This window comes from Streptosporangium sp. NPDC048886 (assembly GCF_055586905.1).
In genome coordinates this window covers 1-57,036 of record NZ_JBVJHH010000038.1, presented here as the reverse complement: position 1 = coordinate 57,036, position 57,036 = coordinate 1, and the positions used below count along the sequence as shown (strand labels likewise).

47 protein-coding genes and 2 pseudogenes (1 of these 49 only partly in view) are annotated in these 57,036 nt (G+C 71.4%); 23 read left to right on the top strand and 26 right to left on the bottom strand.

The window, feature by feature from the left end; translation table 11 throughout:
- Window positions 1-1,284, top strand: partial view of an ATP-binding protein gene (locus ACZ6R6_RS36725; RefSeq protein WP_470101320.1) — the 3' end only. The gene continues 1,530 nt to the left of window position 1, outside the view; 1,284 of the gene's 2,814 nt are visible here — the last part of the coding sequence; its start codon lies off the left edge, out of view; it ends in the stop codon at window positions 1,282-1,284.
- Window positions 1,285-1,410: 126 nt separating this feature from the next.
- Here ACZ6R6_RS36725 and ACZ6R6_RS36720 read toward each other — a convergent pair whose 3' ends face one another.
- The 3 genes from ACZ6R6_RS36720 to ACZ6R6_RS36710 form a co-directional block, all read right to left on the bottom strand.
- Window positions 1,411-4,806: a M28 family peptidase gene (locus tag ACZ6R6_RS36720; protein ID WP_470101318.1), complete on the bottom strand. Its 3,396-nt coding sequence runs from the start codon at window positions 4,804-4,806 to the stop codon at window positions 1,411-1,413.
- A 630-nt stretch (window positions 4,807-5,436) separates the two neighbouring features.
- Entirely contained in the window at window positions 5,437-5,850 is a 414-nt protein-coding gene (locus ACZ6R6_RS36715) for a DUF5360 family protein (protein ID WP_470101316.1), read from the bottom strand.
- The gene (locus ACZ6R6_RS36710) at window positions 5,837-6,397 is read right to left on the bottom strand and encodes a TetR/AcrR family transcriptional regulator (RefSeq protein ID WP_470101314.1); all 561 of its coding nucleotides are present in this window, start codon (window positions 6,395-6,397) and stop codon (window positions 5,837-5,839) included. The genes ACZ6R6_RS36715 and ACZ6R6_RS36710 overlap by 14 nt, the downstream gene beginning before the upstream one ends.
- Window positions 6,398-6,464: 67 nt before the next feature.
- Between ACZ6R6_RS36710 and ACZ6R6_RS36705 the strand changes: the two genes are divergently transcribed.
- Both ACZ6R6_RS36705 and ACZ6R6_RS36700 read left to right on the top strand, forming a co-directional pair.
- Window positions 6,465-8,003: a gamma-glutamyltransferase family protein gene (locus ACZ6R6_RS36705; protein ID WP_470101312.1), complete on the top strand. Its 1,539-nt coding sequence runs from the start codon at window positions 6,465-6,467 to the stop codon at window positions 8,001-8,003.
- Between the two features lie 63 nt (window positions 8,004-8,066).
- On the top strand, window positions 8,067-8,372 hold the full coding sequence (locus ACZ6R6_RS36700; protein WP_470101310.1) for a DUF5709 domain-containing protein: 306 nt from the start codon (window positions 8,067-8,069) through the stop codon (window positions 8,370-8,372).
- Window positions 8,373-8,541: 169 nt separating this feature from the next.
- On the opposite strand, the gene ACZ6R6_RS36695 is transcribed toward ACZ6R6_RS36700, so the two are convergent.
- Window positions 8,542-9,201, bottom strand: coding sequence for an HAD family hydrolase (locus ACZ6R6_RS36695; RefSeq protein ID WP_470101308.1), 660 nt, complete (start codon window positions 9,199-9,201; stop codon window positions 8,542-8,544).
- Between the two features lie 165 nt (window positions 9,202-9,366).
- On the opposite strand from ACZ6R6_RS36695, the gene ACZ6R6_RS36690 reads away from it, so the two are divergent.
- Entirely contained in the window at window positions 9,367-9,969 is a 603-nt protein-coding gene (locus tag ACZ6R6_RS36690) for a Uma2 family endonuclease (RefSeq protein ID WP_470101306.1), read from the top strand.
- A gap of 127 nt (window positions 9,970-10,096) precedes the next feature.
- Here ACZ6R6_RS36690 and hrpA read toward each other — a convergent pair whose 3' ends face one another.
- From hrpA to ACZ6R6_RS36650, 8 genes are all read right to left on the bottom strand, one after another.
- Window positions 10,097-13,975, bottom strand: a complete 3,879-nt coding sequence (hrpA, locus tag ACZ6R6_RS36685; protein ID WP_470101304.1) for an ATP-dependent RNA helicase HrpA — start codon at window positions 13,973-13,975, stop codon at window positions 10,097-10,099.
- Between the two features lie 247 nt (window positions 13,976-14,222).
- Complete coding sequence (locus ACZ6R6_RS36680) at window positions 14,223-16,526, bottom strand: glycoside hydrolase family 6 protein (RefSeq protein ID WP_470101302.1); 2,304 nt, start codon at window positions 16,524-16,526, stop codon at window positions 14,223-14,225.
- Window positions 16,527-16,772: 246 nt separating this feature from the next.
- A complete protein-coding gene (locus ACZ6R6_RS36675) occupies window positions 16,773-17,462 on the bottom strand; it encodes a class F sortase (protein ID WP_470101300.1) in 690 nt (229 codons plus the stop codon).
- Window positions 17,455-18,045, bottom strand: coding sequence for a hypothetical protein (locus ACZ6R6_RS36670; protein ID WP_470101298.1), 591 nt, complete (start codon window positions 18,043-18,045; stop codon window positions 17,455-17,457). Before ACZ6R6_RS36670 ends, ACZ6R6_RS36675 begins: the two co-directional genes overlap by 8 nt.
- A 124-nt stretch (window positions 18,046-18,169) precedes the next feature.
- On the bottom strand, window positions 18,170-18,904 hold the full coding sequence (ppgK, locus tag ACZ6R6_RS36665; RefSeq protein WP_470101296.1) for a polyphosphate--glucose phosphotransferase: 735 nt from the start codon (window positions 18,902-18,904) through the stop codon (window positions 18,170-18,172).
- Window positions 18,905-18,976: 72 nt separating this feature from the next.
- Window positions 18,977-20,020 (bottom strand): NADP-dependent oxidoreductase, encoded by a 1,044-nt coding sequence (locus ACZ6R6_RS36660; protein ID WP_470101294.1) that lies wholly within the window; start codon window positions 20,018-20,020, stop codon window positions 18,977-18,979.
- A gap of 871 nt (window positions 20,021-20,891) precedes the next feature.
- Window positions 20,892-21,872: a LacI family DNA-binding transcriptional regulator gene (locus tag ACZ6R6_RS36655; RefSeq protein WP_470101292.1), complete on the bottom strand. Its 981-nt coding sequence runs from the start codon at window positions 21,870-21,872 to the stop codon at window positions 20,892-20,894.
- A gap of 105 nt (window positions 21,873-21,977) precedes the next feature.
- Complete coding sequence (locus tag ACZ6R6_RS36650; protein ID WP_470101290.1) at window positions 21,978-23,615, bottom strand: ABC-F family ATP-binding cassette domain-containing protein; 1,638 nt, start codon at window positions 23,613-23,615, stop codon at window positions 21,978-21,980.
- Between the two features lie 240 nt (window positions 23,616-23,855).
- Here ACZ6R6_RS36650 and ACZ6R6_RS36645 point away from each other — a divergent pair, with 240 nt between their 5' ends.
- From ACZ6R6_RS36645 to ACZ6R6_RS36630, 4 genes are all read left to right on the top strand, one after another.
- A complete protein-coding gene (locus tag ACZ6R6_RS36645; protein ID WP_470101288.1) occupies window positions 23,856-24,584 on the top strand; it encodes a hypothetical protein in 729 nt (242 codons plus the stop codon).
- 165 nt (window positions 24,585-24,749) lie between these two features.
- Entirely contained in the window at window positions 24,750-25,556 is an 807-nt protein-coding gene (locus ACZ6R6_RS36640; protein WP_470101286.1) for an SAM-dependent methyltransferase, read from the top strand.
- Window positions 25,556-26,473, top strand: a complete 918-nt coding sequence (locus ACZ6R6_RS36635) for a TIGR03619 family F420-dependent LLM class oxidoreductase (protein WP_470101284.1) — start codon at window positions 25,556-25,558, stop codon at window positions 26,471-26,473. The genes ACZ6R6_RS36640 and ACZ6R6_RS36635 overlap by 1 nt, the downstream gene beginning before the upstream one ends.
- A gap of 73 nt (window positions 26,474-26,546) precedes the next feature.
- Window positions 26,547-27,698 carry an acyl-CoA dehydrogenase family protein gene (locus ACZ6R6_RS36630; RefSeq protein ID WP_451930726.1) on the top strand — a complete coding sequence of 384 codons (1,152 nt, stop codon included), beginning with the start codon at window positions 26,547-26,549 and terminating at the stop codon, window positions 27,696-27,698.
- Between the two features lie 84 nt (window positions 27,699-27,782).
- Here the strand turns inward: ACZ6R6_RS36630 and ACZ6R6_RS36625 are convergent, their stop codons facing one another.
- The 3 genes from ACZ6R6_RS36625 to ACZ6R6_RS36615 all read right to left on the bottom strand — a co-directional run bounded on the left by ACZ6R6_RS36625 (window position 27,783) and on the right by ACZ6R6_RS36615 (window position 31,165).
- Complete coding sequence (locus ACZ6R6_RS36625) at window positions 27,783-28,823, bottom strand: family 2 encapsulin nanocompartment cargo protein polyprenyl transferase (RefSeq protein WP_470101281.1); 1,041 nt, start codon at window positions 28,821-28,823, stop codon at window positions 27,783-27,785.
- Window positions 28,824-28,973: 150 nt separating this feature from the next.
- Window positions 28,974-30,362, bottom strand: a complete 1,389-nt coding sequence (locus ACZ6R6_RS36620; RefSeq protein ID WP_470101407.1) for a family 2B encapsulin nanocompartment shell protein — start codon at window positions 30,360-30,362, stop codon at window positions 28,974-28,976.
- 530 nt (window positions 30,363-30,892) lie between these two features.
- Window positions 30,893-31,165: a GlsB/YeaQ/YmgE family stress response membrane protein gene (locus ACZ6R6_RS36615; protein WP_470101279.1), complete on the bottom strand. Its 273-nt coding sequence runs from the start codon at window positions 31,163-31,165 to the stop codon at window positions 30,893-30,895.
- 324 nt (window positions 31,166-31,489) lie between these two features.
- Between ACZ6R6_RS36615 and ACZ6R6_RS36610 the strand changes: the two genes are divergently transcribed.
- The 4 genes from ACZ6R6_RS36610 (at window position 31,490) to ACZ6R6_RS36595 (ending at window position 35,514) form a co-directional block, all read left to right on the top strand.
- The gene (locus tag ACZ6R6_RS36610) at window positions 31,490-31,888 is read left to right on the top strand and encodes a hypothetical protein (RefSeq protein WP_470101277.1); all 399 of its coding nucleotides are present in this window, start codon (window positions 31,490-31,492) and stop codon (window positions 31,886-31,888) included.
- Window positions 31,889-31,977: 89 nt separating this feature from the next.
- Window positions 31,978-32,841 carry an NAD(+)/NADH kinase gene (locus tag ACZ6R6_RS36605; RefSeq protein WP_306867205.1) on the top strand — a complete coding sequence of 288 codons (864 nt, stop codon included), beginning with the start codon at window positions 31,978-31,980 and terminating at the stop codon, window positions 32,839-32,841.
- A 172-nt stretch (window positions 32,842-33,013) separates the two neighbouring features.
- Window positions 33,014-34,213, top strand: a complete 1,200-nt coding sequence (locus ACZ6R6_RS36600; protein WP_470101275.1) for an FxsB family cyclophane-forming radical SAM/SPASM peptide maturase — start codon at window positions 33,014-33,016, stop codon at window positions 34,211-34,213.
- Window positions 34,210-35,514: an HEXXH motif domain-containing protein gene (locus ACZ6R6_RS36595; protein ID WP_470101273.1), complete on the top strand. Its 1,305-nt coding sequence runs from the start codon at window positions 34,210-34,212 to the stop codon at window positions 35,512-35,514. The genes ACZ6R6_RS36600 and ACZ6R6_RS36595 overlap by 4 nt, the downstream gene beginning before the upstream one ends.
- Here the strand turns inward: ACZ6R6_RS36595 and fxsT are convergent.
- The gene (fxsT, locus tag ACZ6R6_RS36590) at window positions 35,511-38,048 is read right to left on the bottom strand and encodes an FxSxx-COOH system tetratricopeptide repeat protein (RefSeq protein WP_470101271.1); all 2,538 of its coding nucleotides are present in this window, start codon (window positions 38,046-38,048) and stop codon (window positions 35,511-35,513) included. The genes ACZ6R6_RS36595 and fxsT overlap by 4 nt on opposite strands.
- Window positions 38,049-38,319: 271 nt before the next feature.
- Between fxsT and fxsA the strand changes: the two genes are divergently transcribed.
- The 3 genes from fxsA to ACZ6R6_RS36575 all read left to right on the top strand — a co-directional run bounded on the left by fxsA (window position 38,320) and on the right by ACZ6R6_RS36575 (window position 41,418).
- Entirely contained in the window at window positions 38,320-38,484 is a 165-nt protein-coding gene (gene fxsA, locus ACZ6R6_RS36585; protein WP_370879707.1) for an FxSxx-COOH cyclophane-containing RiPP peptide, read from the top strand.
- A 253-nt stretch (window positions 38,485-38,737) separates the two neighbouring features.
- The gene (locus ACZ6R6_RS36580; protein ID WP_470101405.1) at window positions 38,738-39,445 is read left to right on the top strand and encodes an SIR2 family NAD-dependent protein deacylase; all 708 of its coding nucleotides are present in this window, start codon (window positions 38,738-38,740) and stop codon (window positions 39,443-39,445) included.
- Window positions 39,442-41,418, top strand: a complete 1,977-nt coding sequence (locus ACZ6R6_RS36575; protein WP_470101269.1) for an nSTAND1 domain-containing NTPase — start codon at window positions 39,442-39,444, stop codon at window positions 41,416-41,418. The genes ACZ6R6_RS36580 and ACZ6R6_RS36575 overlap by 4 nt, the downstream gene beginning before the upstream one ends.
- Here the strand turns inward: ACZ6R6_RS36575 and ACZ6R6_RS36570 are convergent.
- Window positions 41,348-42,175, bottom strand: coding sequence for a hypothetical protein (locus ACZ6R6_RS36570; protein ID WP_470101267.1), 828 nt, complete (start codon window positions 42,173-42,175; stop codon window positions 41,348-41,350). The genes ACZ6R6_RS36575 and ACZ6R6_RS36570 overlap by 71 nt on opposite strands.
- A gap of 192 nt (window positions 42,176-42,367) precedes the next feature.
- Entirely contained in the window at window positions 42,368-43,612 is a 1,245-nt protein-coding gene (locus ACZ6R6_RS36565; protein ID WP_470101265.1) for a hypothetical protein, read from the bottom strand.
- A gap of 336 nt (window positions 43,613-43,948) precedes the next feature.
- Between ACZ6R6_RS36565 and ACZ6R6_RS36560 the strand changes: the two genes are divergently transcribed.
- Window positions 43,949-45,586 carry a glycoside hydrolase family 13 protein gene (locus ACZ6R6_RS36560; protein ID WP_470101263.1) on the top strand — a complete coding sequence of 546 codons (1,638 nt, stop codon included), beginning with the start codon at window positions 43,949-43,951 and terminating at the stop codon, window positions 45,584-45,586.
- A gap of 91 nt (window positions 45,587-45,677) precedes the next feature.
- On the opposite strand, the gene recQ is transcribed toward ACZ6R6_RS36560, so the two are convergent.
- The 4 genes from recQ to ACZ6R6_RS36540 form a co-directional block, all read right to left on the bottom strand.
- Window positions 45,678-47,564 (bottom strand): DNA helicase RecQ, encoded by a 1,887-nt coding sequence (gene recQ / locus ACZ6R6_RS36555; protein WP_470101261.1) that lies wholly within the window; start codon window positions 47,562-47,564, stop codon window positions 45,678-45,680.
- A 206-nt stretch (window positions 47,565-47,770) separates the two neighbouring features.
- Window positions 47,771-48,502 (bottom strand): alpha/beta fold hydrolase, encoded by a 732-nt coding sequence (locus ACZ6R6_RS36550; protein WP_470101259.1) that lies wholly within the window; start codon window positions 48,500-48,502, stop codon window positions 47,771-47,773.
- 2 nt (window positions 48,503-48,504) lie between these two features.
- On the bottom strand, window positions 48,505-48,672 hold the full coding sequence (locus tag ACZ6R6_RS36545; RefSeq protein WP_470101257.1) for a hypothetical protein: 168 nt from the start codon (window positions 48,670-48,672) through the stop codon (window positions 48,505-48,507).
- A gap of 192 nt (window positions 48,673-48,864) precedes the next feature.
- Window positions 48,865-49,371 (bottom strand): hypothetical protein, encoded by a 507-nt coding sequence (locus ACZ6R6_RS36540; protein WP_470101255.1) that lies wholly within the window; start codon window positions 49,369-49,371, stop codon window positions 48,865-48,867.
- 329 nt (window positions 49,372-49,700) lie between these two features.
- Between ACZ6R6_RS36540 and ACZ6R6_RS36535 the strand changes: the two genes are divergently transcribed.
- The 5 genes and pseudogenes from ACZ6R6_RS36535 (at window position 49,701) to ACZ6R6_RS36515 (ending at window position 52,476) form a co-directional block, all read left to right on the top strand.
- Window positions 49,701-51,173 (top strand): Ig-like domain-containing protein, encoded by a 1,473-nt coding sequence (locus ACZ6R6_RS36535; protein ID WP_470101253.1) that lies wholly within the window; start codon window positions 49,701-49,703, stop codon window positions 51,171-51,173.
- A gap of 130 nt (window positions 51,174-51,303) precedes the next feature.
- Window positions 51,304-51,603 carry a hypothetical protein gene (locus tag ACZ6R6_RS36530; RefSeq protein ID WP_470101251.1) on the top strand — a complete coding sequence of 100 codons (300 nt, stop codon included), beginning with the start codon at window positions 51,304-51,306 and terminating at the stop codon, window positions 51,601-51,603.
- Window positions 51,567-51,698, top strand: a pseudogene (locus ACZ6R6_RS36525) (serine hydrolase domain-containing protein); the annotation flags it as partial. The gene ACZ6R6_RS36530 and the pseudogene ACZ6R6_RS36525, both read left to right, overlap by 37 nt.
- Before the next feature lie 107 nt (window positions 51,699-51,805).
- On the top strand, window positions 51,806-52,180 hold the full coding sequence (locus ACZ6R6_RS36520) for a serine hydrolase (protein ID WP_470101403.1): 375 nt from the start codon (window positions 51,806-51,808) through the stop codon (window positions 52,178-52,180).
- An 11-nt stretch (window positions 52,181-52,191) separates the two neighbouring features.
- Window positions 52,192-52,476, top strand: a complete 285-nt coding sequence (locus tag ACZ6R6_RS36515) for a hypothetical protein (RefSeq protein ID WP_470101249.1) — start codon at window positions 52,192-52,194, stop codon at window positions 52,474-52,476.
- 143 nt (window positions 52,477-52,619) lie between these two features.
- Here ACZ6R6_RS36515 and ACZ6R6_RS36510 read toward each other — a convergent pair whose 3' ends face one another.
- The 4 genes from ACZ6R6_RS36510 to ACZ6R6_RS36495 all read right to left on the bottom strand — a co-directional run bounded on the left by ACZ6R6_RS36510 (window position 52,620) and on the right by ACZ6R6_RS36495 (window position 55,747).
- Window positions 52,620-53,228 (bottom strand): TetR/AcrR family transcriptional regulator, encoded by a 609-nt coding sequence (locus ACZ6R6_RS36510; protein ID WP_470101247.1) that lies wholly within the window; start codon window positions 53,226-53,228, stop codon window positions 52,620-52,622.
- Window positions 53,229-53,237: 9 nt separating this feature from the next.
- Window positions 53,238-54,158 (bottom strand): alpha/beta fold hydrolase, encoded by a 921-nt coding sequence (locus ACZ6R6_RS36505; RefSeq protein ID WP_470101245.1) that lies wholly within the window; start codon window positions 54,156-54,158, stop codon window positions 53,238-53,240.
- A gap of 106 nt (window positions 54,159-54,264) precedes the next feature.
- Window positions 54,265-54,408, bottom strand: coding sequence for a hypothetical protein (locus ACZ6R6_RS36500; RefSeq protein WP_470101243.1), 144 nt, complete (start codon window positions 54,406-54,408; stop codon window positions 54,265-54,267).
- 367 nt (window positions 54,409-54,775) lie between these two features.
- Window positions 54,776-55,747 (bottom strand): helix-turn-helix transcriptional regulator, encoded by a 972-nt coding sequence (locus ACZ6R6_RS36495; RefSeq protein WP_470101241.1) that lies wholly within the window; start codon window positions 55,745-55,747, stop codon window positions 54,776-54,778.
- 90 nt (window positions 55,748-55,837) lie between these two features.
- Between ACZ6R6_RS36495 and ACZ6R6_RS36490 the strand changes: the two genes are divergently transcribed.
- Complete coding sequence (locus tag ACZ6R6_RS36490) at window positions 55,838-56,821, top strand: zinc-binding dehydrogenase (protein ID WP_470101239.1); 984 nt, start codon at window positions 55,838-55,840, stop codon at window positions 56,819-56,821.
- Between the two features lie 91 nt (window positions 56,822-56,912).
- Window positions 56,913-57,036, top strand: a pseudogene (locus ACZ6R6_RS36485) (IS630 family transposase); the annotation flags it as partial.

Here is a 57,036-nt window from a genome sequence, read left to right as displayed (position 1 = left end):
CCTGGGTGGGGGACCGAGTCGCTGGCGACGCACGAGGAGTGGATGGCCCGCGCCGAGGCGCTCGTCGCGACCGCCGACAACCCGGAGCTGGCCGCCGCGGTCCTGGCCAACCGGGCCTCGTTCGAGATGACGATCGGCTCCCGCGACGCCTTCGCCGTCGCCGCCACGCTGCCGGTCACCGATCCGTCCACGGCGGTCCGCCGGGAGGCCGCCCGCGGCTACTGCAACCTTCACGACTCGGCGACCATGCTGGGCCACTACGCCGCGGCGGAGATGTTCGGCCGGGAGGGCCGGCGGCTGGCCGCGGAGACCGGCGCGCAGTACCCCGCCTATCTCGTCGACGTCTCGACGGTCCACCGGCAGTGGCTGACCGGCCGGTGGGACGGGCTCCGCGACCGGGCTATCACCCTGGCGGAGCTGGCCACGGAGACTCCGCTGATCGCGGTGGACGTCTGGCTGGTGCTGGGACTGCTCGCCCTGGCCACCGGCGAGTGGGAGGAGGCCGCCGGACACCTGCGCGGCGCGGGCATGGACGCGCCGGACGCGCGCTTCCTGCCGGTCGCCGTGGCCGCCGCGGGCGGTCTGGTCGAGCTGCACCTCGCCCGTGGCGCGCTGGAGAGCGCGGTCACCGAGGCCCGGCAGGCGGTCGCCCGGCTACGCCGCAAGGGGGTGTGGGTCTGGGGCGCCTATCTGATCCCGTCCGCCGTCACCGCGCTCGCCCGGGCCGGGCTCGTGAACGAGGGGTCCGAGCTGGTTGCCGAGTTCGCCGACGGGATCGCGGACCGTCTCGCGCCCGCCGCGCACGCCGCCCTCGACCACGCCCGGGGCGCGCTGGCCGCCGGCCGGCGGCCGGCCGACGCCGCCGGCTTCTTCGCCCGTGCCCGGGAGGCGTACGCGGCCCTGCCTCAGCCCTACGCGGCGGCGCGGGCGGGCGAGGGCGAGGCGCGGGCCAGGCTCGCCCTCGGTGACCGCTCCGCCGCCCCGGCCCTCGCCGAGCTGGCGGAGCGGTTCGGCGCGCTCGGCGCCACCCACGACGCCGCGCGCTGCCGGCGCGCGCTGCGTGACATCGGCGTGGAGTCCCCGCTGCGGCGGGGGCGCAAGGGCAACGCCGGCGCGCTGTCACAGCGGGAGAAGGAGGTCGCCCGGCTCGTCGCGCTCGGCCGGACCAACCGGGAGATCGCCGACGTCCTGTTCCTGTCGACGCGCACGGTCGAGACCCACGTCGCCACCGTGCTGCGCAAGCTCGGCCTGCGGTCGCGGACCGAGGTCGCCCCGCCCGTCTGAACGGGTGCGCGCCCGGCCCGTGCTCACCGGCCCGGACGGCCCCGCCCGTCCGGTCTCGGGAGACGACGGACCCCCGGGACCCGACCGCTCGGTCCCGGGGGCGTCTCAGATCCGCTGGCCGGTCACTCAGACGGTGATGCTCCACCAGTCGAGGTGGCCGGTGTCGATGAAGTAGTTGTCGGTGACCTCCAACAGCCACTGTCCGGCTGCCTGCTGGGTGACCGGGACCGTGTAGGTCCGCGTGCCGTACGACGTGCAGGTGGAGCCGCCGCTGGAGTCGAGGAGATACCACTTCCCGCTCGGGCCGCGGAGCCAGATCTCAAGATCCTCGGCGCAGGTGTGGTCGATCGTGACGGTGAGCTTGACGGGCGAGGTCGCCGGCCCGGTCGCGGTGGAGGTGATCGGGCTCTCGACGGTCTCGAGGTCGTCGATGGCGTAGTCGGTGTCGTTGCGGAACGTGCGGCCGGGCGAGGTGCCCTGCACGGTCAGCGTGTACACCGAGGTGTGGGTGGCGGTCTCGCCGGTGCCCGTCACCGTCACCTGGTAGGTGCCGGCGGGCGTCGTGGCCGTGGTGGCGATGGTGAGCGTGGAGGAACCGCCCGAGGTCACCGACGCCGGGTTGAAGCCGGCCGTGGCGCCGCTGGGCAGGCCCGACGCGGACAGGCTGACCGTCTGCGCGGTGCCCGCCGTGGTGGCGGTGGCGACCGTGGAGGTGGCCGCCTGGCCGGCCTGGACCGTCCCCGACGACGGGTTCGTGGAGATCGAGAAGTCGCGGCTCGTGGTGGTGCCCGTCGCGAGCTTCCAGATCGCGTACGCCGAGGCGTCGGCGGCCCGGTCCAGAACGGTGTCGTTGATGTTGCTCGTGGTGTCGCACGACTGGTGGTAGCAGGAGTCGTACGCCCGGCCCGCCGTACCGCCCCACTTGGCGGCCTGGGCCGAGGACTTGGTGGCGCTGGCGCCGGCCGCCACGCCGGAGGTGGCGATCCCCGCGTTGCGGAACGACGCGTCGTCGGACCGGTTGGCGCCCTCGGTGTTCTCCTCCGGCTGGAGGCTCAGGCCGTCGTAGAAGGCCTTGAGGTGCCGGGCCGCCTCGGTGGTGATGTTGTTGATGAAGTAGCCGCCGTTGGTGGAGCCCACCATGTCGTAGTTGTGGTAGACCTTGATCTTGTTACGCTCGGTGGAGCTGAGCGAGTTGACGTAGAAATCCGAACCGTTGAGGCCCTGCTCCTCGTCGGTCCACCAGCCGAACCGCACGTGCTTGGCCATCGTCGGGTTCTTCGCCGCCAGGGTCAGCGCGACCTCCAGCAGCACCGACGAACCCGAGCCGTTGTCGTTGATGCCGGGACCGGCCGAGACGCTGTCCAGATGGGCGCCGGCCATGACGACCTGGTTGGCGTCGCCGCCGGGCCAGTCGGCGATCAGGTTCGGCCCGGCCCCGGAGGTGCAGCCGGAGGTGCAGGGCTGCCGCACCACGGTGTAGCCGGCTGCGGTGAGCTTCTGCTCGACGTAGGACACCGACGCGGTGTAGCCGGCGCCCGTGGACCTGCGGTTGCCGCCGTTGGCGGTGGCGATGCTCTGGAGCTGCTGCAGGTGAGTCTTGACGTTAGCGACGCTGATGTCCGGCGGGTCGGTCGGGTTGGGCCCGGTGCCGACGGTCAGGGTGTAGGCCGCCGTGTGCGTGCCGGAGGTGGCGGAGCCGGTGACCGTGACGGTGTATGTCCCGGCCGGCGTCGACCCGGCGGTGCTGACGGTCATGGTGGAGGAGGCGCCCGAGGTCACCGAGGCCGGGTTGAAACTCACGGTGGCGCCCGCCGGCAGGCCGGAGGCGGTGAGGTTGATCGTCTGCGCGCTGCCCGAGGTGGTCTGCGTGCCGACGGTCGAGGTGGCCTGCTGGCCGGGCTGTACCGAGCCCGCGGCGGGGTTCAGCGACACGGAGAAGTCGTTGCCCGTCGCGGCGCAGGTCGGCTCGCCGGACTGCACCGGCACGCTGATCGCGTTCCAGGCCGCCTTGGTGGCGGCGCACTCGGGGCTGCTCGCGCCGTACAGCTCCACCGCCGCCGTCAGCGACGCCGACCTGGCGTTGGCGTATCTCCAGGTGGAGGTCTTGCGCATCAGCGCGCCCATGAAGATCTTGCCGGCCTTCTGGATGCCGATGCCGGACACCGAGGAGGGACCGCCGGAGCAGATCGGGCTGTTCGGCTTGCCGCCGCCCGGCGAGGAGCCCTCGGCCAGCAGGTAGAACCAGTGGTTGAAGGGGCCGGCCGCGGCGTGCACCTCGGTGTTGGGGATCGAGGAGGACCAGCAGTTGGGGTCGCCCACGCGGGACGGGTCGTACATGTAGCGGATCGGGCCGTCGCCGACGAGGTCCACCTCCTCGCCGACCTCGTAGTCCGGCGGGTCGTTCGGGTTGTTGGCGTAGGCCTCGGTGAGCGCCCCGAAGATGTCGCCGACGGCCTCGTTGATACCGCCGTTCTCGTTGCCGGAGCCGGCGCCGCCGGGCGTGGTCTGGAAGACGGCGTGGCCGAACTCGTGGCCCACCACGTCGATGTTCGTCGCCTGGCGCTGGTTGTCCTGCGAGTGGCCGAAGTTGGTGGTGCTACCGTCCCAGTAGGCGTTGACGTCGGCGAGCCCGACCTTGGCCGGGAAGCCGCCGCCGCTGCCGTTGATGCCGCTGCGACCGAGCCAGTCGCGCAGCATGTCCCATTCCTTCTGAACCGCGTAGAGCGCGTCCACACACGCGGTCTCCAGGTTCGTCCCGGAGCCGTTCCCCCAGGCGTCGTCGGTGCCGGTGTAGGCCGAACCGTTCTGCCCGCCGCAGCGGATGCCGCTGCGGGTCGTGTCGGTCATCGAGTACGAGCTGCCGGAGCCGCTCGTGGCGATGGTGACCTGGCCGTAGTAGTAGCCGTTCCCGGTGCCCGCCCGCACCTCGTCGTAGGTGTCGGCGATCTCACCGGTGCGCGCGTCGACGAACACGTGCTGCTTGCTGGGCTTGCCGTCGGCGATGCCGGAGACCAGGGCCTCCCAGGCGAGGCGTGGCCTGGCGCCCCAGGCCAGGACCACCAGGCGCGGGTCCGCGCTGTCGTCGACCCGGGTCAGCCGGGTCTTCGCCTTGGCACGGGCGGCCTCGGCGGTCACCGTCGGCGAGGTCGGCACGTTCCGGGTGGCGCCGGCGGCCGCCGCGGTGTCGCGGACGTTCCCGGCGGAGTCGGTGATCACGACCGCGTCGCCGCCCACCACGGGGAGCCCCTTGTAGGTGCGCTCGTAGGCGACGGAGTACATGCCGCCGGAGCCCGCGGTCACGGCGGTGCGCCGGTAGGTCTCCTCCGGGCCCTTGCCCAGGTCGTCCAGGCCGCTCGCCACGGCCTGGTCGGCGGCGGCCAGGGCGAGCTGGGGCGGGTCGGCGAGGGAGCGGAGGTGGTCGGCCGTCCCGGGGGATGGTTTCGCGGCCGCAGGTGAGGAAGGTGCCACCGCGGCCACGACGGCCAGGCCGACGGCAGCCGCGAGTACAGCTCTGCGTCTCACGCGTGTTCCTTTCGATCGATGTCCCGCGCCGCGGCCGTCCGCGTGAGCGGGCAGCGGCGGCCGTGCCGCCGGGGATCGCCCGGCGGCGGGCACAGCGGGATCGGGGGGTGAAAAGGAAGAAGATGAGCAGCGGAATCCCGCCCGGGTGAGACAGGCGGTCGGCGGGAGTTCCGCCCGGACGGAACAGGTGGCCGGATCGGGAGAGGTCATCCGTTTCCGGGCCGCCGTTCCAGCCGCGACCGACGGTGCCGGCGGTGACACCGTCGCGGACGGCTAGGGCGGGGAGGGGAGGCGGCGCTCCATGACGCTCCTTGTTCTGCGGATCGCTCCGCGGACGCGGTGGGCATTTCCGGGCCGCCGCTCGGTCGGCGTTCGCGCGTCTCCGTCACCTGTGAAGGCCGGAAAGGGGCGTCGATCTCGCGCGATGACCGGGCGGATGTGCGGTGACCTGTGCCGTGACGCTAGATCCGCGATCAGGCGCCGAACATCCGTATGGACATCCGTATGCCTACGGAAAAAGCGGCTCCCGCGCCGATCCGCAGGACGCCGGGGACCGGGAACGCCGGGGCTGATGCTGAGCCTGTTCTCGGGCTGGACATACCGAAGCCAGACAAACGGACAGATAACGCTTTACCGGACGGTCGCGGCCGGGCCGGCGAGACGGACGATCGCGGGGAGGGGGAACAGCAGCAGGTAGAGGTTGGGGATCCACCAGGCCGGGGAGAAGTCCCCGCGCAGGGTCCAGAAGGCGACGGCCATCAGGCCGGAGGCCGCGGTCAGGACCAGGGAGACGAGCATCAGCGGCGGGCCGTTCGGCGCGCCCCTGCGGATGAGGTGGAGACTGGTCAGGCCGGTGGCGCTGGCCAGGACGTCGATCCAGAGGAACGACCAGTTCCAGGAGACCATGATCGGGTCGGCGTAGTCGGCGAAGGCCCACTCCGGCGGGACGAGGCCCAGGCCGGTGACCGAGAAGTAGGCCAGGAAGCCGAGGTCGGTGACCAGCATGAGCGCCTTGGTCACCCCGGAGGGGCTACGGCGCGCCATGGTCGATCATCTCCATCAGGCGGCGGCGGACCTGCTCGTGCAGCCCGGCCTCGGGCTCGGCCAGGCCCAGCAGGCGGGCCGCCCACCAGCCGTCCACGGCGAGGCGGACCAGGGTGGCGACCGCGGGGTCGACCCCGTCGTCGGTGAGGCGGCGCTGCCAGGTGGCGTAGCGCTCCCGCAGGGGCGCGAGACCGCCGGGGTCGACGAGGACGCCCGCCAGCAGGGCGGCGGTGACCCGGTCGACCGGGGCCCGGCCACCGGCCGGACGCTCGGGGACGGCTTCGGGGACGGTCGCGGCGACATAGGCGCGCAGGAAGTCACCCGGCCGCGGGCCGGCGTCGGCGAGGGCCGCGGCGAAGGCGCCGACCAGGCGCTCGATCATCGCGGCGACCAGGGCCTGCTTGGTGGGGAAGTGATAGAACAGCCCGCCCTTGGAGACCCCCGCACGCCGGGCCACGGCCTCCAGGGTCAGGGACTCGGCCCCTTCGGTGAGCAGCACCTCGGCGGCGGCGTCGAGCAGGCGATCTTTTGAGCTCGATCTCGGCACAGCCGAAACTATACCGGCCGACCGGTACAGTTTCAACGAAGGACAGCGGAAGCCCTACGCTCTCGTCATGCTGAACACCCGCTATGCGCGCGCTGGAATGGTTTGCACCGTTGATCACCTCGCCTCCAGCGCGGGCGTGGCCATGCTGGAGCGGGGAGGTTCGGCGGCCGACGCGGCGATCGCGGCCAACGCCGTGCTGGCGGTGACCGCACCGCACATGTGCGGGCTGGGCGGCGACCTGTTCGCGCTCGTCCACGACGGCTCCGGCACGCCCGCGGCGCTCAACGCCTCCGGGCGGGCGGGATCGGGCGCCGACCCCGAGCGGCTGCGCGCCGAGGGGCACGACCGCATGCCGCACCGGCACGACGTCCGCTCGGCCCCGGTGCCGGGGTGCGCGGACGGCTGGCTGGCCCTGCACGGGCGGTACGGCAGGCTGCCGGCGGCGGAGGTGCTGGCACCGGCGATCAGGCACGCCCGCGACGGGTTCCCGGTCTCACCGCTGATGGTCCCCGCGTTGGAGACGGTCGGCCCGCTGTGCGAGGACTTCGCCCCGGCCCGGCGGGCCGGCGACCTGATCCGGCGGCCCGGGGTGGCGCGGGCGCTGGAGGCACTGGCCGACGGCCGGGACGGGTTCTACCTCGGCGAGTTCGGCGAGGGACTGCTCGCGGTCGGCGGCGGCGAATACACCGAGGACGACCTGGCCAAGGACGGCGCGCAGTGGGTGGACCCGCTGCGGGCGCGGGCCTTCGGGCACGACGTGTGGACCATGCCGCCCAACTCGCAGGGATACCTGCTGCTGCTGGCCCTCGGCATCGCCGAGGGGCTCGACCTGCCCGCCGACCCGGCCGACCCCCTCTGGGCGCACCTGCTGGTGGAGGCCACGCGGCTGGCCGGGCACGACCGGCTGGAGGTGCTGTTCGACGGCGCCTCCGTCGACGGGGCGCTGGGTTCGGCCGCCGTGCGCCGCGCCCTGGTCGACCCGGCCGGACGGGCCGCGGTGCGCGATCTCACCGCGCCGGGCGACACCACCTACCTGTGCGCGGTGGACGGCGACGGCATGGGCGTCTCGCTGATCCAGTCCAACGCCGCCGGCTTCGGCAGCCTGGTCTTCGAACCTCGTACCGGTATCAACCTGCACAACCGGGGCATCGGGTTCTCGCTGGTCCCGGGCCATCCCGCCGAGTACGGCCCCGGCCGCCGCCCCCCGCACACCCTGGTCCCCGCCCTGGTCACCCGGCCCGACGGGTCGCTCCGCTCGGTGGTGGGCACCATGGGCGGCGACGCCCAGCCGCAGATCCTGCTCCAGGTCCTGACCCGCCTGCTCGTCCACGGCCGGACAGCCGGCGAGGCGGTCGGCGCCCCCCGCTGGCGGCTGGCCTCCGGCGGCACCGGCTTCGACACCTGGCACGCCCCCGACCAGGCCGTGGTCGAGGTGGAGGAGGGCGGCCCGTGGGGCGAGGGCCTGCGCGAGCGGGGACACCCCGTCGCCGCCGCGCCGTACGGTTCCGCCTTCGGCCACGCGCACCTGATCGACGTGCTGCCCTCGGGCGTCCTGGCCGGGGCCGCCGACCCGCGCTCGGTCATCGGGGCCGCGGCGGGGCTCTGACCGGGCGGGGCTCTGACCGGGGGTTTCCGGCGACAGAACGGGTAGGGCGGCGATATGAGTGAAATGCCCCCAGACCGTGAGGGTCTGAGCGACGAGCAGGCGGTCGAGGTCGAGGAGTGGACCGACGACCTCGGCGTCAACCACGAGATCCGCGAGGACGACCCCGAGCACCGGGACACCCTTGACGAACGCCTCCGGCGCGAGGCCCCGGACCGCGAGCGACCCCCGCGCGAGGACAACCGCCTGGTGGCGCCGGACGAGGGCGTCGGCCCGGACGAGACGTCCGAGGCCTACGCCCGGGACGTCGGCCCCGACGACGGCGACCTGTCGGCCGAGGAGCGCGCCGTCCACATCGACCCCGAAACCTGACCCGGGGCCACGGCCGCCGGCCAGGTCACCGGAGGCGTCCTCAGCCGAGGACGCCGGCGGGGTCGCGGGCGCCCGGGACCGGCGCCCCCCCGCCGGGCAGCCGTCCACCGGCGGCCCGGGACCACAACCGGCCGGCCGGCGGTCCCGACGGCCAGAGCGGTCCCGGCGGTCAGCCGGCAGGCGTGGCGGTCAGCGCCGCGACGAGGGCGGGGAAGTCGTCGACGACGAAGTCCGCGTCCCCCGCCTCGGGGCGGGCGGCGTGCAGGTGGCCCCAGGGGCCGCGGCGGATCAGGGCGGTCCGCATCCCGGCCGCGCGGGCGGGGCGGACGTCGTTGTCGATCCGGTCGCCCACGTAGAGGATCTCGCCGGGCTCCCGCCCCGACACCGCGACCACCTCGGCGAAGAAACCGGGGTCGGGCTTGGAGACGCCCCAGCCGTCGGAGGTGTGGATCGCGTCGACGGGCAGGTCCATCGCGGCCAGCGCGTCGTAGGCCTGCGGCGGCTGGTTGCCCGCGATGATCAGCTCGTAGCCGAGGTCGCGGAGCGCGGCCAGGCCGGGCCGTACGTCCGGGTAGAGGTCGTCGGCGTCGAAGTTCACCCGGAGCCCGTCGGGGTCGTCCCGCTTCCACGCCTCCTGCTCGGCCTCGACGTCGAATCCGGGCCTGAACAGCCCGAAGGCGTCGGTGAGCGGCCGGTCGAGCGCGGCCATGCCGCCCAGCACGCCCAGCATCGTGAACCGGGGGACGCCGAGCCGGTCGGCCCAGCGCGACCAGATCCGCGTCTCGTCGATCAGCGTCTCCCCCACGTCGAACACCAACGCCCGCACCACGATGCTCCCCCTTCGCTCGACCCACCGATCCTATTGGCGTACGGCGGCGCCCCCCGCGGCGGGCGGAGCCGAGGCGTCCCATAGCCACCGCGCATACCTCACGTTCTTCGAGGATCTCCATGGAATACTTAGAGTGTTTGTTCGGACACGAAGGGACACAGGTCGATGGTGATGACAGCGCCCGGACGCCCCGCTCAGCACACCGCCCCGGAAGACCCACAACTGCCTCGCACACCGAGGGAGCTCTTCGAGTCCCTTCCTTCCACCCTCTGCCTCCGGGCCGAGATCATCGACGGGAACCTTCTCTTGAGCCCTTCCGGGACCCCCCAGCACGCCCGTATCGCCAGACGCCTCAGCCGAGCCCTGATTCCCGTGGAAGACGAGAACGGTTGGGAGAGCTTCACCGGCGACGTCGACGTCTGCATCGAGGGACCACGTGACACGGTGATCTCCGACTACTGCCTGGCCCCCGTGAACGCCCCGCTCTGGGGTGATCGGGAGATCCTCTCCTCAGGTTTGATCATGGTCGCCGAGGTCGTCTCACCCGGGAGCATGGAGATCGACCGCGCCACCAAGCCCAGGATCTACGCCGGTTGCGGCATCCCCATCACGCTGATCCCCGCCCCCGTGGCCTCCCCGCCGACGGTCACCGTTCTCAGCGACCCCGAAGAAGGCGTCTACCGGAGCATGAGCCAGGTCCAGACAGGCAAGCCGATCCGGATCCCCGCCCCCGTCGACTTCGAGCTGGACACCTCGATCTTCCTGTAGTCCGCGCTTCCCCGACCGGACCCGTCGACGGCGTGCCTCCAGGGCCGTGACGGGTCCGCTCACGGGTGGCACGGCGCAGCCGCCGGACCCCCCGGACGTCCTCCCCCGGAGGAACCGGCGCCGGCGGTCAGCCGACGAGCTGCTCCATGGCCTTGCGGACCCGCTTGTCGGAGATCGAGTAAGGGGTGCCGAGGGTCTGGGCGAAGTAGCTGACCCTGAGCTCCTGGATCATCCAGCTGATCCGGCGGACGTCGTCGTCGGAACGGCGGGCGGGGGGAAGCTTGTCGACCAGGTCGTGATAGTCGTCCTCAAGATCGTGGATCTTGTGCATCCGCTCCTCGTCACGGAGCCGGTCGTCGGGCAGCTTCTCCAGCCGCCGCTGGGCCGCCTTGAGATAGCGGAGCAGATCCGGCAGGCGCTTGTGGCCGGTGGCTGTGACGAAGCCCGGATAGACCAGTCCGGCCACCTGGTCGCGGATGTCCTCGATCGCGGGAGTCGAGCGGGCCTCGGGCAGCATGGTGGTGACCGAGTGCCAGACCCTGAGGATGCTCTCCACCCTGGCGACCACCTCGGCGGTGGTGTCGAACAGCTCGGCACGGACCTTGTCGTGCAGGGCGGTGAAGGCGGGCCCGTCCCAGACCGGCCCACCATACTCACCCATCAGCTCGTCGGCGGCGCAGGCGATGCAGTCGTCGAACAGGGCGGTGGCGCCGGGGTGCGGGCTCCGGCTGAGGGCGAGCTTGGCCTGGTTGTCCAGGCGGCCCAGCACCCATTTGGCCGGGGAGGGGGTGTTGAGCAGCAGCAGCCTGCGGGTGCCCTCCCACATGGCGCGGCGCTGCTCGGCCTCGGTCTCGAACATCCGCACGGCCACCGTGGCGCCCTCGTCGGCCAACGCCGGGTAGGCCTTCATCCGGCGCTGCTCGAAGGTCTTGGGCAGCTCCCCCAGGTCCCACGTGGTCAGTCCGGACTTCTCCAGGCCGTCGGCGGCCCTTGAGAGGGTCTGGCGGAGCTTGGGCGCCAGCCGCCGTTTGAGCTCAGCCAGGTCCTTGCTCTCGGCCAGCTTGTGCTTGCGGCCGTCGATCACCCTGAAGGTGATCTTCAGGTGGTCGGGGACCAGGTCGAGCTGCCACGCCTCACGCGGCACCTGGATGCCGGTCAGGTCGAGCAGCTCCCGCTCCAGCACCGCCAGCAGCGGCTCCTGGGTGGGTCTGGCCCGCTGGAGCACCTGCCTGGCGTAGTTGGGGGCGGGCACGAAGTTGCGCCGGACGTTCTTCGGCAGGGCCCGGATCAGCGCGGTGAGGAGCTCCTCGCGCAGGCCGGGGATCTGCCAGTCGAAGCCCTCGACGTTCACCTGGTTGAGCAGGGCCAGCGGGATGTGCGCGGTGACGCCGTCGGCGTCGGTGCCCGGCTCGAACTGGTAGGTCAGCGGGAAGCGCAGGCCGCCCTGCCGCCAGACGTCGGGGTAGTCGCGCTGGCTGACGTCACCCGCCGCCTCGCTGATCAGCATCGACTTCTCGAAGCTGAGCAGGTCGGGCTGGGCCGTCCGGGTCTTCTTCCACCAGGAGTCGAAGTGGCGCCCGGAGACGACGTCGGCCGGGACGCGCTGGTCGTAGAAGTCGAACAGCGTCTCGTCGTCGACCAGGATGTCGCGGCGGCGGGCCCGCTCCTCAAGCTCCTCGACCTCTTCGAGGAGCCTGCGGTTGTCCTTGAAGAACGCGTGGTGGGTCTCCCAGTCGCCCTCGACCAGGGCGTGCCGGATGAACAGCTCGCGGCTCAGCTCCGGGTCGATGCGGCCATAGTTGATCTTCCGCTGCACCACGATCGGCACGCCGTACAGCGTGACCTTCTCGTAGGCCATCACCGCGCCCTGGTTCTTCTCCCAGTGCGGCTCGGAGTAGGTGCGTTTGATCAGGTGCTGGGCGAGCGGCTCGACCCACTCGGGCTCGATCTTGGCGTTGACCCGGGCCCAGAGCCGGGAGGTCTCCACCAGCTCGGCGGACATGACCCACAGCGGCTGCTTCTTGGCCAGCGCGGAGCCGGGGAAGATCGCGAAGCGGGCGTTGCGGGCGCCGATGTATTCGGTGACGGGGCGGCGGGGACCGTCGTTCGTCGTCTTCTTGTCGATGTCCTTGACGCCGACGTGGGACAGCAGGCCCGACAGCAGCGAGAGGTGGATCTTCTGCTCGTCGCCGGGGGTGCTGTTCAGTGTGACGCCGAGCGACTTCGACATCTGGCGGAGCTGGCTGTAGACGTCCTGCCACTCGCGCACGCGCAGGTAGTTGAGGAACTCGGCCTTGCACAGGCGGCGGAAGGCGCTGGAGGACAGCTCCTTCTGCTGCTCCTGGAGGTATTCCCACAGGTTCAGGTAGGAGACGAAGTCCGACTCCTTGTCGGCGAAGCGGCGGTGCTTGTCATCGGCGGCCTGCTGCTTGTCGGCCGGGCGCTCGCGCGGGTCCTGGATGGACAGCGCCGCGGCGATGACCATGACCTCGCGGACGCACCCGTTGTGGTCGGCCTCCAGCACCATGCGGGCCAGGCGGGGGTCGACCGGCAGGCCGGCCAGCTTGCGGCCGAGCGGGGTCATCTGCTTGGCCTGGTCGAAGGCGCCCAGCTCCTGGAGCAGGTCGTAGCCGTCCTTGACCTGGCGCTGGTCCGGCGGCTCGACGAACGGGAAGGCCCCGATGTCGCCCAGGCCGATGGAGGTCATCTGCAGGATGACCGAGGCGAGGTTGGTGCGCAGGATCTCCGGGTCGGTGAACTCCGGCCGGGTGAGGAAGTCGTCCTCCTCGTACAGCCGGATGCAGACGCCCTCGGAGACACGGCCGCAGCGGCCCTTGCGCTGGTTGGCCGAGGCCTGGGAGATCGCCTCGATCGGCAGGCGCTGGACCTTGGTCCGGTGGCTGTAGCGGGAGATGCGGGCGAATCCGGGGTCGACCACGTATTTGATGCCGGGCACGGTCAGCGAGGTCTCGGCGACGTTGGTGGCCAGCACGACCCGGCGGCCGGTGTGCCGCTGGAAGACCTTGTGCTGCTCGGCCGCCGACAGCCGGGCGTACAGCGGGAGGATCTCGGCGTCCTTGCGTTTGGACAGCGCGTCGGCGGTGTCGCGGATCTCGCGCTCGCCGCTGAGGAAGACCAGGATGTCGCCCGGCCCCTCGGCGCACAGCTCGTCCACGGCGTTGCTGATCGCCTGGATCTGGTCGTCGTCCTCGGCGACCGGCCGGTATCGGACCTCCACCGGGTAGGTCCGGCCGGAGACCTCGACGATCGGGGCGTCGCCGAAGTGCTTGGAGAAACGCTCCGGGTCGATGGTGGCCGAGGTGATGACGACCTTGAGGTCCGGCCGTTTCGGCAGGAGCTGCTTGAGGTAACCGAGGATGAAGTCGATGTTGAGGCTGCGCTCGTGCGCCTCGTCGATGATCAGCGTGTCGTACTGGGCGAGGTCGCGGTCGGTCTGCAACTCGGCCAGGAGGATGCCGTCGGTCATCACCTTGACGAGCGTGCCGTCACTCACCTGGTCGGTGAAGCGCACCTTGTAGCCCACGGCGTCGCCGAGCCGGGTGTCCAGCTCCTCGGCGACGCGCTCGGCCACGGTGCGGGCGGCGATCCGGCGGGGCTGGGTGTGCCCGATCAGGCCCCGGACGCCCCGGCCCAGCTCCAGGCAGATCTTCGGCAGCTGGGTCGTCTTGCCGGAGCCGGTCTCACCGGCGACGATCACGACCTGGTGGTCGCGGATCGCCTCCAGGATGTCGTCCTTGCGCTGGCTGACCGGCAGCGCCTCCGGGTAGGTGACCACCGGCACCCCGGCCCGGCGGTCGGCCACCCTGCGCTCGGCCTTCTCGATGTCGGCGGCGATCTCCGCGGCGATCTTCTGCTGCGTGGCACGGTTTCTGACCTTGCGCGCGCCGTCGAGCCGGCGCCGGAGCCGCCGCTGGTCACGCAGCGTGAGCTCGGGCAGGCGCGTGTGGAGGTCGGCGAGTGGAGATGTCAACGGAGGCGTTCCCATACTGCTTCCAGAGTACTTTCAGCCCGCAAGTCAGGAGCCAACCGCCCATCGTGCCCGAGCCTCCGCCCGACCGCATCCCAATATTCGCCCACGCCCGCCCGGCCGGCGCGGGATCCCGCGGGAGACGGGTGCGGGACGCCGCGGAGACGGGTACGGCCCCGCCGCTCCCTCACGGGGAGTGGCGGGGCCGCGCGGCGCCGGTCACGGGACCACCGGGCGCCCCCGCCGGAGCGGGGGCGCGTCGGGGTCACGGGAGGGCGGGGTAGGCGTTCCTCAGCAGCTCACGGAACTGCGCCGAGAACCACTGGCCGGAGATCGGGGCGTCGGCCAGCGCACCGGTCAGGTTGTTGCCGTTGCGCTCGTTGCCGGTGTAGGTCGGGTCGCACATCCGGTCGAAGCCCTTGCCCTCGTCGTTGGGGATGAGCTTGCTGGAGCCGTCGGACTCGCCCGGCGGCTTGATCCAGACGTAGGCGTCCAGACCGGCGGCGGGGCTGGCCTGCGGGCGCTCACCGAGGCCGGCGCCGCTCTGGTTGCACCAGTTGCCGGCGTGGATCCGGCGGTCCACCCGCGACTGGTCGACGAAGGTGTTGAGGTCGGTGGAGGTGCTGGGAGCGGCCGGGCGGGCGGTGCCGCCCCACCCGTTGCGGGAGGTGTCGATCAGCATGCCGAGGCCCGGCTTGAAGCCCTTCTGGACCAGCAGGTTCCGGAACGCCTGGGCGTAGGACAGCTCGTCGACGTAGAAGTTCCAGTCGACCCACCGCGACTGGCGGATCGTCTGGCCGCCGACGGTGGTGTTGATGGTGAAGTGCGGCTCCCGCAGCGCCGAGTAGTTGGCGGTGTTGGTGATGAAGCCGTCGACGCTGTCGAAGCCGGCCGTGGTGCCGGAGACGGTGCTCGCGAACAGGTCGGCCGAGGGACCGAAGTTGGAGTCCCAGCCCAGCCAGCCGTGATGGCCGGCGTCGATGTAGGTGTAGACGTTCTTGATCGCGTGCAGCTTGTTCAGGGCGTAGCGGACGCCGTCGACGTAGGCGCCGGTCGACTTGGCCTCCGCGCACTTGGGCACGTTGAGGTTGGTGATCAGGTTGGGCAGCGAGTCGATCTCGATGATCGTCGAGATCCGGAGCGCGGAGTACTTCGCCTCGCCCATGATCGCCGCGATCGGGTCGATGTACTCGGCCTTGTAGCGGTTCAGGCCGTTCTGGGCGATGAGCAGCTCACCGTTGGAGGCCAGCGCCGAGCAGTCGCGGTTGGGCAGGTTGTAGATGACGAACTGGATCGTCAGCGGCTTGCTGCCGTTGGCCGCGTCCTGCTTGAGGGCCTCCTCCAGGTGGGCACGGAGGCCCTTGGCGGAGGCGCTGCCCTCGATGGCGGCGATGCGGTCCAGCCAGACGCCGGTCGAGATGTCGGCCACCGCGGCGCCGCCCGGCTCGGCGGCGGCCTTGGCCGACCAGTCGGGGTTGACGTAGCCGGTGGCCCCGGCGTACGGGTTCTCCACGTGCTCGCCGGGCTGCGTGACGACGTCGTCGTCGGACTCGGTCGCGGTGACGGAGACGCCGGTGTGCCCGGTGGCGGCGGCCGCGATGGTGGCGGTGCCGTCGGTCTGGTCGGCGTCCTGGGCGGCCGAGACGGTCACGTTCTGCGCCGTGTTCCAGTTGGCGGAGGTGAAGGTGAGCGTGGAGGGCGCGATGGTCAGATCGGCGTCGCCGGACTTGGTCAGGTTGACCGTGACGTTGCCGGCGGGCGCCTTGCTGAGCCGGAAGCCGACGGTCTTGGAGCCGCCCTCGGGGACGCCGACCGAGGTCGCGGAGGCGACGATCGACGCGGTGCCCCCGTCGGAGCCCACGGTGAAGGGGACCTCGGCGCTCTCCTTGGACAGGACCGGGGTGCCGTTGTCGTAGGCCCTCGCCTTGGCGGTGTGGCTGCCCGCCGCCACGCCCGTCGCGGAGTAGCTGTAGGGGGCGGAGGTGTCGGTGTTGACCAGGGCGCCGTCGACGTAGAACTCGACCTTGCCGACCGCGCCGTCGTCGCTCGCCGTCGCGGCGAGCGGTACGGCGGAGCCCGCCGGGATGGAGGCGCCGCTCGCCGGGCTGGTCAGGCTGACCGTCGGGGCCTGGTTCACCGGCGGCTGCCCGCCGCAGGTGACGCCGTTGACCGTGAAGGAGGTGGGCTTGGGGTTGCTCCCGCTCCACGACCCGTTGAAGCCGATGCTGGTCGACGCGCCGGTGGCGAGGTTGCCGTTCCAGTCCAGGTTCTTGGCGGTGACCTGGTTGCCGCTCTGGCTCCAGGTCGCCGACCAGCCCTGCTGGAGCTGCTGGGTGCCGGGGAAGGCGAAGCCGAGGGTCCAGCCGGTGAGCGCGTCACCGAGGTTCTTGATGCTCACGTTGGCGGTGAAACCGCCCTGCCATTCGTTGGTGCTGTAGGCGACGTCGCACGAGACTGCGGCGTGCGCCGTGCCGGCCTGCCCGGCGGCGAGACCGGTGGCGGCGACGAGCAGGGCCGCCGTGGTCGCCGCCCGATTGCGCCAGGCTCGGCGGCGCGGATGAGCTGTCATTCGTAATCATCTCCAGGACGAGAGTGGGAGCGCTCCCATAGTCCGGATGTTTCACGCGTGTGTACAGCGTGTTGCCCGCCGGGAGGCTCCCGCCGGGCCCGTCCCCGCCCCTGACCTCACCGAACGCCGCCCCAGCCCGATGAAAGTTTCAAAACCGCCCCGCGGCCGGTCCCGCGCCGCGTGGTCACGGCCGCCCCCGCGTCCGACGGCCCCGCCGGTCCCGGCGCCGCCGGAACCTCCCGGCGGTCAGGCGCGGGACAGGTCCGACAGGCGGTACCAGCCCGCGAGACCGCCGTAGACGATCAGGTTGTCGTCGTAGGAGTGCCGCTCGGAGTCATAGGTTCCGCCGCAGGTCACCAGCCTGATCGCCGGACGCCGCGGCGCCCGGTAGACCTTCCCCACCGGGAAGGCGCTCTTGCGGACCCGCTCGACGGCCGACACCCGGAAGACCACCGCGGTCCTGTCCTGGCGGGTCACCACCACCGCGTCCCCCTCGCGCACCCGGGACAGCCCGGCGAACACGGCGGGCCCGGTCCTGGTGTCGAGATGGCCGACGACGACCGCGGAGCCCGGTGCACCGGGCGTCGGCCCCAGCCGGTCCCAGCCGACGAGGTCGGCCCGCCACAGGGGCGGCGGCTCCAGGGTGCCGTCGGCTCCGGAGTCGATCGGGGCGACAGGGGCGTTCACCTTCGCCCGCGGCACCACGAGCGCCACCGGATCCGACTCGCCCGGAAGCCCCGGCAGCGTCTGGGGCCATCCGTTCCTCCCCGCTCCGGCGTGCGCGGCGGCGGCGCCCGGCCGCGGCACCGCGGGGGCGGTCACCGGCAGGGCGCGGACCAGCGCGGGGTCCGCCTCCTCACCCGTCCTGGGCAGGCAGCCCGCGAGCAGGAGGACGGCGACGGCCGCCGAGGCCGTCACCGCCCGGAGATCAGCCACGCCCCGCCGCCCGGCGTCTCCTCGCCAGGATCAGTCCCCCGGCCCCGGCGAGTACGGCGGCCGCCCCGGCCCCCCAGCCGAGTGCGGAGTCCGCTGTCGTCTCCCGGGCGGCCACCGCCCCGTGCGTCGTCCTCCTGGCGAGCGCGAGGCCGCCGCCCCCGGTGTCCGGGCCGAAGCCGTCGACCACGTAGAGCTCCCCGTAGACGGTGTCGCCGGTGCCCTCGCAGTCCACCTCCACGGCGTAGGCGCCTCTGGGCGCGTCGTAGTCCACCTGCGCCCAGCCGACCGCCGGCGGGCCGCCGCCGGAACCGTCCCCGAACCCGTCCCCGAACCCCTCGTCATCCTGGAAGCCCCGGTCGCCGAACCTCACCTCGTCCTGGAAGGCCGCCGAGTGGGCGAAGACGGGTCCGCCGCATCCCGGCACCGCGATCTCGATGTCCTGCCCCGGCCGCACCCGGTACGGCGAGAGCCGCACCTCCCGGTCGTCTCCCGTCGCCGCGGCCGGCCACGCCACCCCCGCGGCCAGGACGGCCACCGCCCCGGCCGCCCCGGCCCAGCGGGCGAGAACCCCCGTCGACTGCATCACGCTCTCCACCCCCGGCAGATCTCGATCTTGCTGACGTAGCGCTACCTACCCAGGTCGGAGAGCGTGTCCGGCAAAAGAAGATCAAAATCTGGACGGCCTTCCCGGCTGCGCCGGAGGGGCCCTACGTCGCCGCGGCGGCCATGGCGGCACCCACGATCCCGGCCTCGTTCTGCAGGGTGGCCGGCACGACCGGGGTGTGCACCTCCACCTTGGGCAGGAACTTCTCCGACTTCTTGCTGACCCCGCCGCCGATGATGATCAGTGACGGGGAGAACAGCGCCTCGACGTGCTGCAGATACTCCTCGACCCGCCCGGCCCACTGGTTCCAGCTCAGGTCGTGCTCCTCGCGCGCGTGGTCGGAGGCCCGCTTCTCGGCGTCCTTGCCCCTGATCTCCAGGTGCCCCAGCTCGGTGTTGGGCACCAGATGCCCGTCGACGAACAGGGCGCTGCCGATCCCGGTGCCGAAGGTCAGCATCAGCACCACCCCGCCCTTGTCCCGGCCGGCGCCGACCGCCATCTCGGCCGTGCCCGCCGCGTCGGCGTCGTTGAGCACCGTCACGGGCAGGCCCGTCGCCTTGGCGAACAGCGCCTGCGCGTCCTCGCCGATCCACGACTGGTCCACGTTCGCGGCCGACCTCGTGACCCCGTCGGTCACGACTCCCGGAAAGGTCACCCCGACCGGCCCTTTCCAGGAGAAGTGCTCGGCGATCTGCCCGACCACCGCGGCGACCGCCTTGGGAGTGGCGGGGACGGGGGTCGGGATCCGCAGGCGATCCTGCGTCAACCCGCCTCTGGCGATGTCCACCGGCGCACCCTTGATCCCCGATCCGCCGATGTCGATTCCCAGCGCTTCCATGACATCCACCTCCTGTTCCGGGCTCCTTCCCCAGGACAGGGCGCTGATGCTCCCGCGCGGGTGCGGCGGCCGTCAGCCGCCGAGGCGGACGAGCATCTTGCCGACGTTGGCACCGCGCAGCACGCCCAGGAAGGCGGCGGGCGCCTGGTCGATGCCCTCGATCACGGTCTCTTCGGCCCGCAGCGTGCCGTCGGCGAGCCAGCCGGTGGCCCGTTCGACGTATTCGGGGAAGAGCGGGAAGTAGGAGTTGATCAGCAGGCCCCGCATGGTGAGCTCCTTGTAGGCCGCCTGGAAGAGGTTCACCGGCCCGGGGAGCGGCTCGGTGGCGTTGTAGCCGCTGACCGCGCCGACCAGGGCGATCCGGCCCCCGGGCCGCGCCGCGGCGATGGCGGCCTCCAGATGGTCGCCGCCGACGTTGTCGAGATAGACGTCGATGCCCTCGGGGGCGGCCTGGGCGAGCTGGGCGGCGAGCGAACCGGCCCGGTGGTCGATCGCGGCGTCGAAGCCGAAGTCCTCCACCAGTTTCCTGGCCTTGTGCGGCCCACCGGCCGAGCCGATCACCTTGGCGGCGCCGAGCGTGCGGGCGAGCTGCCCGGCGACGCTGCCGACCGCGCCGGCCGCGGCGGAGACGAAGACCACGTCGCCCTGCCGTACGGGGGCCACCCGGGTGAGGGCGGCGTAGGCGGTCAGGCCCGTCGTGCCCAGCACGCCCAGGTATGCCTGGGCGGGGACGGCCGCGGTGTCGACGACGGTCGCGGCGGAGGCGTCCAGGACGGCGTACTCGCGCCAGCCCAGGAAGTGCGAGACCGTCGCGCCGGCCGGAACGGCCTCGGACCGGGAGGCGACGACCTCGCCGACGGCGCTGCCCTCCAGCACGGCGCCGAGCTGGAACGGCGGAATGTAGGACTCGGCGTCGTCCATCCGGCCCCGCATGTACGGGTCGACGGACATCCAGGTGTTGCGGACCAGGATCTGGCCCTCGCCGGGCTGCGGCACCTCGGCCTGGACCAGTTCGAAGTCCTCCAGGCTCGGCTCACCGACCGGACGGGAGGCGAGCCGGATCTCCCGGCCGATGATCGTCTTGTCAGACGTGACGGTGGTGATGGTGGAGGACATGGCGATCGCCGCTTTCCGTCAGATGTGCGTCGGATGTGAGTCGGGTGTGAAAGGCCGTACTGATCCACCGGCGCTCCGTGAGAACCGGTCCGCGGGTGCCGTGGAGGGCGTGCGCCCACCGGCCGGACGCACTCCTGCGGAGCGCGGCCCGTCCTCGACCCCGTCAGGCTCAACTGTGCCGACGGGCACGCACGATCCGCTGGGGGTCCGCTGGGGCCTGCTGGGAGCCGGTCGGGAGCCGACGCACAGCCGGGCACGGGCCGGCAGGTGCACGCCGACCGGCCCGTCGGCGACCCGTGGGGCGGGGCGGCCATCGGGAAACCCCGCTACCACGCCGTAGACCGAGGTCTCCCAGCTCTGCGCCGGGTTCCGGAGCGCCGAGCGGCGGCTACGCGGCTCGCTCGACGGGGACCGTCTGCTGGCGGCGGACCACGATGTGCCGTTTCCCACGGCCAGGGTTCCCACGGCGCGGGGTCCTACAGCGCGGGGTCCTACAGCGCGGGGCTCTACGGCGTGAGCCTCTACGGCCTGCCGTTTCCCATGGCCAGGATTCCTACGGTGTGGCGCTGATCCTGACCGGGCTCGGCTTCATCGCCGGGCAGCGCGGCGATGCCGGGCAGGCCGCGCTCTCCGTTGTGGGGATCTGGCCGCATTGAGCGGGCCTGGCCGCGGCACGTGAGATCGGCGGCCCTGGGCGATCGCCTCGCCCTCTGAGGGCCCGGCCGGCGCACAGGCGATCGCGGGACACCACGGCCACGTGTTTACGACAGATATCCGTAACACCGGTATGCATACCCGCAAGACGGCGACCGGAGCCCGTGGGATCACCCACGGGCGGGCGGCGTGCGGCCCGGACGCACCGGGCCTCGGCTCAACGCTTGACCGGCCCCGTGGAGGCCCTGACCACCAGCTCGGGCTCGAAGAGCAGCTCGTCGGCCGGGACCAGGGCCTTGTCGATCTGGGCGGCGAGGAGGTCGACGACCGCGCGGCCCATCGCGTCGATCGGCTGGCGCAGCGTGGTCAGCGGCGGGTCGGTGCAGTTCATCAGGGCGGAGTCGTCGTAGCCGATCACCGAGATGTCGTCGGGGACCGACAGCCCCGCCCGGCGCGCCGCCCGGATGGCGCCCAGCGCCATGACGTCGCTGGCGCAGATGACGCCGGTCACGCCCCGCCGGATCAGCCGGGTCGCCGCCGCGTGCCCGCCCTCGAGGGAGAACATGGTGTGCTCGACGGCCTCCGGGGGCAGACCGGCCGCCGCCAGCTTGCGCCGCGAGGGGACGTGGTCCGGCGGCCCGAGCACCATGCCGATCCGCTCGTGCCCGAGCGAGCGCAGGTGGCCGAGCGCCATCTCGGCGGCCGCCACGTCGTCACAGGAGACCTGGGGGAAGGCGAGATGCTCGACCGCGGCGTTGACCAACACCGTCGGCAACCTGCGCTCCAGCAGCAGCTCGTAGTGGCTGTGGGAGGCGTCGGCCTGGGCGAACAGCCCGCCGGCGAACACCACGCCGGACACCTGCTGCTGCAGGAGCAGGTCGACGTACTCCGCCTCGGAGACCCCGCCCAGCGTCCTGGTGCACAGCACCGAGGTGAAGCCCTGCTGGGCCAGCGCTCCCCCGACCACCTCGGCGAACGCCGGGAAGATCGGGTTCTGCAGCTCCGGCAGGACGAGCCCCACCAGCCTCGCCCGGTCACCGCGCAGCTGCGTCGGCCGCTCGTAGCCGAGCACGTCGAGTGCCGTGAGCACGGCCTCCCGCGTCGCCTCCGACACTCCGGGTTTCCCGTTGAGCACGCGACTCACCGTCGCCTCGCTCATGCCGACCTTCTTGGCCACCTCTGCAAGCCGTCGCGTCATGGCGAAACCATACGGCATTAAGCGCAAATATTTGCGGTTACTTGCGAAAATTATCGCATATTTCTCTGGGTCTCTCGCCCCCGCGCGGCCTGCCGCGGCACCTGTCTAGAGCTCCGCGATCCGGCCGGCGTCGAGGTGGATGTGGCGGGTGGTGTGCACGGCCTCCAGCATCCGCCGGTCGTGGGTGACCAGCAGGAGGGTGCCGGGGTAGGAGGCGAGCGCGGACTCCAGTTGCTCGATGGCGGCCAGGTCCAGGTGGTTGGTCGGCTCGTCGAGGACGAGGAGGTTCACCCCCCGGGCCTGGAGCAGCGCGAGGGCGGCCCGGGTCCGCTCCCCGGGGGAGAGCGTGGCGGCCGGGCGCAGCACGTGCGCCGCGCGCAGCCCGAACTTGGCCAGCAGCGTGCGCACGTCGGCGGGGGGCATGTCCGGCGCGGCCGCGCCGAAGGCGTCCAGCAGCGACTCGCCGCCGAGGAACAGCCCGCGGGCCTGGTCCACCTCACCGACGACCACGCCGGGGCCGAGGGAGGCGTTCCCCTCCTCCAGCGGGATGCGGTCCAGCAGCGCGGCCAGGAGCGTGGACTTGCCCGAGCCGTTGGCGCCGGTGACCGCCACCCGCTCGGCCCAGCCGATCTGCAGGTCGACCGGGCCGAGGGTGAAGGCGCCGCGCCGGACCACGGCGCCGCGCAGCGTCGCGACGACCGCCCCGGCCCGGGGGGCCACGGCGATCTCCATCCGGAGCTCCCACTCCTTGCGGGGCTCCTCGACCTCCTCCAGCCGCTCGATCATCCGCTCGGTCTGGCGGGCCTTGGCGGCCTGCTTCTCGGTCGTCTCCGTCCGGAAGCTCCGGCCGATCTTGTCGTTGTCGGGCGCCTTGCGCCGCGCGTTCTTGACGCCCTTCTCCATCCAGGCGCGCTGCATCCCGGCCCGCTGCTTGAGCGCTGCGACGGTGCCGGCGTACTCCTCGTACTGGTCGCGGGCGTGCTGCCGGGCGACCTCCCGCTCGGCGAGGTAAGCCTCGTAGCCGCCGCCGTAGATCCCGATCCGCTGCTGGGCGAGGTCGAGCTCGACGACCCGGTCGACCGTCCTGGCCAGGAACTCGCGGTCATGGCTGACCAGCACCGTCCCGGCCCGCAGCCCGGCGACGAAGCGTTCGAGCCGCTCCAGACCGTCCAGGTCGAGGTCGTTGGTGGGCTCGTCCAGCAGGAAGACGTCATAGCGGCTGAGCAGCAGGGAGGCCATCCCGGCACGGGCGGCCTGGCCGCCGGAGAGTGCCGTCATCGGCCGGTCCAGGTCCACCGCCAGGCCGAGCTCGGCGACGACCCCCTCGGCGCGCTCCTCCAGATCGGCCCCGCCCAGGGCCAGCCATCTCTCCAGGCCCGCGGCGTAGTCGTCGTCGGCCCCGGGGCGCCCTTCCACCAGCGCCTCGGTCGCGGCGTCGAGCGCGCGCTGGGCGGCGGAGACCCCGGTCCGCCGGCCCAGGAAGGCCGCGAGCGTCTCATCCGCCCGGCGCTCCCTCTCCTGGGGCAGGTAGCCCACCGCCGCCGAGGGCGGGCTGAGCCGTACGGTGCCGTGCTCCGGGGGCAGCAGGCCGGCCAGGATCCGCATCAGTGTGGACTTGCCGGCCCCGTTCACCCCGACCAGGCCGATCACCTCGCCGGGGGCGACGACCAGCTCCAGACCGGAGAACAGCGCGCGGTCGCCGTGTCCCGCGGCGAGGTCCTTGGCGACGATGGTGGCACTCATGAGGGAAACCGTATCCGCCGCCGCGACCTCCCCCTGGCCGCCGGGTCCGCGCGCCCGGCCCGCGGGCCGGCGCTCCGGCACCGGTACGACCTGCGGTTTTACCGCGAAACGTTATCTTACGGAAACTTTATCCGCACTTTTTCGAGACTTCAGCCAACATTTGCCGTGCCAACCCCGTCTTATAAGGGTGGAAGCGATCGTCCCGGCCGCTTCTCACAACGGGGAGAGGGAAACGTCTTGATGAAACGAATCGCCGTCGGCCTGCTGTCCGTGGTCGCGGGCGGCTCACTGCTGCTGTCAGCCGGTACGGCCTCCGCCGAGCGCACCGCCCTCAGCGTGCGCGTCGACAGTGTGAACCCCAACCCGGTCGTCGTGAAGAACGGCGCGGACACGAGGGTCACGATCGAGGTCCGCACCACCGAGGCGACCCGCGTCGAGCTCCGTCTCAGGCCGGTCTCCGACCAGTTCCGCACTCTGGACGTGCGCGAGCCCAAGATCATCCAGCAGGGCGACCTCTGGCGCTTCAGCACGAGCTTCGACGAGAACGACTTCGAGGGCCGCTGGCTCGCGATCGCCGACGCCTACGACAAGGACGGCAAGAAGGTCACCGACCAGGTCAACTTCTCCGTCAAGCAGGAGCAGGACAAGGCCGACACCCGTCTGTCCGGCTTCTCCGCCGACCCGGGGGCGGTCCGCAAGGGCCGCTGGGTCTACTTCACCGGCCGCCTCCAGTCCGACGCCGACGGCCGCTGGCGGGGCGTCGAGGACGAGGAGGTGACGATCTACTTCCGGCCCCGCGGCTCCAGTGCCTGGAAGTGGGTCACCACCGCCGACACCGGCTGGCGGGGCGGGTTCCGCGCCAAGGCCCGTGCCTCCAGGAGCGGTGAGTACCGCGCCGTCTTCGACGGGACCGACGAGCTCGGCGACAGCACCAGCCGGTCCGACCGGGTGCGGGTCTGGTACCGGTAGTCCCGCACGGACCGCGCCCGCCGAGACGGGCGCTCCTCGATGACGCGGAAGCCCGGGGCGACCTGGGCTTCCGCCGTTCATATCCAAAAAACCCCACCGATCCCCACAGATGGGGCATTACGCTCAGGATAAGGATCTTCACGACTGTTCAGGCGAGGGGCGAACATGGCGGAAGAAGAGTGGACGCGACGGGGGATCGACGTCAACACTCCAAGCGTCGCCAGGCTGTATGACTACTACCTCGGCGGCAAGGACAACTTCGCGGCCGACCGCACCGCCGCCGAGGAGATCCTCTCGATCGCCCCGGAGCTGCGCATGGCCGCCCGGGAGAACCGCGCCTTCCTCGGCCGGGCCGTCAGGGCCCTGGCGGAGGCGGGGATCGAGCAGTTCCTGGACATCGGCACCGGGCTGCCCACCCGGGGCAACGTCCACGAGGTGGCGCACCAGGTGACACCGGACGCGCGCGTCGCCTACGTCGACAACGACCCGATCGTCCTCGTGCACGCCAGGGCCCTCCTGCGCGGCGCCCGGGACGAGGTCATGGTCACCTCGGGTGACCTGCGCCAGCCGGAGGAGATCCTCAAGTCCCCGGAGATCCAGGACCACCTCGACTTCTCCAAGCCCGTCGCCGTGCTGCTCGTGGCGATCATGCACTTCATCACCGAGTCCGACGACCCCCGGCGCATCGTGGCCACGCTACGCGACGCCGTGCCGCCCGGCAGCTATCTGGTCCTCTCCCACGGCACCCGCGAGTCCCGGGCCGAGGCCGTGGACAAGGGCACCAAGGTCTACGAGCGCGCCAACTCGCCGCTCGTCCTCCGCTCCCGCCAGGAGATCCTCAGCCTGTTCGACGGGTTCGAGCTGGTCGATCCGGGGCTCGTCTGGCTGCCCGAATGGCGGCCGGACGGGCAGCTGCCCCACGACGACCCCTCGCAGGCACTGATCATGTGCGGCGTGGGCAGGAAGCCCTGATGGCCGTCCGTCTCGGGCTGGCACTGCCGCAGTACGGCCGCTTCGCCGACGGGGAGGCGCTCGTCACGGTCGCGCGGGAGGCCGAGGCCCGGGGCTTCGCGAGCCTGTGGGTGGGCGACCGGCTGCTGACGCCGCTGGCCCCCGCGGACCGCTACCCCGGCGGCGACGGCACGATCCCGCCCGCGCACCGCACGTTCCTCGACCCTTTCGCGGTCCTGTCGACCGCGGCCGCCGTCACCTCGCGGGTCCGCCTGGGCACCAGCGCGCTGAACGCCAACTGGTACCCCCCGGCGCTGCTGGCCCGCTCGCTGACCACGATCGACCGGCTCAGCGGCGGCCGCCTGGACGTGGGGCTGGGGCTCGGCTGGTCCAGTGACGAGTACGCCGCGGCCGGCGTGCCCTGGCGGGGCCGCGCCGCGCTGTTCGACGCCACGCTCGACGCCCTGGAGGCCGTCTGGCGCGACGACCCGGTGAGCGTCACCGGTCCGCGCTGGGACATCGCGCCGAGCCACATCCTCCCCAAGCCCGCGCAGCGGCCCCGTCCCCCCGTCTACCTCGCCGGCTTCTCACCCGCGGCGCTGGCCCGCGTCGGCCGCCGCGCCGACGGATGGCTCGCGGCCTCCGTGCCCCCACCGGTGCTCATGGGCATGTGGGACACGGTCAGGGAGTCGGCCGAGCGGAGCGGGCGCGACCCGGACGGGGTGCGCGTCGTCGTGCGGGCCAACCCGATCGTCGTCGAGTCCCCCGCCGAGGCCGCGCCGCCGAGAAGCGGGACCCTGGAGCAGCTCGCCGAGCACCTGGGGGCCCTCGCCGGGGCCGGCGTGCACGAGATCTTCCTCGACCTCCAGCACACCGCGACCGACCCCCTCCACCTGCTCGATCTCGCCGAGTCCCTCCGCGAGTCGTCCGGCCTGTGAGACGGGTCACGGGTTGACCCTCGGGTCCCCGGGCAGGTGGCCCGGCACACGGACCTGAGGGGGGACTGCGACGATGACGACGGGTGACTTCTACGACTACTCCGAACTGCTGGAGGAGGACGAGAAGGAGATCGTCCTGCGGGTGCGGGAGTTCATGGCGCGGGAGGTCGCGCCCATCGCGGACGAGGCGTGGACCAACGCCCGCTTCCCCCATCACCTCATCCCGGAGCTGGCGAAGCTGGACATCGCGGGCCTGCCGTACCGGGGGGCACGGAGCCTGCTGACCGGATTCGTGGTGCTGGAGATGAACCGGGTGGACCCCTCGATGGGGACGTTCTTCGGCGTGCACAACGGGCTGGCGATGGGGAGCGTCGACCGGCTGGGCTCGGCCGGGCAGCGGGAGCGGTGGCTGCCCGCGATGGCCTCGATGGAGAAGATCGGGGCGTTCGCCCTGACCGAGCCCGACGGAGGCTCCGACGTCGCGGCGGGGCTGCGCACCACGGCCCGGCGCGAGGGCGACGTGTGGGTGCTCAACGGGGCCAAGCGGTGGATCGGCAACGCCACCTTCGCCGACCTGATCGTGGTCTGGGCCAAGGACGAGGCCGACGGCCAGGTCAAGGGGTTCGTGGTGGAGAAGGGGACGCCGGGGTTCTCCGCCACGACGATCGAGAACAAGATCGCGCTCCGGACGGTCCAGAACGCCGACATCACACTGACGAACTGCCTGGTGCCCGAGGAGAACCGGCTGCAGAACGCCGGCGGCTTCCGCGACACCGCGACGATCCTGCGGCAGACACGGGGCGGGGTCGCCTGGCAGGCGGTGGGCTGCATGATGGGCGCCTACGAGCTGGCGCTGGAGTATTCCAGGACGCGTGAGCAGTTCGGCCGGCCGATCGCGGGCTTCCAGCTCGTGCAGGACCTGCTGGTGCGGATGCTCGGCAACGTCACCTGCTCGCTGGGCATGGTGGTGCGGCTGGCCCAGCTCCAGGACGCGGGCGTCTACAAGGACGAGCACTCGGCCATGGCCAAGGCGTTCTGCACCGTGCGGATGCGCGAGGCGGTGGGCTGGGGCCGGGAGATCATGGGCGGCAACGGGATCGTGCTCGACTACGGCATGGGCCGGTTCGTGGCCGACTCCGAGGCCATCTACTCCTACGAGGGCACCCGTGAGATCAACAGCCTGATCGTGGGCCGCGCGATCACCGGCGTGGGCGCCTTCGTCTGACGCCCTCCCCCGGGAGCACCCGGCCTGGATCCCTTGACGCCCTCCCCTCCGGAGAGTGCCCGGCCCAGCCGCGCGTCAGGCCGATCAGTGATCGCGGTGGGTGACGAGCCGGGCCAGCGCGCTCAGCTCGGCGACCGGCCCCGGCACCGACCCGGCCGACCGCAGCCGGCGCAGCGCCCGGGTCAGCAGTTCGTCGGCCTGCGACTGGCTCCAGGCACGTCCGCCGACGGCGTCGACGAGCTCGGCGGCGCGGACCAGATCGGCGTCGGACAGGGGGCGCTCTCCGTGATAGAGCAGGGCCAGCTCCCGTCCGGCCGGCGTCGCGGAGGCGAGCGCGGCCACGACCGGCAGGGACTTCTTACGGCTGCGCAGGTCGGAGTAGACCGGCTTGCCGGTCGCCGCCGGATCTCCCCAGATGCCCAGGAGGTCGTCGACGAGCTGGAACGCCAGCCCCAGGTCTCTGCCGAAGGCGTGCAGGTGCTCGATCTGTTCCAGGCTCCCCCCGCCGAGCAGCGCGCCGAGCGCGCAGGCACACCCCAGCAGGGCGCCCGTCTTGCCGGCCGCCATGCTCAGGCACTCGGCGAGCTCGACGTTCTGGCGCCGTTCGAAGGCGACGTCGGCGTGCTGGCCCTCCAGCAGCTCCTGGACCGCGGCGCCGAAGATCCGCGTCGCCTGCGGGGTCGCCGGGTGCCCGCCCGCGGCGAGCACGTCGAAGGCCAGCGTCAGCAGGGCGTCACCGGCCAGGATCGCCGGGCTGACGCCGAAGACGGTCCAGGCCGTGGGACGGTGGCGGCGGGTCCGGTCACCGTCCATCACGTCGTCGTGCAGGAGGGAGAAGTTGTGCGCCAGCTCGACGGCGGCCGCGGCGGGCAGCGCCGCGGCGGCGCCTCCCCCCACGGCCTCGGCCGCCAGCAGCACCAGCGCGGGACGGATGGCCTTGCCGCCGTCCGCCACGGTCTGCCCGCCATGCTCGTCCCACCACCCGAAGTGGTAGCCGGCGATGCGCCGCATCGATGGGGGCAGCGTGTCGGCCGCCGGCCGCAGGGCGGACTCGACCAGCTCGCGGCTCCAGGCCAGCACCTCGCGCGCCGATCGCCCCCCGGCCGTAACCTCAACCGCGGTCATGTTCCCCGTCTCCTCGCTCTGTGGCCGGGCCCGGCGCCGGTGAGGGCGCCGGGCGCGAGGGGGACAGGACGGCGCCCCGGCCCCCATCGAAAGATCATGTGCGGCGGCCGGGCCCGGACCGGGGGTCCGGAGAGCCGCGGGTGCCCGTCCTCAGTGGCCGAGCTCGACGTCTTCGAGAATGCCGAGGGCGTCGGGGACCAGGACGGCGGCGGAGTAGTAGGCGCTGACCAGGTAGGAGATGATCGCCTTCTCGCTGATGCCCATGAACCGGACCGACAGGCTCGGCTGGTATTCGTCCGGGATGCCGGTCTGGTGCAGGCCGACGACGCCCTGGTTGTCCTCCCCGGTCCGCATGGCGAGGATCGACGTGGTGCGGGCGCCGGAGATGGGGATCTTGTTGCAGGAGAAGATCGGGATACCGCGCCAGGCGGGCACGGTGCCGCCGCCGACGTCGATGCCGAGCGGGTAGAGCCCGCGGCGGTTGCACTCCCGGCCGAAGGCGGCGATGGCGTAGGGGTGGGCGAGGATGAACTGCGTGTTCCGCCGGCGGCTGATCAGCTCGTCGAGGTCGTCGGGGGTGGGCGGCCCGGTCCGCGTGTGGATCCGCTGCTTGAGGTCGGCGTTGTGCAGCAGCCCGAACTCACGGTTGTTGATCAGCTCGTGCTCCTGCCGCTCCCGCAGCGCCTCGATCGTCAGCCGGAGCTGCTGTTCGATCTGGTCCATCGGGTCGTTGTAGAGGTCGGCCACCCGGCTGTGGACCCGCAGCACGGTCTGCGCGACGCTCAGCTCGTACTCCCGGGGCGCGAGCTCGTAGTCGACGAACGTGCCCGGCAGGTCGGGCTCCCCCACGTGACCCGCCACCGTCTCGATGGCGGCCTCGCCGTACTTGTTCTGTGGCCCCTTGGGAGCGGCCTGGACCTGACGCAGGTGGGCCTGGAGCGCTTCGGACTGGTCGACCAGCTCACGGAACGCCTGCCGGGGCAGGATCATCGCGGTCCCCGCGGTGATCGCCCGGACGGTGAACTCCCACTCCCCCTGTGAGTCCTCCTGCGAGGCCGCCAGCGTCTCGTCGCCGAAATGGTCGCCGCCGGCCAGCACCCCCAGGACCACCTGGTCGCCGTAGGGACCGGTGCCGACCTTGTTGAGCTTGCCGTGGGCGATGAGCACCACCTCGTCGGCCGGCCGGCCCGCCTGCACCAGCACCTCCCCGGCCGCGAACTCCCGCTGCGTGAACCGCTCCCCCAGCGCCTCCAGGACATCGGAGTCGTCGAAGTGACGCAGTGTCGGCAGCTCGCACAGCTCGGCCGGGACGACCCTCACCTGCGATCCGGTGGTGGTGAAGCTGACCCGGCCGTCGCCGACGGTGTAGCTCAGCCGCCGGTTCACCCGGTAGGTGCCGCCCGACACCTGCACCCACGGCAGCACCCGGAGCAGCCACCGCGAGGAGATCTCCTGCATCTGCGGCACTGTCTTGGTCGTCGTCGCGAGATTTCGCGCCGCGGCCGTCCCCAGACTCAACTGCGCCCTGCCGGCATCCATCTCCGTCACAACCCACCACCTGTCTGCACTCGTGTCGAAAAGGGAGGAACTGAAGGTTTGAATCGAGAAATGGGAATTCGCCGGATCAGCCGGCGCCGGATCCGCAGGTTTTCCACTCCTGGAACGGAATCCGGACACGGACCGTCTCGCGAACAGGACCAATCTTGGAGTTCAATTAAATGACCTGTCAAGCATTAAAAATAATTCAGTAAAAAGCGAATATCGCTATTACCGTGAAATGACAGAATAGGAGTTAATAACTGAGTTTTGTCGGTTGCTGCGGAGGCCATGCCCGTCTGCGACCTTCCCGGCGATCCGTCCCTTCGTCGGCCCGGACCGGTCCCGTCGGGCCGGCGGCCGTGAGCCGCCGGGCGGGGCGACGGTGCGGCCGGACGGGACGGTGCGGCCGGGCGGGAGGCGGAAATACGGAGACCTCCGTACGCGGTGTGGAGCCCAGGCTCCTTCGGCGCGTACGGAGGTCTCCGCTGTCGATCAGGCTCTGCCGTCGACGACACCCGCGGTCGACACGGCTAGCGGAGCCCGCGTCTGCTGTACATGCTGGCCGCCAGGAAGACGCCCACGGCGGCCAGGACGACCTGGATGGCCAGCTCGATCCAGTCGATTCCCCGTGTGACGCCCACCCCCAGCGCGCCGGCGATCGCGGTGCCGATGAGGGCCGCGACGATGCCGATCACGATGGTGAGCCAGATCGGGATGCTCTGCCGTCCCGGCACGACCAGACGGCCCAGGGCGCCGATGATCGCTCCGATGACGATGGCGGTGATGATGCCGGTGACTGTCATGATCCACGCTCCCAGTGCTCGGCTGCCGGACATGTGCCCGCGGAGAGGGGAGTGACACTTAGAAGAACGATCGCGACGGCCGGGGTGTTCCCCGGGACCCCCGTGCGGGCGGGCCGTGGCCGCCGGTCGCCGTGGCCGCGCCCGGCTCCGGCGATTCGCTGCCCCCAGCGTGGGTAGACAGAGGTTTCCGCAGCTTGGAGACCGGAAAGGCGGCGGTGACCGAGTCCAGCCCCGGCGGTCGCGGGCCGGGCGGGCCTGTCCGGCCCGCGACCGCCGGGGCCGTGCCCCTGCCCGGATCGGCAGGGGCCGTTCCGAGGAGGGCATGTGACCATTGACGGACGGACGGCCGAACGCTCGGCTCCCGACATCGACGACACGACCGCCGAAGCGCTGGGCAGGCTCTCCGAGGCACTGGAGACGACGGAGCGGGCCCGGGGCCACCTCTACTCCTTCCACCAGCTCACCGGCCATGCCGACCTGCAGCTCGACCGGGTCGTGGAGCTGCTGCGCGCCGCGGGCCACAGCGACCTGGCCGACGTCGTGGCCGACGAGCTGATCGGCCGCAACGTGCTGCCCGACCGGTGGACCTTCCAGATCATGGAGGAGTACGACGACGGCTACTACCGCTTCTTCACCGGGCTGGAGAAGCGGATCAGGGACGAGCTGGCCGGCGGGCGCCGCCATATCTACGAGGCGCGGATGAAGGCGGAACGCCAGAGCTGAGACCGGCCGCCTGAGACCGGGGGCACGCCGCCCGCCGGTACGGTCCGGGCGGGGGACCGGCACCCGGCGGCGCGCCGTACAGTGGCGGCATGGGGATGGTCGAAACGGTGGGGCTGGTGCTGCACCCGCAACGTGACTCCAAGGTGGCCATCGACACGATCGTGGAGTGGGCCCGCCTGCACGGCGTGACCGTGTACGGCCTGCCCGACGAGGTCGGGCGCATCGACTGCAGCGCGGTGCCGGTCGACGTCGAGACCCTGGTGGACCGTGCCGACCTGCTCGTCAGCCTGGGAGGCGACGGCACCATGCTGCGCACCATGCGGCTCATCGCCGGGCGCCCCACCCCCATCCTCGGCGTGAACCTCGGCAAGCTGGGCTTCCTCGCCGAGATAGACGTCGACGAACTGTCCTCCGCGCTGTCGGCCATCGACAACCACCACTACACCGTCGAGCCCCGCATGGCGGTGCGGGTCACCCTGCCCTCGGGCGAGACGGTGACCGCCTTCAACGACATCGCCCTGGTGCGCACCCCCGGCGACGGGCTGTCGGCGGTGGCGATCACGGTGGAGAGGCACCCCTTCGTCCGCTACGCGGCCGACGCCGTCATCGTCGCGACCCCCACGGGGTCGACCGCCTACAGCTTCTCCGCGGGCGGCCCGATCGTCTCCCCGACGGTCGAGGGGTTCCTCGTCGTGCCCGCGGCGGCCCACTCGGCGTTCAACCGGGCCCTGGTGCTCTCCGCCGACGAGCGGGTCGACCTGGAGGTCCTCCCGACCAGCGGCCGGCTGGCGATGGAGGTGGACGGGGCGATCGGCGCCCACCTGTCGCCCGGCGACCAGGTCACCGTCACCGCGATCCGCGCCTTCGCCTGGGTCGTGCGGCTGGGCACCACGAGCTTCTACGAGCGCGCCCGCCGCAAGCTCCGCGTGAACGGCAGCGCCGAGGTCGACTAGCGACCAGCCGTCCCGTCCAGGCCGACCGTCCCACCCGGACCGGCCACACCGCCTCCGGACGGGGCCGGGGAGCGGCATCGGCGAAATACCGGGAACGCCGGGAGGGCTTCGCTATGCTGATCTCTCCCGTCACGACGGGTTACACATCCGGTCTCAGCGTGGAGGCTCGTCTGTGCCCGAATGGCCGTCCACCCTCGACGTGACGGAGCTGATGGCGGGTGGCTGGCGCCCCACCCCGTTCCGGCAGTTCATCCTCAAGATCCACAGCCGGTGCGATCTCGCGTGCGACTACTGCTACATGTACGAGATGGCGGACCAGAGCTGGCGCTCGCGTCCCCGCCAGATGTCCCCGGAGGTCGTGGCCGCGGTCGCCGCCCGGATCGCCGAGCACGTCCACGCGCACGCGCTGCCCTCGGTCGAGGTGATCCTGCACGGCGGCGAGCCGCTGCTCGCCGGCCGGGAGCCGATCCGGGAGGCGGTCTCCTCGATCCGTTCCGCGGTCGGCCCCGGCAGCCGCGTCGACGTCAGCCTCCAGACCAACGCGACCCTGCTCGACACCGCCTACCTCCGGCTCTTCGACGAGCTGGGCGTGCGGGTCGGGGTCAGCCTCGACGGCGACGCGCAGATGCACGACAGGAGCAGGCGGCGCCCCAACGGCGAGGGCAGCCACGCGGCGGTCGCCGCCGCCCTGGGCCGGCTCTCCTCCGCCCCCTTCCGGCACCTGTTCGCCGGGCTGCTGTGCGCCGTCGACCTGCGCAACGACCCGATCGCTACCTATGAGGCGCTTGTCGCTTTCGACCCGCCGGCCGTGGACTTCCTCCTCCCCCACGGCAACTGGTCCGCTCCCCCGCCCGGCCGCGTGCCGGGCTCGGACGCCACGCCGTACGCCGACTGGCTGATCGCCGTCTTCGACCGGTGGTACGGATCTCCCCGCCCGCAGACCCGGGTCCGGCTCTTCGGCGAGATCATGCACCTGTTGCTGGGCGGAGCCTCCGCCAACGAGCAGGTGGGGCTCTCCCCGGTGGGGACGGTGGTCGTCGAGACCGACGGCGGGATCGAGCAGTCCGACATCCTCAAGTCCGCCTACGACGGCGCGGCCTCCACCGGGCTGCACGTCACCCGTGACCCCTTCGACGCGGCGCTGACGCTCCCCTCCGTCGCCGCGCGCCAGATCGGCGAGCTGGCCCTGGCGCCGCAGTGCGCGGCCTGTCCGGTGGCCCGCGTGTGCGGCGGCGGCCTCTACGCCCACCGCTACCGCGCCGGCAGCGGCTTCGCCAACCCCTCGGTCTACAGTCCCGACCTCCTGCGCCTCATCACCCACATCAGGCGAGCCGTCGCAACTGATGTGTCCACGCTGAAAGGATCCCGATGAACCTCCGCGAGCACCGGATTCCGGCGGACACCTTCTCCGAGCTGTCGGCCGGCGCGGGGGGCGCGGCCGCGGCGCGCCTGCTCGCGGCCACCCAGTACAGCAAGCACGTGCTGCTCGTGCGCGGGGTCGTGGACACCGCGCGGGCGGCCGGGCATCCCCAGGCGGACGCCGCGCGCGGCGGCTACGACATCCTCACGGCCCTCCAGGCCGGGCATCCGGAGGCCGTCGACGCGGTGCTGCGCTACCCGTCGGTCGGGGCGTGGGCCCGGCACACCGTCAGAAGACTGTCGGAGTCCGGCGGCCCGGCCGTGCCCGGACAGCTCGGGGCGCTGGCCGCCGCCGCCGCGCTGCGCTCCGGTACGGCCTGCACGGTCGAGGTGCCCGTGACGGACGCGGTCCTCACCCTCCCCTCGGTGGGGCAGGTCCTCCTGCCCGGCGGCGCCGCCGCCGCGACGGTCCGGTGCGCCGGGGGCGGGGCGGAGGTCACGGCGGAGGGCTTCCGGGTCGAGATCTCCCCGTCCGGCGCCGAGACCCCCGGGTGGCTGCCCCTGCGGGCGCTGGAGTCCGAGTCCGGCGGCAGGCGCCTGCGGGTGCTGGTCGACGACCTCGACCCCTACCGCATGCCGGGCTCGGCCGACCTGAGCGGCCGGCTCAGCCCGACGCAGGTGTCGTACTGGCAGTCCACGCTGGACTCGGCCTGGGAGCTGCTCGTCCGGCACCATACGACGGTGGCCGACGAGGCCGCCACGGTCGCCTCCGTGTTCGCGCCGATGGCCCCCGAGAGCGGGGGGCAGACGAGCGCGTCCTCCCGCGAGACCTTCGGCTGCGTGGCGCTGTCGGAGCCGCTGGACGGATGCTCGCTCGCGGTGACGCTCGCCCACGAGATCCAGCACGCCAAACTCTCGGCCCTGCTCGACGTCGTCACGCTGCTGCTGCCCGACGACGGCTCCCGGCACTACGCGCCCTGGCGCGACGACCCCCGGCCGCTGGGCGGGCTGCTCCAGGGGGCCTACGCCTATCTCGGCGTCACCGAGTTCTGGCGGCGCCAGCGCGCGCACGAGAACGGCAAGGCCGCCGTCCTGGCGAGCGCCGAGTTCGCGCAGTGGCACGAGGCGGCGCGCATGGTCTGCGGGACGCTGCAGGGCAGCGGGCGGCTGACCGCGGCGGGAGAGATCTTCCTGGCCGGCATGGTCGCCCGGCTGGACGGGTGCGCGGCCGAGCCCGTCCCGGCCGAGGCCCTGGCGCTGGCCCGCGAGGCGGGCCGGCGCCATCACGACCGGTGGGTCGAGCGCAACGGCTAGATCGCCGGCGGGTCGAAGTCGAAGTCGAGGCGGTCGTTGCGGGCCGCCACGATGACGTCGGGATGGTTCTGCCCCAGCACGCGGTGGTAGCGCTCGAAGGTGTCGGCCCACAGGACGTCCGCCTCGTCGTCCCTCCGCTCCGCCCGCAGGTCCTGGACCAGGTTGGTGGCGCAGGCCAGGGTGAGCGGGTGGTCGACGCCGAGGACCTCGCGCAGCCGGACGAGGGTGTCCTGGCTCATGACGAGCGCGGCGGCGCTCTCGCCGAGGACCGCGAGGTCGCTGGCGAGATTGATGGCGCAGGTCAGCGAGTAGTGGTGGTCCACGCCGAGCGTCCGGTTGAGCCCTTCCAGCGATATCTCGTCGAGCTGCCGGGCCTGCTCGGCGTCTCCGTGGACCCGTAGCAGCAGCGCGAGGTTGGTGGCGCACCCGTAGTTGAAGGGGTGGTCCTCGCCGTACATCGTCGGGTAGCGGGTGGAGGTGTCACGGAGGAGGTCGAGGGCCTCGCCGGTGCGCCCGCCGGCGCGCAGCGCGTTGGCCAGGCACAGGGCCGCCGCGAGGGTGTCGGGGTGGTCCCGGCCGAAGATGCGCTCCTGCCGCTCGAAGGTGTTCTCCGCCAGCTCCAGCGCCTCGTCGATCGCTCCGGCCCGGCGCTTGGCGATGGACAGGTCCTTGGCGGTGCGCAGCGTCCAGGGATGGTCGGCGCCGAGCTCCTGCAGGCCGTACTCCAGGGCGTCCTCGCCCAGGTCGCAGGCCTCGAAGTATTCGCCGCTCAGCCGCACCACCCGGGCGAGGCCGTTGCGGAAGGCGAGGATGTTCTGCTTGCTGGAGCCGGAGCCGGCCCTGCTCTGCACCATGTAGGTGCGCTCGAGCAGCTGGCGGGTCGCGGTGTAGTCGCCGAGCAGGAGATAGTCGATGCTCAGGTTGTTCATCGCGCGCAGCGTCCGCCGGTGGTCGGGCCCGAACACCGCCTCGTGCTGGCGCAGGGACTCCTTGTCGTGCTCCAGGGCGGCGGAGAACTCGCCGCGCGCCCGGATGTCGGCGCCGTAGCTGTTGGTGAGCAGCAGCGTCTCGGCGTGCTCCGGGCCGAGCACCTCCAACATGCGGGCGAGCGTCACCCGGTTGAGGTCGTAGGCGGCCTGATACTCGCCGAGCTCGCGCACGACGATGCCGAGGTGCCGCTGGGCCGAGAGCACGTATTCGTCGTCATCGCTGGAGTCTTCCCGCCACTGGGCCAGGAGGCCCTCGACGAGCACCCGCGCCGACCTGAAGTCTCCGGAGGAGTAGAGGTAGCGCACCACGTCGAGGACGAAGCGGCGGACCTGCGGCTCCCGGCTCTGGGCGACGCGGGCGGGCGTCACGTGACCGAGCAGCTCGGAGTAGCGGGGCCAGGCGGTGTTGTCGTCGGGCTCCTCGGGCGCGGCGGCGGCCAGCAGCAGGTGCACCTCGTGCCGGAAGCTCGCGCTGTCGCGCTCGCTGAGCTCGTCGCGCAGGAGGGCCTGGACCAGCCGGTGGACCTGGATGGTGCGGCTGACGGAGTCGAGACGGACCAGCGCGTAGCGGCCGAGCTCGCGGATGGCCCGGCTGACGAGGATGGGGTTTCCCAGCAGCGCGCCGAGCCGGGACTCGGCCTCGGCCTGCTCCGACAGCGGCGCGAACACGTCGCGGGGTATGGGCTCGGGGCCGAAGAAGGCGCAGCAGCGCAGGAGCTCGACCGCCTCGGGCATCTTGGAGACGAGCTGCGACACCGACAGCGACCAGGCGGCGGTCATCGACACCGGATAGTCGGACGGCTTGCTCTCGGCCAGCAGCAGCGCCGTCTGCTCGTGGAGCAGCCGCAGGTATTCGTCGACGGACATGCCGGTCTCGGCCTGGAGCGCGCCCGCCTGCTCCAGCGCCAGCGGCAGGTCTCCGAGCTCCTCGGCCAGCCGGTCCGCCTCCTGGCGGCTCATCGCCTTGGACACCCGCTTGCTCAGGAACTCGATGCTCTCCTCGCGGCCGAACACGTCGATGGCGACGGTGTCGACGACGCCCTGCCACCGGTGGTTGCGGGAGGTGATCAGGACGTGTCCCGGGCCCCGGGGCACGATCTCGTTGAGGTCCTCGGGCTGGTCGGCGTTGTCGAATATCAGCAGCCACTTGTCGTACGGCTCGCCGCGGCGCAGCGCGTCGAGCACCGCCGTGGCCGCGTCTTCGATGCCGGTGGTCGCCGCCGAGGGCAGGCCGAGATAGGGGGCGAGCCCGGCCAGGGAGGAGCGGACCAGCACGGGCTGGTCGGCGGGGACCCACCAGACGAGGTCGTAGGCGGATCTGTAGCGGTAGGCGTATTCGATGGCGACCTGGGTCTTGCCGACGCCGCCCAGTCCGTGGAGGGCGTGCGGGACCACCGCGGTGACCTCGGCGGTGACTCCCTTGCGCAGCTGTTCGAGCAGATCGTCTCTGCCGGTGAAGTTCTTGTTCCGCTGCGGAACCTTGCCCCATACGTCCGGTGACCGTCCCGGCGTCCGTGACGCCCCGGAAGAGTGCGCGACAGACACGCGATCGCCTCCACTGACTGATTCTGCGCTCATGCTAGCCCTGGGTTAACTGAATGTTTATAAGCCAGTTGGACAGAACTTTCTATTCGGCTCGCTTAACTTGGAACACTTTCGTGACAACGAAATACAAAAAGGAGCTTCAGTCCCTGCAGCCGCAGGTAGCAAAACTCCCTTATAGCTACAAACATCCCCGTCTACCCTACGGTCGAAGTTGACTTCATAACATGGAAGGATGTAGGCGTCAAGATGTTTGAGGAGCCAGGGAGCCCAGGTGGGTGAGCAAGCTACAGATTTCGGCACAGACCTCATCGATGTGACCGACATAAGGCTGAGTGACCTCGACCAAGTCGGTGAGTCCAGTCTCGCGCTCGCACTGCGCCGGTTGCTTAGCGAGGAGGACACCGGCCCGGTCGCCGGATTCACATCGTCAATCTAGCGGGACTTGACGACACCGCCCTGGATGTGCGACACAAGGTGTCACAAAGGGACCTTCCACCAATAACCAGGGCGGTGTCGTGGACGACGCGGACTGGCGGCGACTGATCGACCAACTCCGCAGTGGAGACTGCACGCCCTTTCTCGGCGCGGGGGCCTGTTACGGCACTCTCCCGACCGGCTCCGAACTCAGCAGAAAATGGGCAAAAAGCTATAAATACCCTTTTCCTGATGACCACGACCTCGCCCGCGTGATGCAGTACGCGGCGGTGCTGGAAGGCGACCCGGTCTACCTCAAAGAACAGATCTGCGAATACCTCCAGTCGCACGGGCTGCCCGACTTCGGCCACGCCGGCGAGCCCCACGCGCTCCTGGCCAAGTTCAACCTGCGCGTCTTCCTCACCACCAACTACGACAACTTCCTGGTGGAGGCGTTGGCGGGCGAGGGCAAGGCGGCTCACACGGCGATGTGCTCCTGGGCCGACCGCAACCCCCAGGAGACCCCGGAGCTGCCGGAGCCCTCGCTCGACGAACCACTGGTCTACCACCTGCACGGGAGCTGGGCCGAACCCTCGTCCCTGGTCCTCATCGAGGACGACTATCTCGAGTATCTGGCCAACGTGGCGGCGGCACAGGCGTCGGGCAACCGGACGCTGATCCCCATCCCCGTGCTGCGCGCGATGACCACCCGCCCCCTGCTGTTCGTGGGCTACAGCCTGCAGGACTGGACCTTCCGCGTGCTCTTCCACGGCCTGCTCCGCGCCATCCCGGCCGTCCGCCTGCGGCGCCACGTGAGCGTGCAGCTGCTGCCGCCGCTGAACACCCCGATAGCCGAGGCCGAGGAGCGGGCGAAACAGTATCTCGTCCGATACCTCGACGCGGGATGGCGCATCTCGATCTTCTGGGGCACCGCGGCCGAGTTCTGCCAGGAGCTGCGGCGACGGCTGGGACCGGACGCATGACCTCCACCGGCCACCTGCAGAACGAGACGGGCCAGCCGTACGTGGGGCTGCGCGCCTTCCGGCGGCGGGACGAGGGCCTGTTCTTCGGCCGCGAGCGCGAATCGCGCGAGATCGCCACCCTCTGGCAGGCCGACAGGCTGACCGTCCTCTACGGCGCCTCCGGCGTCGGCAAGACCTCCCTCCTGCAGGCGGGGGTGCTGCCGCTCCTCGACCCCGACCGCGTCGACGTCCTGCCGGTGGGCCGGGTCGCCCCGGACCCCGCCCTCCTCGTCACCGCCACGCCGGTGCGCAGCGTCTACACCCTGAGCCTGCTGTCGTCGTGGTCGGCCGCGCCGCCCGCCGAGCTCGCCGGGCTGACCGTCCGCGACTTCCTCGACCGGCACCCGGCGCGCGTCGACCGCTACGACGACCCCATCCCGACGCTGATCGCCATCGACCAGGCCGAGGAGATGTTCACCGGGGCTCCCTACGGGGAGTCCGACCTGGAGGAGTTCGTCGCCCAGCTCGCCGACGCCCTCCAGGCCCACGCCGGGCTGCGCCTGCTGCTGTCGATGCGCCAGGAGTATCTCGCCTCCATCGTCCCCTTCGAACGCGTGCTGGGCCAGGGCTCCCGTTCCTGGTTCCACCTGCTGCCCTTCCGGCGGGAGGCCGCGCTGGAGGCCACCCGCCGACCGCTGGAGGGCACCGAGCGCAGGTTCGGCGAGAACGCCGCGGAGATGCTGGTCGACGACCTGCAGACCGTGACGATATACAGCGACCAGGGTGAGAAGACCGTGCTGAGGGTCAGCGGCGTCGAGCCGGTGCAGCTCCAGGTGGTCTGCGCCGCGCTGTGGGAGTCGCTGCCGCCCGACGTCCACGAGATCACCGTCGACCACGTACGGCTGCACGCCACCGTCGACCGCTTCCTGGCCGGTTTCTGCCGGCGGATGCTGCGGGAGGTCGCCGAAGAGCTCAACGTGCCCGAGGGCAGCATCCGGGCCTGGCTCAGGCGCACCTTCATCACCGAGCACGGCACCCGGGGCACCGCCTACGAAGGGCTCGACCAGACCGCCGGCATGCCCAACGCCGTGGTCAGGGCCCTGGAAGACCGTCACATGCTCAAGGCCGAATACCGGGCGGGCGCCCGCTGGTACGAGCTGCAGCACGACCGTCTCATCGCCGCCATCCGGCACACCGACCCCGAGACGTTCCTCCAGGCGGCGCGGACCGCCCTCTCCAGGGCCCAGTGGGCCCACGCGCGGGAGCTGACCGAAGACGCGGTGCGCACGGCGGAGTTCGACGACCTGGGCGTGCGCGCCGAAGCCGAGGCGATCTTCGGCGACGTCGCGGTCGGGACCGGAGACCCGGAGACCGCGTGGCGGCGCTACGACGCGGCGGCGGAGATGTTCGCCGTGCTCCAGCGGGCCGACGGCGTGGGCCGGGTCCTGGCCGCCAAGGGCCGTCTGTCGCTGAGCCTGGGCGACTATCCCACCGCGGTCAGCGCGCTGACCGCAGCCGCCGCCAGAATACCGGGCGACATGTCCGCGCAGACCGCCCTCGCCCAGGCGCTGTGGCACGTCGGGCAGCCGCGCTCGGCCCTGATCGTCCTGAACAGCGCGCTGGCCGTGGCGGGCGACGCCCTGCTGGACGCCCTCGCCCTGCGCGGGGCGATCCTCGCCGACCTGGACCAGCCCGAGGCCGCGCTCCGCGACCTCGACCTGGTCCGCCAGCACCAGCGGCCCGCGACCCTGGCGGCCCGCGCGCTGGCGCTGGCGCTGGCCGGCCGCTTCGACGCCGCGGAGCAGGAGGCGGCCGACGCGATCGCCAACGCCGGGGGCAACGGCCCCGTGCTGCTGCGCGCCGCCCGCATCCGCGTCATCCTCGGCAACGCCGCAGCCGGCGCGGACCTGGCCGCCCAGGCGATCAGGGCGACCGATCCCGCCCTTCCCGAGCATCTGCGGGAGCAGGCCCGGCGTCTGCTCCCGCAGGAGTGACCTCCGGCTGCGCCGCCTCCCGCCAGATGTAGTCGAACTGCCGGACCCAGTAGGAATACCAGCGCTCGTTCTGCGCGCGGCTGAGCTCCAGGTGCATCCGCGACGAAGTCGACGGATTGTGAAAACCGTGGATCTCGACGATCGCCCGGCCCTTCGAGCTGTCCGGGTCGATGAGCACGATGCTGAATCCGGGACTGTAGGGCAGGAGCCGGTAGCGGAACTGTCCTTCGATCTCCCAGCCGCTCATCAGGTCCAGCCGTTCGACCGCGCTCTCAAGCGCCGCGGGCAGTTTCTGGACCGGGAATTCGACGGAGTCGTCCAGCTGCCTGGAGGCCATCCGCACCGCGGCCTTCTCCGCCGGGTCGAGAATCACGATGCGGACCGATCCGCCCGTACGGGCGAGCACGGACTTACGCAGGACCTCGCACGTGTGCGCGGAGAGCAGGTTCACCGCCGACGGCGCGAACACCCGCACATCACGCGCATTGGCCAGGGCCGACGACAACGGCACGGAGTCGAACGCCGACCGGTCCCCCAGAATGCTCGTGGAGATCTCCGAGCGCTCTTCCGGCAATGTGAGCCGGTAGACCAGAATTCCCACTCCGGAAAGGAGCGCGGCCCATTTCAGTTGATCGGGGACCACGTCTCCGAAGATCGAGACGACGGCGAAGGCGAACACCACGATGGTCACGACATGGGCATCGACGTTCTGCCGGACTTTCATGTCCTGGATAAGCCGCCGCAGCCAGACCACCACGCCTCCTCCGGGCCTTCTCGCCGTTCACGGCCCCTGAACACATTGTCGGCGACGGCAATTCGGAATGCGCGCCGTCCGGACGATCCCGTGGGTGCCGGCCCCGCGCGCCGCCGGGTGCGCCCGGGGCCGGCGGGCCTCCCGCCGTCGCGGCCCCGCCGGCGGAGGTCCGCCGGCGGCCCCGGCCAACCGGCTTCAGGAGGCGGGCGCCGAGCCGTTCACCGTCAGGATCCGCTCCTGCGTCTCGATGGCCGGGAAGGTGCCGGTGTCGACGATCCCGTGCTCGTTGTAGGCGGCCTCGATCAGGGCGTGCGCCCGTGGCTCCAGCTTCCACAGCGCCCGGTATTCGCGGGCGGTCGCCAGCGTGATGCCGGTCTCGTGGGCGATGTCGGCCGCGCGGGGGACGAACTTCCGCTCGATCTGCTGGTCCCAGTATTCCCGCGCCGCCCGCATCAGGGCCGCGCGCTGCGCGGTGTCGACGACCGGCAGGGCGGTCTCCACCACCTCGGCCTCGTCGTCCTCGTCGTCGTCGTAGGCCGAGGGCCGGGCGGCGGGCAGCGCCTGCGGCTGCTCGGGCTCGGGGGCCCACGGGACGGGCGGGCTCAGGTCGATCAGGGCGGAGGTGTTGTAGAGCGCGCCGATCTGGGACAGCAGCGCCTCCTGGCGAGCCGTGTCGACCGCCAGGCCGGTGTGCTCCACCGCCTGGTCCATCGCCCGGTCCAGCTTGACGAGCGCCGCGCGCATCCTGCGGTCGGAGGCCCCGGCCTCGCGGAGCGCGCGGGCGCGCTTGGCCGCCAGCGCGACCCGGGTCAACCTCCGGTGGGCGTCCACCTCGCTCGCGGTCCGGTCGCTGGCCTCGGCCAGCCCGACACGGACGAGCATGCGCTCGGGGGTGATCCGCCAGTTGATGCGGGCCCGCCCGGTGATGCGGTGCCGTTCGATCGCCATGCCGCGCTCCCACAGCCACGCGGCCACCAGCGGGGCGGCCAGCCGGAAGACGGCCTCGGCGAGACTGCGTGCGTCCATGCTCGACAGCACCGCCGACAGCCCGGTGAGGGTCCACACCGCGACGCCGTCGATGCCCGCGGAGTAGTTCTCCCGCATGTTGCGGCGGGCCCGCACGGCACTGGTGATCACCGCGACCTCGATGAACGCGAAGAGCAGCAGCCGCAGGGGGCCGTCGAAGCCGAGCACGTCACCGGAGAAGCGCCACATGCCCTGGGCGGACACGCCCGTGGCGATGCACGCGGCCACGATGGTGAGGATGTCCTCGGCCGGGCGGGGGGCGACGTAACGGTGGAAGAACCGGTTGCCCGCACGGTAGGCGGCACGGAGGGCGAAGTAGGCCAGGCCGAGCAGGGCCAGCGCGACCACGCAGATGATGACCGTTCCGACCGGATGGTCCGACGTGAAGGCGGTGATTTGATCGATGGGGGGCATCAGTCACTGTCCGTCAGTCTCGATGTCCGACAGGATATGGACGCGATCATTCCAGAATGTCGGCAGCTTGTTCGTGAAACGGGTAGTCACGCCTGGGACTTGAGTGAACACGGGTACGGACCCGTCCCGGGCTCGGCGTGGAGAGCCGTGCGGGGCGGGCGGCGCCCGGGGCTCTCGCGAATCGGCCATTACGCCCCCTTGACGTCTACGTAACGTGAATGCATAACATGCATGCATGTAACCGCGGAGATCACCGTGATCCTCCACGGCGGCGGGCACGGCCGACCGGAGGCCCCGCACAGCCAGGTTCGACGTCCCCACCTGCAAGGAGCACAAGTGACGCAACGGTCCGTCGCCCCCTGTGCCGTCCCGTCGCCGGCCCCGTCCACGCCCCCGCCGTCCGAGTGGTGGCGCGATGCGGTGATCTACGAGATCTACGTGCGCAGTTTCGCCGACGGGAACGGCGACGGCATGGGCGACCTGCTGGGCGTGCGCAGCCGCCTGCGCTACCTCGCCGACCTCGGCGTGGACGCCATCTGGCTCACCCCCTTCTACCCCTCCCCGCTGCACGACGGCGGGTACGACGTGTCGAGCTACCGCGCCGTCGACCCCCGGCTCGGCACCCTCGACGACGCCCGCGCCCTCGTCGCCGAGGCGCACGGCCTGGGCATGCGCGTGCTCATCGACATCGTGCCCAACCACACCTCCTCGGAGCACCCCTGGTTCGCGCAGGCGCTGCGCGACGAGCCCGGGGCCCGGGAGCGCTACGTCTTCCGGCCGGGCCGTGGGGAGGACGGGGCCCAGCCCCCCAACGACTGGGAGTCGAGCTTCGGCGGGCCCGCGTGGACCCGGCTGCCCGACGGCATGTGGTACCTGCATCTCTTCGCCCCCGAGCAGCCCGACCTCAACTGGGAAAACCCCGAGGTCCGCGCCGAGTTCGAGGACGTGATGCGGTTCTGGCTGGACATCGGCGTGGACGGGTTCCGCGTCGACGTGGCCCACGGCATGGTCAAGGCCGAGGGGCTCCCCGACGCCGGGTTCACCGGCCAGCTCAAGCTGCTCGGCCGCGCTCCGCTGCCCTTCTTCGACCAGGACGGCGTGCACGAGATCCTGCGTTCCTGGCGGCGGCTGCTGGACTCCTACCCGGGCGAGCGCATCGGGGTGGCGGAGGTGTGGCCGCCGTCACCGGCCCGGCTGGCCAACTACGTCCGGCCCGACGAGCTCCACCAGGCGTTCAACTTCAACTATCTCGCCGCCGACTGGGGCGCCGGCCCGCTCCGCCAGGTGGTCGACGCCTCGATCGCCGCCACCGACCTGGTCGGCGCGCCCACCACGTGGGTGCTGTCCAACCACGACCAGGTCCGCCACGTGACCCGCTACGGCGGAGGACGGCGCGGCACGCGGCGGGCGCGCGCGGCCGCGCTGCTCACCATGGCGCTGCCCGGCTCGGTCTACATCTACCAGGGGGAGGAGCTCGGCCTGCCGGAGGTCCTCGACCTCCCCGACGAGGTGCTGCAGGACCCGATCTTCTTCCGTACGGCCGGCGCGGACCGGGGCCGTGACGGCAGCCGGGTGCCGATCCCGTGGGCGGGCGGCGAGTCGTCGTTCGGCTTCTCCCCGCCGGGAGCCGACCCGAGCTGGCTGCCGATCCCCCGCGACTGGGGCAGGCAGGCGGTGATCCCGCAGCTCGGCGACCCCCGGCCCTTCCTCAACCTCTACCGCAACGCCGTGCGCCTGCGCCGTACCCACCCCGCCCTGGGCAGGGGGACGATGCGGTGGCTGGACTCGCCGCCGGAGACGCTCTTCTTCACCCGCGAGCCCGGACTGCTGTGCACGGTCAACCTGGGCGCCGACCCCGTCGTCCTGGAGTCGCCCGGCACGCTGCTGCTGGCCAGCAGCGACATGCGCTCCAACGGGCTCCAGGCGGTCCTGGAGCCCGACACGGCCGCCTGGTGGTCACGCACCAGCACCTGAACGCGCCGGTCGGGGGGCCGCGCGAGGCATCACTGGCCGGTCCCCGTCACGGCGGCACTCTCGCCGCCGTGACGGGGACCGGCCGGGGATGTCACTGGAGCGTGAGAACCGGGTCGTCGCCGGAGGCGGCCTCCTCGAGGGCGTCCAGGATCTGCCGGCCGTACTTCGCCAGCTTGTTCTCGCCCACACCGCTCACCTGGCCCAGCTCGGCCAGGGACGACGGAGGCTCGGTCGCGATCTCGCGCAGGGTCGCGTCATGGAAGATCACATAGGCCGGCACGCCCTGCTCCTTGGCGGTGGCCGCGCGCCAGGCGCGGAGCCGCTCGAAGACCGGCACCGCCTCCTCGGGCAGCTCCGCGGGGGCGGCGCGACGGGACCCGCCACCCCGGGCCGCCGTCTCCGACCTGGCCCGCGCCGCCCGCTCGGGCTCGCGCCGCAGCAGGACCTGGCGCCGGCGGCCCAGCACCTCGGCGCTCGCGTCGGTGAGCAGCAACGTGCCGTAGTCGCCCTCGACGGCCAGCAGGCCCTGGGCCAGCAGCTGGCGGACCACACCGCGCCACTCGGCCTCGCTCAGCTCCGTGCCGATGCCGAACACCGTCAGGGAGTGGTGGTCGAACTGGGTGACCTTGGCCGTCTCCCTGCCGAGCAGGATGTCGATGATCTGACCGGCGCCGAACTTCTGGCGCCGCTCGCGCTGGAGCCTGAGCACCGTCGACAGGAGCTTCTGGGCGGCGATCGTGCCGTCCCACGACTGCGGCGGCGTCAGGCACGTGTCGCAGTTTCCGCAGGCGGTGCTCTGCTGGCCGAAGTAGGCCAGCAGCCGCACGCGGCGGCACTCGACCGTCTCGCAGAGGGCCAGCATGGCGTCGAGGTGGGTGCCCAGGCGGCGCCGGTGGGCGTCGTCGCCCTCGGAGGTGTCGATCATCTTGCGCTGCTGCACGACGTCCTGGAGCCCGTAGGCCAGCCAGGCGACGGAGGGCAGGCCGTCGCGCCCGGCCCGGCCGGTCTCCTGGTAGTAGCCCTCGACGGACTTGGGCAGGTCGAGATGGGCGACGAAGCGCACGTCGGGCTTGTCGATGCCCATCCCGAAGGCGATGGTGGCGACCATGACGAGGCCGTCCTCGCGCAGGAAACGCGCCTGGTTGGCGGCCCGGGTGCGCGCGTCGAGCCCCGCGTGGTACGGCAGCGCCTGGATGCCGTTGCCCACCAGGAACTCGGCGGTCTTCTCCACCGAGGAGCGCGACAGGCAGTAGACGATGCCCGCGTCTCCGGAGTGCTCGGTGCGCAGCAGAGCGAGCAGTTGGCGCCGGGGCTCGTTCTTCGGCGCGATGCGGTATTGGATGTTCGGGCGGTCGAAGCTCGACACGAAGTGCCGGGCCTTCTCCAGATTCAGGCGGGAGGCGATCTCGGCGTGGGTGGCCTCGGTGGCGGTCGCGGTCAGCGCGATGCGGGGCACGGCGGGCCAGCGCTCGTGCAGCGTGGACAGGGCGAGGTAGTCGGGGCGGAAGTCGTGTCCCCACTGGGCCACGCAGTGCGCCTCGTCGATGGCGAACAGGGAGATCGTGCCGCGGTCGAGCAGCCGCAGCGTCGAGTCGAGCCGCAGCCGCTCCGGAGCCAGATAGAGCAGGTCGAGCTCGCCGTCGAGGAAGGCGGACTCGACCTGCCGGCGCTCGTCGGAGTCCTGTGTGGAGTTGAGGAACCCGGCCCGCACGCCGAGCGCCGTCAGGGCGTCGACCTGGTCCTGCATGAGCGCGATGAGCGGTGAGACGACCACGCCGACGCCCTCTCGCACGAGAGCGGGGATCTGGTAGCACAGCGACTTGCCGCCGCCGGTGGGCATGAGCACCAGCGCGTCGCCGCCGTCGACGACGTGGTCGATGATCTCTTGCTGGCCTTCCCGGAACGAGTCGTAGCCGAAGACGCGGTGCAGCACTCGCAACGCGTCGCTCACTTCGGGACCGCTCACGGGGGAGACCATCGGGTCATTGTATGAGGAGCGGTCCGGTCGCCCGGCGTTTTCACCCGTGCGGGCGGGGCGGACGGGTCTCACCTGACGGCCGGTTCCGCCCGTGCGGGCGGGACTCGGGGGCCGGCGGTGGCGGTTGGGAGTCTGTGCTGGCGTCCCGTCAGGGGATCGTTCACCGGGACTCCTCAAGGCGTCCGGCGGCCCTGCTGCAGTCCAGGTCAGCAAGTCCGGTAAGACCCGCCCGACAATGTGCCCGGTGAGCGGGGGCCGACCGGGGCGGCCAGCCGGCCGGCGGATCGCCGCCACGAGCGCGCTTCGATCCGCTCCATGTGGTCCCGAATGATGGAGACGTACTCGCGGCGAAGCGGTTCCTCCTCGAGATAGCCCATGTGGGCGGCGCCGGACTGCGTGACATGCTCGGAATCCGGGATACGGCCGGCGATATCCGCGAGATGCGAGGGAACGCATCCGTCGAACTCTCCGCCGAGGACCAGCGTAGGAACTCGAATCCGTTCAAGCCTGTCGAAGATGTCCCAATCCTTGAGGGCTCCCGTCACGTGGTAGTCCGCCTGACCGATCAACATCCGGAACGTGATCAAGCTCATGAGATCCGGGTCGAGGCTCACCGAAGAGGTGCGCACGACGCACGCGCGCATGTACTCGCCCTGGGCGATCCAGTAATCCGGATCATCCGTCTCTCCTCGCAGCTCACGACCGTAGGTGCGGTCCAGGACATCGCCCGGTAGCTTCGCCAGTAGATCTCGTACCTCTTCTTCGGACCGGGGGACGCCGGCCAGTCCGTTGGCGCAGATCAGACTCGTCCATTCGGGCGCGCGCTCGGCGGCGTACTGCAGCCCGAGCATGGCTCCCCAGGAGTGGCCATAGACGTGAGGTCGTTCCAGGCCGAGACCTCCGATGACCGCGCCGAGTTCGTCGAGGAAGCGATCCACCGTCAGCAGCGAGGCGTCGTCGATCCATCCGAACGCCCCACCCCGAGCTGGTCGTACCAGATGACTTCGCGTTCCAGGGCGAGCGGTTCGAACGCCTCGAACAACAGGTCGCTCGGATAGCCCGGCCCGCCGTGAAACTGAATCGCCTTCTCGCCGATGTTCTTCCCCATGTTGAGTTCTCCCTTTACGGTTTCCGGTCGAACGCGGAGCCGCCGAAATCGCGTCGCGCCCTGCCGGTGGCAGGTGTACACGCGCGCTAAAGCGAACGCCCGTTCACGCACGGCGACGCGCCTCCACGAGCGTGTATTCGGGGCGGCGACTTCCAACATGGAGAGGAAAAACGACCGAAAGTAAGGCTTGACTTACTTTGCCGCCTCAGGCAGCTGAATCCGATCACGGGAAACGGATGCCGTGTCGTGCACCCGCCTGCACTCGGCCACCAGCCGCTTGGTCACCCGCCGATCCGCGCGGGCCGCGATCGCGTGCACCGTGCGCAGCGGCAGCGCGACCAGCGCGTCAGTGATCTCCCAGGCGACGGAGGCTTCCTTCCTGGGCGGGGTGGGCGCAGGGGCCGGGGGAACCACCGCCGCGGGCACTGCTCGCGGCGATGGGCCACCGATCCACCAGGCACACAGAACGCAGCAGATCGAATACGGAAAGTGACGTAACAGACACCCCGATTCGGGCGCCTCGGCCTGGACGAGCCGCACCACCTGGTCGCGGTAACCGCGCGCAGCAACCACAGCGAACCCGGCAAGGATCCCGGTCAGCGGCTGCCGCCGTGTGCCCCAGCCCGCCGCCGACACCTGGCCGAACGGACCGCGGTCAAGCTGCGCCGGGCCTTGAGCGTCGATCCGGCGGAGAAACAAACACTGACCACGTTCGCCGAAGACCGCCCCAACGCGCCCCCGCCAGGGACGACCCCGCCCGCCGGCGACCGAGACCTCGCACACCCCCGGCCGTCCCGCCCGCGGGGGTTCATCTCACCGACGGTTCGGGCGGGAGCGCGACTTTCCAGCGTCCCAGCGTCGGCGGTGCGCGCCGGCGGAAGCGATCGGCGGGCGGTGATCGGCGGGCGGTGATCGGCGAGGACGACACGGAATCTCCGCGATGGCCACTGAACGAAATTCTCCAATTGCACTCAGTAACATCGCTATGGATTTGATCTTGAACGTGTTCCACATAGATCGGGAGTTCCATGGCGATATCACAACGGCCCAGGTCCGCGTTCACCACGCTTACCTGTGCCCTGACCACGCTGCTGGCCGCATGGGTGACCCCGGCGGTGGCCGACACCGATGCCCACACCGGCGCTACGACTCGGCAGGCCACCACACAGGCCGCCGCACCCTGCGTCCGGCACGGGCAGCACAATTACCCCGTCGACTACTACTGGAAGAACGTGCTCGGCCTGAGGCTGGGCAACGGGTCGGTGGCGGTCACCACCTCCCCGTCCCTGTGGGGCGGGCAGATCGCCCCCGGCACCACCTTCACCCTCACCCTGACCCACCGCACGGCCCGCTGGCCACTGCTGGTCAGGACCTACACCACCACCTGGGACCTGTCGTCCCTGCGAGCCAGCGCCGACATCGTCGGCCAGTCCGGGACCGGCGTCATCAACGGCAACACCCTGTCGATCACCTCGCCGGGCACCAAGACCGACCCGCCTGCGAAGGTCATCACCTTCCAGGTCAGGCAGGGCACCGTAGGGCGCAGCATGACGATTCGGCCGAGCGGGATCAGCAGCGTAATCGCCTTCCCGGGCCAGCTCGGAAACAACACCCCCGCCCCGCCGATCCACATCGTCAACGGCCAGTCCATCTCACCCACCAACGCCGTCGACGACACCGCCACCACCACGGAGGGCACCGCCGTCACCGTGCCCGTGCTGGCCAACGACACCGGGACGGCGCCGACGATCACCGGCGTCACCCAGCCCCGCCACGGCAGCGCGACGATCTCCGGCAACACCGTCATCTACACGCCCAACCCGGGCCTGGGCGGCACCGACACCTTCACCTACACCATCACCACCGCCTGCGGAAGCGCCACCGCCACGGTCACCGTCGCCGTCATCTGCACCCGCGAGCCCATCAACCTGGTCAACGGCAGCTTCGAGACCCCGCCCGTGAACCGGATCGACTACTCCATCGACGACGCCTCCATCAACCCCGCCGTCGGCTGGCACACCACCGCCTCCGACCACAAACTGGAGTTCTGGCCCAGCGGCGCGAGCGGGGTCCCGGCCGCCGACGGCCGGCAGTTCGCCGAACTCAACGCCACCCAGGTCTCCACGCTCTACCAGGACGTCCCCACCGTTCCCGGCACCCAGATGACCTGGTCGCTGTATCACCGCGGCCGTCTGGGGACCGACGTGATGCGGGTGCTCATCGGCGCCCCGGGCGCACCCGTGCCCCAGACCCCGACCGGGGCCTCCTCCCCGGACATCTCCGACGGCAACACCGCCTGGGGCCACTACAGCGGCACCTACGTCGTGCCCGCCGGGCAGACCGTCACCCGCTTCGCCTTCAAGTCGGTATCGGCCGCCGGAGGCCGTCCGACCTTCGGCAACTTCCTGGACGGCGTGGTCTTCCAGACACCGCCCTGCCAGCCCATGACCCAGAGCACCGCGAAGGCCGACCGAGCCCACAACGCGCGCCGAGCCCGATGACCATCCCGTCCTGAACGCCCTCGGGGACGGCCCGCACACCTGCGGCGGGCCGTCCCCGAGGGCACCCCGAACTTTTCGGAATCGAGATCCACCGCCTTGCGGCCGTGATCCCTGACCAAGGAGACCCCTGGTGAAACCACACGTCCTCGCCCCGCTACTGCTCACTCTGCCGCTGCTGCCGGCCTCGGTACCCACACCGGCCGCCGCCCAGCACACCGCACCCGCCCCGCCCACCCGCCGGCAGGCGGTCCAGGCCGCCTTGGCGGCGATCGTCACCGCCGGAGCCCCCGGCGCCCTGGCCGAGACCCGCGACGAGAACGGCCGCTGGAGCGGCACCGCCGGCACCGGCAACACCCGCACCCACGCCCCGTCCCGCTCAACGGGCGCTGGCGCATCGGCAGCGTCACCAAAACCTACATCGCCGCCCTGATCCTCCAACTCGCCGGCGAAAACAAGCTCGCCCTGGACGACCCCATCGACCGGCACCTGCCCGGCCTGCTGTCTCGCGGCGATCAGATCACCATCCGGATGTTGCTCAACCACACCAGCGGCATCGCCGACTACGCCGCCACCTTCGACAACACCCCGGCCGGACTGCGCCGCCTGGCCACCACCACCTACACCCCCGGCAACTGATCACCATCGGCACCGGTCTGCCGCCCACCTCCGCCCCTGGCGGCGCCTGGGCCTACTCCAACACCGGCTACGCCGCCCTCGGCCTGCTGATCGAGAAGATCACCGGCCGGGGCCTGTCTGTCGCCCTGCACACCCACCTGCGGCACGACCGTCTGGGGGCACAAGGGCCACATACCGGGATGTGCCACCTACAGCTTCCACACCGACCGCCGCAGCATCACCATCGCCGCCACCGCCCTGCCCGCCCCCGACGACGCCGCCGTCGACCAGGCCATGAACCAGGCCCTGAACGCCGAGTTCTGCACCTGAAAACCGACCACCAGGGGTGCCACCGGAATACGGCGGAAACAGGCCGCAGACTTGATCGCTGATCGTTAGGGTCTTGACGTCCCGGCTGCTTGGTGGTTCCTGGGAGTTCGGATGGCCGGACGGCCTACCCGAGGTTCGCGCGAGCGGTGTTGGCGTTGGCGACCTGGCCTACGGCGAGTTCGGCAAGCGCTGCCGTGTCGGCCCGGGCGAGGACCGCTTCGGCCCGGACGAGGAATGGATCGACCCGTTCGCCGACCCGCGGCCCGACATCCGCCGCTGGACCGAGCCGCTGCGCCGCGAACTCCGCCAGGCGTGGACCATGCTCGACCACGCCGAGCGGCATCCCTGGTCCGGCTGACCGCCGCGCCATCGCCGCGCGGGACTGACAGCGCCGCCCGCGCGAGCGTCGCGGCCGCCATAGGGGCCCCATACCGGCCCGGAACTCCTACAGCGCCGGCAAGCCGCCACTCGGTTCCCCTCCACCGCACCGGTCCCGCCGGGTCAAGCCGCTGCCGGCCCGAACAGGCGATCCAGGTGGTAATCGATGATCCCGGTGGCGGCCTCGTGGCTGCGCTGTCGGCTGAGAACACTGGAGGTCAGGCCGTTGGCGAGAGCCAGAAGGCCGGCGACTTCGATACGCGGGTCACGATCGGGGGCGATGTCCCCGGCCTGCTGTGCGGCGGTCAACCGTACGGTGAGGAAGTCTTCCAGTGCGTTGGGCAAGGTGAGCCCGACCGCGGCGAGCGCCGGGTCGGTGAGGGCGGCGGTGTAGTAGGCGGTCCAGGCCATGGAGTCCAGGCGGCTCTGCTCGTCGGAGGGAAGGATCACACCGAGGACGGCGGCGAAAACGCCTCGCGGTGTCAGCTCGCCCGCGGTAGCGGCGGCCCGTTGCTTGACCCGGCGGTCCATGCGGGCGCCCAGCTCGGTGAGGCCGGACTCGAGCAGGGCCTGCTTGTTCGTGAAGTAGTACTGGACGACGCGCAGCGAGACGCCGGCCTCGGCGGCGATCTCACGCATCGACACCGCCTGCAGGCCACGGGTGCTGGCGATGCGCAGCAGCGCCTCAGTCAACTGGCGCCGCCGCTCATCATGATCCACCTGTCGGGGCATACCCGTTTCCTACCTGCTGTCCGTGTTGCGCTTCAGCGTTGCGGTCCCGGGCCGCGCCTGATCGGGAAAGGTGAGGATCCGCTCGGCGACCAGGTCCGGAGCTTCGACGGGCAGCGAATGTCCGGTGCCGGGCACAATCTCCACGCGCCAGGACGGCGCGATGTCGGCCAGCCGCGCGGCCAACGCCTGCGCGTCGAGCAGCGCGCTGCGGGCGCCCAGCAGCACCTGCACGGGCACGGACACCTCACGTATCTGCTCGTCGGTGTAGGCGGGCGGGATGGGCACACGCCGGCGGAAGGACCAGCCGGCCCGCATCAGCTCCACCAGCCCATCCTCGCGCAGCACCCCGTTGTCCACTACGCCGGCCATGCGGTGTCGCAACGTACGAGGCAGCATGGAGGCGATGGCTCCGGCAAGGGCCCACCGGATGAACCGCCTGGGCAACGGCGCGAAGCCGCCCGGGTCCACCAGCGTCAGCGCCGCGACCCGGCCGCCCCCTCCGAGTTGCTGCTCCACTGCGGTCCAGCCGCCGTAAGAGAAACCCGCCACGTGTGCGCGCTCGGCTCCGACTGCGGCCAGTACGTCGGTGACCCAGCCACCGACCTCGACACCGGTCGCGAGCGGCCGCCTCTGAACCGAGCGGCCTGGCTCGCCGAGCGGGTCGACGGCAAGGACCGGGCGCGTGCGCGCCAGCAGCTCGATGTAGCGGTACCAGGCCAGCGCGTTCCCGCCGGCACCGGCCAGGAGCACCACCGGATCCCCCTCGGCGGGCCCGGCCCGGTGGATCCGCACACTGCCGGCGCGGGTCTCCACGTCGATGATGTCCACCGGCACCGGCCACAGCTCCCCGAGCAACCGGTCATAGACGACGTAGTACTTGTCACGGGCAGAGTCGCTGGTGAAAGTTGACGGCCGGTCAGGAATGCGCATGGTGGCCTCATCTCCCGAATGGATACAGTTGTATCCTATCAAGTGGCCGGCGAGGCCGCGACCGCGGTGGTTGAGTGGATGACGGAACACGTACCCGATCTGCCAGTCATCGCCCGAGGGCGCCCGGCCAACATCGCCTCTCAACGGGTGGCGGGTGCGCGCCGGCCTGGTACAGGCCGAACACCTCGTCATCGCCGGCGATGACGGCCAGGGCGAGGGGCAGGGTGAAGACGGCGGCGGTGCGCCGCATCGAGGTAGGCGTGGATAGTCCTGTTCGCGTCCAGCGGGAACGTCTGTCGATGAAACTCGGCAACACCCCTGATCACAGCGATGTCGTATCGATGAGTTTCGGCAACACCCAGGTCCTTGCGGTGAGAGCATCAACGTGCTGCTCGCCGCAAAGGGGCCCCGATGCCGTCGCAGTCCAAGAGCGGGCTCTACGCGGTGATCCGACGCGATGTGCGAGCCGGGGATGTCGATCCGGGCCGTGATGCGCAAGCACTGCGCGTCCTATGAAACCGGCCATAAGTCGATCTTGACAGCGTAGGGCATGCCCGCTGCGGGACGCCTTCCATTGCCTCGGCTGCTACGGACGCCGCGCCACCGTCGCGATCCGGCTACGGCACGGACGGCCTGCCGGGTGCGCTGGTGGCCCGGATGAAGCGGGCGCCCCACTCCTGGACGTGCGCGGCGAACTCCGGCGGCCCCAGCACCTCGAACTCGGCTCCCACATTGCCCAGCGCCTGGGTCGGCCAATCGAGAGAGGTCGAAGTCATGGTGATCCGGCAGCTGTCGTGGCTGAGCGGTTCGATCGTGCCCCACTGGCCGACCGCCTGCCGTACCCGGGTCACGGGGGCATGGACGAGCGCCTGGACCGTGTACGGCGCCGGGGCTCCGCTGGCTTCCTGGACGAAGGCCGCGGCGTCCTCGGCCGGGAGTGGACGCGGCCGGAATCGCGTGCCGGTCCCGGCCGGCTCGATCAGCCGGTCGAGGCGGAAGCTTCGCCAGTCGTGCCGGGTCAGGTCGTAGGCGACCAGGTACCAGCGTCCGCCGAGGGCGACCAGGCGATGCGGCTCGACCTCCCGCTCGGTGGGGGCGGAGCCTCTGGCGGTGTAGCCGAAGCGCAGCCGCTCCTGGTCCCGGCAGGCCTGGGCGACCGCCGTGAGCACCTGCGCCGGGACGACCGGCCCGGACGCGGCGACGGAGAGGGTCATCTCCCGCAGGGCGTCCACCCTGGCCCGCAGCCGGGGCGGTAGGACCCGAATCACCTTGGTGAGCGCACGCAGTGACGCCTCCTGCATCCCGGCGATCCCGCTCTGCGCCGCGTCGCCGATGCCCACCGCCAGAGCCACCGCCTCCTCATCGTCCAGCAGCAGCGGCGGCAGGACGGCGCCGGGCGCGAGCTGGTAGCCGCCGTCGGTCCCCCGGGCCGCGCTGACCGGATAGCCGAGCTCGCGCAGCCGGTCGACGTCGCGGCGCAGGGTCCGCTCGGATACCCGGAGCCGCTCGGCCAGTTCCGTGCCGGGCCAGTGGCGGTGGGTCTGCAGCAGCGAGAGCAGTCGGAGAGTCCGTGAGCTGGTGTTCGCCATACCGCCATCCTCACCCGACTTCCGGTCAAAAAATGACCGGAAGTCTCTTTAGAGTCGATTTTGAAGGCCGTACGACATAAGGACCAAGAAATGATCCCCCGTGAGATCCAGCTGACCGCACAGATCACCGGCACCCCCACGCTCGACCACTTCACTGTCGCCACCACCGAGGTGGACGGCGAGGTTGTGGTGCGGACTGACCAGGTAGGGCTCGCCGCGACCTACCTGGAGCTGATGCGCGCGGACTGCACCATCCCGGTACCGGCCTGGCAGCCGGGCCAGCGGGTGGGCGTGGCCGCCATCGGCACCGTCGTCCGGTCCGACAGCCCCGAGCTCGCGGTTGGCGACCTGGTGCAGTCGATGACCGGCTGGAGCGAGTACTCGGCGGGCCCGGCCGCCCAGTACACCAAGCTTGACCCCATCGCAGACCCTGGCTACTACCTCGGTCAGGGGCCGACGGCCCACTACGGGATGGCCGACGTGGCGGGCGTCGGCGAGGGCGACGTGGTGTTCGTCTCCGGCGCGGCGGGTGGGGTCGGCTCACTGGCCGGGCAGATCGCCAAGTGCCTGGGCGCGGTACGGGTGATCGGCAGCGCCGGCAGCCCGGCCAAGGTCGACTATCTGGTGAACGAGCTCGGCTACGACGCCGCGTTCGACTATCACGACGGCTCGCCGGTCGACCGGCTCCGCGAGCTCGCACCCGAAGGCATTTCGGTGTTCTTCGACGTCGTGGGCGGCGAGCAGTATCAGGCCGCGCTGCAGGCGGCCAGGCCCGGCGCCCGCTTCGCGCTGTGCGGCTCGCTGTCCAGCCAACTCGGCGACGCGGCCGAGCGCTTCCCCAAGCCCGACCATGCCGCGGCCCAGGCCAGAGGTGTCGAGCTGCTGCCGTTCTCCTGCTACCACACCCCCGACCAGATCGCCGCCTGGCGGGAACACTTCAGCACCTGGCTGGGCGAAGGCCGCTTCGTCTACCCGCAAACGGTCATCAAGGGCGAGGTCGAAGACGTGCCGCAGGCGTTCTTGTCCCTGCTCCAGGGCTCCTACCAGGGCAATGTCTCGGTGCGGCTGTCGTGAGGACTCTCTCGAGCAGGGCCCTGAACCGGGCCCTGCCAGGCTGCCAGTTCCTGCTGGCCCGCACCGATCGCACCCCGCTGGAGGTGATCGGGCGGGCCGGGCCCGCCGGGGGCGGCCGGACCGGTTGCCGGCCACCTACCGCCGCACCCACGGAGTTACCTACTTCCACGGCTGCTACTGCGTCGGCGACGACACGTTGTGGGGGATCGACCGGC

What these genes read in the sequence shown, in the direction of transcription:
- ACZ6R6_RS36715 (WP_470101316.1), bottom strand. Translation starts at nt 5,850, where the DNA reads ATGGCGCGCCGTAGCCCCTCCGGGGTGACCAAGGCGCTCATGCTGGTC.
- ACZ6R6_RS36705 (WP_470101312.1), top strand. Translation starts at nt 6,465, where the DNA reads ATGCTGAACACCCGCTATGCGCGCGCTGGAATGGTTTGCACCGTTGAT.
- ACZ6R6_RS36700 (WP_470101310.1), top strand. Translation starts at nt 8,067, where the DNA reads ATGCCCCCAGACCGTGAGGGTCTGAGCGACGAGCAGGCGGTCGAGGTC.
- ACZ6R6_RS36690 (WP_470101306.1), top strand. Translation starts at nt 9,367, where the DNA reads ATGGTGATGACAGCGCCCGGACGCCCCGCTCAGCACACCGCCCCGGAA.
- hrpA (WP_470101304.1), bottom strand. Translation starts at nt 13,975, where the DNA reads ATGGGAACGCCTCCGTTGACATCTCCACTCGCCGACCTCCACACGCGC.
- ACZ6R6_RS36680 (WP_470101302.1), bottom strand. Translation starts at nt 16,526, where the DNA reads ATGACAGCTCATCCGCGCCGCCGAGCCTGGCGCAATCGGGCGGCGACC.
- ACZ6R6_RS36670 (WP_470101298.1), bottom strand. Translation starts at nt 18,045, where the DNA reads ATGCAGTCGACGGGGGTTCTCGCCCGCTGGGCCGGGGCGGCCGGGGCG.
- ppgK (WP_470101296.1), bottom strand. Translation starts at nt 18,904, where the DNA reads ATGGAAGCGCTGGGAATCGACATCGGCGGATCGGGGATCAAGGGTGCG.
- ACZ6R6_RS36660 (WP_470101294.1), bottom strand. Translation starts at nt 20,020, where the DNA reads ATGTCCTCCACCATCACCACCGTCACGTCTGACAAGACGATCATCGGC.
- ACZ6R6_RS36655 (WP_470101292.1), bottom strand. Translation starts at nt 21,872, where the DNA reads ATGACGCGACGGCTTGCAGAGGTGGCCAAGAAGGTCGGCATGAGCGAG.
- ACZ6R6_RS36650 (WP_470101290.1), bottom strand. Translation starts at nt 23,615, where the DNA reads ATGAGTGCCACCATCGTCGCCAAGGACCTCGCCGCGGGACACGGCGAC.
- ACZ6R6_RS36645 (WP_470101288.1), top strand. Translation starts at nt 23,856, where the DNA reads ATGAAACGAATCGCCGTCGGCCTGCTGTCCGTGGTCGCGGGCGGCTCA.
- ACZ6R6_RS36640 (WP_470101286.1), top strand. Translation starts at nt 24,750, where the DNA reads ATGGCGGAAGAAGAGTGGACGCGACGGGGGATCGACGTCAACACTCCA.
- ACZ6R6_RS36635 (WP_470101284.1), top strand. Translation starts at nt 25,556, where the DNA reads ATGGCCGTCCGTCTCGGGCTGGCACTGCCGCAGTACGGCCGCTTCGCC.
- ACZ6R6_RS36630 (WP_451930726.1), top strand. Translation starts at nt 26,547, where the DNA reads ATGACGACGGGTGACTTCTACGACTACTCCGAACTGCTGGAGGAGGAC.
- ACZ6R6_RS36625 (WP_470101281.1), bottom strand. Translation starts at nt 28,823, where the DNA reads ATGACCGCGGTTGAGGTTACGGCCGGGGGGCGATCGGCGCGCGAGGTG.
- ACZ6R6_RS36620 (WP_470101407.1), bottom strand. Translation starts at nt 30,362, where the DNA reads ATGGATGCCGGCAGGGCGCAGTTGAGTCTGGGGACGGCCGCGGCGCGA.
- ACZ6R6_RS36615 (WP_470101279.1), bottom strand. Translation starts at nt 31,165, where the DNA reads ATGACAGTCACCGGCATCATCACCGCCATCGTCATCGGAGCGATCATC.
- ACZ6R6_RS36605 (WP_306867205.1), top strand. Translation starts at nt 31,978, where the DNA reads ATGGGGATGGTCGAAACGGTGGGGCTGGTGCTGCACCCGCAACGTGAC.
- ACZ6R6_RS36595 (WP_470101273.1), top strand. Translation starts at nt 34,210, where the DNA reads ATGAACCTCCGCGAGCACCGGATTCCGGCGGACACCTTCTCCGAGCTG.
- ACZ6R6_RS36580 (WP_470101405.1), top strand. Translation starts at nt 38,738, where the DNA reads ATGCAGTACGCGGCGGTGCTGGAAGGCGACCCGGTCTACCTCAAAGAA.
- ACZ6R6_RS36575 (WP_470101269.1), top strand. Translation starts at nt 39,442, where the DNA reads ATGACCTCCACCGGCCACCTGCAGAACGAGACGGGCCAGCCGTACGTG.
- ACZ6R6_RS36565 (WP_470101265.1), bottom strand. Translation starts at nt 43,612, where the DNA reads ATGCCCCCCATCGATCAAATCACCGCCTTCACGTCGGACCATCCGGTC.
- recQ (WP_470101261.1), bottom strand. Translation starts at nt 47,564, where the DNA reads ATGGTCTCCCCCGTGAGCGGTCCCGAAGTGAGCGACGCGTTGCGAGTG.
- ACZ6R6_RS36545 (WP_470101257.1), bottom strand. Translation starts at nt 48,672, where the DNA reads ATGGGGAAGAACATCGGCGAGAAGGCGATTCAGTTTCACGGCGGGCCG.
- ACZ6R6_RS36535 (WP_470101253.1), top strand. Translation starts at nt 49,701, where the DNA reads ATGGCGATATCACAACGGCCCAGGTCCGCGTTCACCACGCTTACCTGT.
- ACZ6R6_RS36510 (WP_470101247.1), bottom strand. Translation starts at nt 53,228, where the DNA reads ATGCCCCGACAGGTGGATCATGATGAGCGGCGGCGCCAGTTGACTGAG.
- ACZ6R6_RS36505 (WP_470101245.1), bottom strand. Translation starts at nt 54,158, where the DNA reads ATGCGCATTCCTGACCGGCCGTCAACTTTCACCAGCGACTCTGCCCGT.
- ACZ6R6_RS36500 (WP_470101243.1), bottom strand. Translation starts at nt 54,408, where the DNA reads ATGCGGCGCACCGCCGCCGTCTTCACCCTGCCCCTCGCCCTGGCCGTC.
- ACZ6R6_RS36495 (WP_470101241.1), bottom strand. Translation starts at nt 55,747, where the DNA reads ATGGCGAACACCAGCTCACGGACTCTCCGACTGCTCTCGCTGCTGCAG.
- ACZ6R6_RS36490 (WP_470101239.1), top strand. Translation starts at nt 55,838, where the DNA reads ATGATCCCCCGTGAGATCCAGCTGACCGCACAGATCACCGGCACCCCC.